Below are 53,180 nucleotides of genomic sequence, written 5' to 3'. Positions count from 1 at the left end.
TAGTAGCCGGGCTTTACGCGCAGTTGCCGTTTGGCCTTGGTGCTCCTGACCGCGCACAGCCCCTGGCTTTGGAGGCTCTCTGTTTTCTCCTGCACACTCTCATCCCACAAGAGCAGGGGCAGCCCATGCTTCACCTCCAGCAGCTTGTCCACGTATAGCCGGGCCCCGTCGGTGAGGTAGTCGACAATGAGCCGGGCCAGCCACTTGGGACTGCGCAAGAGGTTGGAAATGCGCTTGGTGCCGGCAGGGGCCTTCTCGCCGGAGAGCAGCACCCCGCCCAGCTCGCTTAGCAACAGGCCCGAGGGGCGGTTGCGGTGGCGCACCAGCGCCTGACACAGGCCTGAAAAGGTGGAAACCAGCCGGCGGTCCAGCAACCGGTCGAGCAGTAAAAGAAAGGGAGCGAGGAACTCCTCTAATCGGCGGGAGAAAAAACGGGCCTGGGAGAGAACCTCGCCTTGGGAGGATGCGTTTTCAGAAGTAGCAAACATAAAAACCTCCTGTCTTCAGGTCATACATTACATATACACCTAAAACAGGAGGTTTGCCTTTTTTATCCCATCACAAAATTCGGGATGATTCATGTTTGTGTAGACTGGCAAGCATGGGCAGGCTATACCACTTTAACAGATATTTCCTGGTACTGGTAGTATAGCTGCAGCGAAGGGTGTATACTTTAAATATAGGTAAAAGTATATTTACATTTAACTAAGATCTGAATAGGATAGATTCTGAGGTGCTGAAAAGGGAAATGTGCAATTTTTAGAAATTGTATCAACCTTTTCCGGTAGGAAGTTTTAGACTGAGATGATACTTGCTTTATTTAACTAAACTAAGTAATTTTCGTTTTTATTACACAGAAAACCTGAGGCTATATGGTGATAAAGGATACTCCCTATGTTGGTATATCTCATGATGTAGCTACTGATATCCTGTTTATTAACTGGAAGCAGAAACCTACCATCAAACAGTTGAAAGATACATACCTGTCTGCTTTGCAACATGTTCAGCAAACCTGCCTTATTACTTCTTTTTGTACTGACCTAACAGCTATTGGCCCCTTAAATAGGGAGCAGGAAGCCTGGCTTATGCTGGAATTTTATCCTAGTGTGTACCAGATAATCAAATCAAGTATAAATGCGGCAGTTGTGTTTTCTGAAGAGCACTTTAAAGCCATCGTTACTAACTACCAGCAGCCGGCCTACCTGTCGAGGCAAGACTTTATCCATTTTAACTACTTTACCGCGTACCAGGAAGCCACGCATTGGCTTATTGACATAAAAAAAGGCCAGGAAACAATGTGTTCCTGACCTTCTTAAATCTTTTCTATATTTTCTACCCATCAAGGGAAAATTCCAAGCGACTCATAGCTCACGCCAATCTTCTCAATAGCTGTTAAAAATGCTGCTGTACGCAAGTCCGGTATATTCTCCTTTTTCATAACAGCCCTTATTTCGTGGTAAGCATTGATCATGGTATCCTCTAATCCGGATCTTACCAGGCTTATCTCATCAGAGCCTTGTGTAAGCAATGCTCGCTCAGTAGCCGTAATTGTTTTACCCGACGAAGACTCTATGGCACTAACCAGTTTTTTGTAGCTAGCTTCTTCTGCTCGTTTTCCCATCCGGCCAAATCGTACATTCGACAGGTTTTTAAGCCACTCAAAGTATGAAACCGTAACTCCGCCGGCATTCAGGTAAAGGTCAGGTAGTATGATGATCTTATTTTTTAACAGTACCTCTTCTGCTTCGCGCGTTACCGGGCCGTTTGCTCCTTCTGCTATGATCTTTGCTTTTATATTGGCGGCATTGCCTTCATGGATCTGGTTTTCGAGGGCGGCAGGCAATAGTATATCACATGCGCGCTCCAGCAACTCAACAGAGTTTTCTATATTTTCGCAGTCTTTAAAGTTGAGTATAGAGCCGGTTTCGCTGCGATGCTTAAAAGCCTCTTTAATATCGATGCCTTTTTCGTTGTAAATTCCGCCTTCACGTTCTGCAATACCCGTAATAATGGCACCGTCCTGCTGGCAGAAATAGGCAGCATGGTAGCCAACATTGCCCAGCCCCTGCACAATGATGCTCTTACCTTCCATGGTGGAGCCTTTCAAGCCACTGTCTTTCAACAGGTCAGTATCTTGTAGTGCTTCCCGGATGCCAAAGTATATACCCAAGCCAGTTGCCTCTGCACGGCCTCTGATACCCCCCTGACCTACAGGCTTACCAGTGACACAACCCAGTGCGCTTATTTCGCCATATTTAAAGGCCTGGTAGGTATCAGCTATCCAAGCCATTTCACGGCTGCCAGTACCATAGTCAGGGGCTGGCACATCAATACCAGGGCCTATCAGGTTCTTTTTAACCAGTTCGGCTGCATAGCGTCTGGTTACTTTCTCAAGGGTCTTAACAGAGCTTGTACGAGGGTTTATCTTAACGCCTCCTTTAGCACCACCAAACGGTACATCTACTACAGCGCATTTAAAAGTCATAAGCGATGCCAGTGCCTTAACTTCATCTTCATCTACCTGCATGCTAAACCGGATGCCTCCCTTAGAAGGTAGCTTATGGTGGCTGTGCTGTACACGGATGCCTTCAATCACTTCAATCCTTCCGTCTATCTCAACCGGAAAAGATACTTTGTAAACACTGTTGCATGCTTTTATCTGAGCTAAAATTCCAGGGTCAAGGCGAGAGTACTTTGCCGCATGATCAAAATACTGGTGTACACTGTCTAAGAATTTTTTGCCTTCGTTGTGGTTATCTGACATACTTACTTATTTTTAAAGTGAGCTATAACAGGATTAAGAACGATTAGTGCAGGGTTTTGTTTAGATATTTAATTTTTAAGATATTTTGCCTGTTTAATATCTAAAATAATATTCTAATAATCACGTTACTTAGGCACAAATCAAAAGTAAAATACTTAATTGTATAGAGGTATATTTTAATATTATCTTGTTTGATAACAATTTAATGTTAATATTTGCATGCTGATGATAAAGCTTAGTATGCTGATTAATTCTGATATAATCACCTTAAAGTAATTTGTGGCTTGAGTTACTTTGCCATTAGACAATCTACCTATGATAAGACAGGCTACTTATAACCCAACCTATCCACCTACCAGCTTTGCTGAAAATGAAACTGTAGTTGATAATAAATTAAGTATAAATTATGATGAGCATTCAGAAACACTGGAGATAAAATGGGAAGGATCAGTTAATTCACATGAAGTAAGACAGGGCTATTCAGTAATAATGGAATATGTACAGCTTTATAAACCTGCTAAATGGCTGTTAGACTTGCATAGCCGTGATAAAATCAAAAGGTCTGACCAACGATGGGTGTTCACGTATTTTTTTCCGGAAGCGCTGCGTGTAGTTGGCAGTAATGTATTTGTAGCGGTTATACTTCCTGTCAGTGCTTCACATGAGTTAGTGCATGAGCTTGATGGCGATGAACTGATTCAGAACGAGAATTTTATGATCATTAATCACTTTCTGTACCGTGAGGCCGCGCAACGATGGCTCTCTCTTGACAAAAGTGTAAAAGCCGGAGCTTAGGGTAATACAATAGTGATTTTCAAACAAAAAGGCAGTGCTTAAACAGCACTGCCTTTTTGTTTGAAAGCCATTTATAAAGAGATTACTTAACAGAAAGCAGCTCCACGTCGAAGATCAAAGTTGAGTTTGGTCCTATAACATCGCCGGCGCCTTGTGCCCCGTAAGCCAGACCTGAAGGTATGAACAGCCTCCACTTTGAACCCTCCTTCATCAGCTGCAGGGCTTCAGTCCAGCCGGCTATTACGCCGTTAACCGGGAAAGTAGCAGGCTGTCCGCGTTCGTAAGACGAGTCAAACGTAGTGCCATCTATTAAAGTACCGTGGTAGTGTGTCGTAACTGTATCAGATGCAGACGGGGACTTACCTGTTCCCTCCTTCAGTATCATGTACTGCAGTCCGCTTGGTAATGTTTTTACACCCTCTTTATTTTTGTTCTCTGCTAAAAATGCTTCTCCGGCCTTTTTATTTTCGCCACCAGATGCATTCTGCTTTTCAGCCATTTCCTGTTGTAGGGCCATCATTGCCTGCTGTACATCGCTTTGAGACAAAGAAGATTCTTTTCCTTCCTGCACTTCTTTAAAGCCCTTTATAAACGACTCTGCTTCTACCTCTATGCCTTGTTTGCTTAGGTTAGCTGCCATGTCGCGGCCAATAATGTAGCTGATCTTTTCTTTTAAATCCATAGTTGAGTTTTTGGCACGTATGCTGTGCCGGCTATATTTAATAATTATGACAATTAAATGCTTTTGCCAAAAGTAAGCAATTTGGCTCTAACCTCCTGCATTAAAACCACCTGGTACTAAATACGAACAAACCAGCTAATCCATAGGAAAACCCTTGCATTAGCTGGTATAAAAGTATGATAAATCTAATAAATGAATATCTCTGTATAGGGCAGCTTACAAGTATAAATGATATCCATCTTCAGCACTGTTCTGCACTGTCTGATGATTAATCGTCCATTTTGTAATGAGCAGGCTAACTGTTGTGCCTAACAGCAACAGCGAGGATATAGTGGAAAAATGTCTCATGTTAGTTTGGTTAAGGAGGTGTGTATTGCACTTGAACGTGATTGCATACTGAAGGTTATGGTTTTTTCAGGCTCTCTCTATAATTGGCTTCAGAGAATTATCGAAGAATAATTTAGAGGTAAAATAAGAATGTTATGACTTTTACTGAAGTATGAAAACCTATATTCTGAATAGTGTAAGTTATACTTTGGCAATGTCTTTTAGCGTTTGCAAATTATTGTACAAGTATGGTGGCAAATGTGTGCAACTTTGTTCTACCTTTGCACAAACATTGACTATGCAGCCCTATAGCTATACTTATCTGTCTTTGTTAGCACTAACCGGCGCAGGCCTGGTTTCTGCTTCCCATCACCTATCCTTAAGTGATAAGCTGAATGGGTATTGCCTTCACTTCTTTACAACTCCGAAAGCCTTTAACGGTTAGGCCGGAGTTACTCAGATCTTAAGCTTAAGTTTATTGGTAATTCCGGATCGGTTAACAGAGCAAATCAGAAATCTCTTTTTATCATTATTAATTCATGGCAACAAAAATCAGCGTCAGGCAAACGTTTGTGTACGTATTTGCGACGCTTTACCTGCTTACCTTATTATTCTCGATTTTTGAGCGGCAAACCTTATGGTTGTTACTGGCTATTGTGCCGCTGCACCTGGTTTACCTGAGCAACATTCGGCAGGGCAGGCATACCATTCTGCGCAATTACCCGCTGCTTGGGTACCTGCGCTACTTCTTCGAAAGTATACGCCCTGAACTGCGCCAGTACTTTTTCGAGTCGGACCTGGATGGAAAACCTTTCAGTCGCCGGCAGCGCTCCATCGTGTACCAGCGCGCTAAAAACGTGCGGCAAACAGTGCCTTTTGGTATGCAGGCCAACAGCCAGGAAGCCGGCTTTGAATGGATAGCACATACTATGTTTCCGGTACATGTAAAGGAAAACGACCTGCGCGTAACTGTTGGAAGCAGCAGCTGCAGCCAGCCATATAGTGCCAGTATCTATAACATTTCTGCCATGAGCTATGGCTCGCTCAGTAAAACAGCCGTTACAGCACTTAGCGCTGGCGCCAAATTAGGAGGCTTTGCCCATAACACCGGAGAGGGCGGAGTTAGCCCGTTCCATATCGCAGGCGGCGGCGACCTTATTTGGCAGATCGGTACAGGCTACTTTGGCTGCCGCGATAAAGACGGTAACTTCTCTGAAAGGCTGTACCAGGAACAGGTAGCGCATCCACATATCAAAATGGTGGAGATAAAGCTATCGCAGGGAGCCAAACCCGGGCATGGCGGGATACTTCCGGCAGCTAAAAACACGCCCGAAATTGCAGCTATCCGTAAAGTGGAGCCTTATACTACCGTTGCTTCGCCGCCAGCGCATTCTGCTTTCAAAGACCAGTTTACCTTACTGCTCTTTATCCAGAAATTGCGTGTATTATCGGAGGGCAAGCCAATTGGCATTAAAATATGCATTGGTAACAAGGTGGAGTTTGAGCAGTTGTGCCGCGAAATGAAGCACAACCAGATCTTCCCCGACTTTATTACCATTGATGGTGCTGAGGGCGGTACAGGTGCAGCTCCGCTGGAGTTTACTGACAGCCTGGGCATGCCACTATATGATGCGCTGGCCTATGTACAGAACATACTTAAAAAGTATGGTCTGCGTAACGAGATCAGGCTGATGGCTGCCGGTAAGATCATTACGGGTGTTGATATTCTGAAGGCGATCTCTTTGGGCGCTGATATGTGCTACAGCGCAAGAGGCATGATGTTCGCTTTAGGATGTATACAGGCCCTTCAGTGCGACTCTGGCCGCTGCCCGGTAGGTATAGCCACGCAGGACAAGAACCTGTACAGCGGCCTGGACGTGGCAGATAAGCGGGTGCGTGTGGCTAATTTCCATGGCAATACCATAAAATCTACCATTGAGGTGATGGAAGCCTGCGGTTTTGCTTCTTTAAGCGATATCACCCCGGATAAGATATTCAGAAGAGTAGAGCAGGGCAGTACCCGAAGCTTTAAAGATATATACTTTCCTAAAACCGGCGCTGCCTCAGAGATCAGCAGAAACTACGTGTTAAATTAAGTAAGTTAAAATACATCGATAAATACCCGTAGCGTTGATCTGACTTACGCGCTACAAAAAGCAAAGCCCTCTGTATCAAATATGCAGAGGGCTTTGCTTTTTGTAGATCAAACTATAGCTAAAGTATTAGTAATAATCTTCAGTATCTTCATCATATAAATCGAAGTCCACGTCTTCCTCTTCCAGGTGCGTACTTATGTACAGGTATGTTACTGCTCCTACTAATAGCAAAGTTGTAGCTATCAGGAATAGGGGGAAAGTGCTCGTCTGTTTCTTTTTCATGTTCTGCCTGTTTAAGTCCTCCTTATACGTTTATGCGCCTGTTTTTTGTTCTGTATAAGTTGATATATAGTCGTTTATATAAAAAAAGGAGCCAGTTTAGCGGCTCCTTTTTTTTATAGTTTATACGTCAAAGTATAACTTACATATTTCTGCGGTACTGTCCGCCTACTTCAAACAGGGCATTGGTGATCTGGCCCAGCGAGCAGAATTTAACAGTCTCCATCATTTCTTCGAAGATGTTACCATTGTTGATGGCTACCTGTTGTATGCGTTTCAGCATTTCGCCAGACTTATCCTCATTGCCTTTATGCAACGACTGCAGCATTGAGATCTGGTACTGCTTCTCTTCTTCGGTAGCACGAATAACTTCAGTTGGCAGCACTGTAGGAGAGCCTGTTGAAGACAGGAACGTATTTACACCAATGATCGGGTATTCGCCTGTATGCTTCAGCGTCTCGTAGTATAAACTTTCTTCCTGAATCTTACCGCGCTGGTACATGGTTTCCATAGCACCCAGCACGCCGCCACGCTCCGTAATACGGTCAAACTCTATCAGCACAGCTTCTTCTACCAGGTCAGTTAGTTCTTCGATGATGAACGAGCCTTGTAGTGGGTTCTCATTTTTAGCAAGACCAAGCTCACGGTTGATGATCAGCTGAATTGCCATCGCACGACGTACAGATGCTTCCGTTGGCGTAGTAATAGCCTCATCGTATGCATTCGTGTGCAGTGAGTTACAGTTGTCGTAAATGGCATACAGTGCCTGCAGCGTAGTACGGATATCGTTGAAGTCGATTTCCTGCGCGTGCAGCGAACGGCCTGACGTCTGGATGTGGTACTTCAACATTTGTGAACGGGCATCCGCATTATACTTGTGCTTCATCGCCTTCGCCCAGATTCTACGTGCCACACGACCAATTACCGCATACTCCGGATCGATACCGTTAGAGAAGAAGAAGCTCAGGTTAGGCGCGAACTTGTTAATGTCCATGCCGCGGCTCACATAGTATTCTACAAAGGTAAATCCGTTTGCAAGTGTAAAGGCCAGCTGCGAAATAGGGTTTGCGCCTGCCTCTGCAATATGGTAACCAGAAATAGACACAGAGTAGAAGTTACGTACGTTTTTATCGATGAAATATGCCTGCACATCACCCATCAAACGCAGCGAGAACTCTGTAGAAAAGATACAGGTATTCTGTGCCTGGTCCTCTTTCAGGATATCAGCCTGCACGGTACCACGAACGGCTGCCAGTGTACGGGTTTTGATTGGCTCGTATACTTCGGCAGGCAACACCTGATTGCCAGTTACACCCAGTAACATCAAGCCTAGGCCATCATTACCTTTTGGCAACTCGCCCTGGTATCTTGGACGCTCAACACCTTTCTCTTTATAGATAGCCTCGATCTTCTTGTTTACTTCATCCTCCAGGCCATTTTCTTTAATATAAAGTTCGCACTGCTGGTCGATGGCGGCATTCATGAAGAAGCCTGTAAGTATAGCTGCCGGGCCGTTGATAGTCATTGAAACCGACGTCATCGGGTCGGCCAGGTTAAAGCCAGAGTATAGTTTCTTGGCATCGTCCAGGCAGCAAATGCTTACACCTGAGTTACCGATCTTACCATAAATATCCGGTCTGAAATCTGGGTCTTCACCGTAAAGTGTCACCGAGTCAAAGGCCGTTGAAAGGCGCTTTGCTGGCATGCCCAAACTCACGTAGTGGAAACGGCGGTTGGTACGCTCTGGTCCGCCTTCGCCGGCAAACATACGGGTAGGGTCTTCGCCTTCGCGCTTGAACGGGAACACACCCGCTGTGTATGGGAATTCGCCTGGCACGTTCTCCTGCAGGTTCCACTTCAGTAAATCACCCCATGCCTCGTAGCGTGGCGTAGAAACTTTAGGAATTTGCAAGTGTGAAAGCGATTCGGTATGCGTCTTTATCTTTAGCTCTTTGTCGCGTACTTTAAATACGTAGAACTCATTTTTGTAAGCCTGTACTTTATCTTTCCAGTTCTCGAGTATCTTCTTATTCTGGCCATCCAGGTTCAGTTCTATTTCAGCATAGGCTTCCTCCAGTTGCTTCACCAAACGGTCTTTGTCGGCAATTTCTATACTTTGAACTGCCTCGATAGACTTTTTAATGCCATACAGTTTCTGCGCTACTTCTGCCTGGTCTTTGCTCCACTTGTCATAGCTACGGATGGTTTCCGAAATCTCAGAAAGGTAACGGGTGCGGGCAGGAGGTATAATGAACACTTTCTCAGACATCTCTTTTGAAGTCTTCAGGTTAGAGTCAAACTCTACGCCCGTTTTTTCAGAGATTTTCGCCATAACGGCACGGTACAGGCGGTTCATACCCGGATCGTTGAACTGCGATGCTATAGTTCCGAAAACCGGAATATCATCATCGTTTACATCCCATAACTGGTGGTTGCGCTTGTATTGTTTCTTTACATCGCGTATTGCATCCAATGCGCCGCGCTTGTCGAATTTATTCAGGGCAATTACATCAGCAAAGTCCAGCATGTCGATCTTCTCGAGCTGTGTGGCGGCACCGTACTCCGGCGTCATCACATACAAGCTCATGTCAGAGTGCTCGATGATCTCGGTGTCAGACTGGCCTATACCGGAAGTCTCCAGGATGATCATATCAAAATCGGCAGCCTTCACAATATCCACAGCATCCTGCACATACTTACTCAGGGCCAGGTTGCTTTGGCGGGTAGCCAGCGAGCGCATGTAAACTCTGTCGTTAGAAATAGAATTCATACGGATTCTATCGCCCAATAAAGCACCACCCGTTTTGCGTTTAGATGGGTCTACTGAAATGATGGCAATTTTCTTTTCAGGGAAATCCATCAGGAAGCGGCGCACCAGTTCATCTACCAGCGACGACTTACCGGCACCACCTGTACCAGTAATGCCCAGTACAGGAGTGTTTATTTCCTTGGCCTGCTCTTTTACTTCATTCAGTATTCCTCGTGCCTCTTCCGGGAAGTTCTCGGCAGCAGAGATCAAACGGGCAATCGATTTCGGGTCTTTGTCACGTAAGTGCTTAACCTCACCATTCAGGTCTTTGCCCGTAGGGAAGTCGCATTTCTGCAGCATGTCGTTTATCATACCCTGCAAGCCCATGGCACGTCCATCATCAGGAGAGTAGATGCGCGCAATACCGTAATCATGCAGCTCTTCTATCTCCGTGGGAAGTATAACACCACCACCGCCGCCGAATAATCGGATATGGCCGCAGCCGCGCTCATTCAGCAGGTCGTACATGTATTTAAAGTACTCGATGTGGCCTCCCTGGTATGAGGTGATGGCAATGGCCTGTGCGTCTTCCTGAATGGCGCAATCCACGATTTCCTGCACAGAGCGGTTGTGGCCCAGGTGTATCACCTCTGCACCCGATGCCTGAATGATACGACGCATGATGTTAATGGCGGCGTCGTGGCCATCGAATAAAGAAGCGGCTGTCACGATACGGATATGGTTGACAGGCTTATATGGTTCTACTGTAGTAATTGACATACTTTAGTAATACGGTTTATCGAAATATGATGCGAAGATAGGACTAAGATTTATAAGATTAAAGGATGCGCAGGATTTGAATAGCTGAGCAGGTATATTCGAAAGCCTGGTTATATAAAAAGAACATTGACAGATCATTTGTTTAAAATATTGCACGATTCTGTAAGCATATAATTCTGTCACTCGACTTTATTTTTTACTAAATACTTGGTAACATGGGTTGTATAATTTAATGCGATTAAATATTATTGTAAGTTATTCTATACTTCGGGCAGTAGTAAAGTTCGGTTTTCAGGCCCATTGAGTAGACGTAAGCCAATGAGTATTTCCAACCTTTAAAAATTATACATATGAGATTGAGTGTTTACATTCTTGGGGCCTTCACTGCGATGGTCGTTATTCTGGGATTTTTGTTTAAAACGATGCACTGGGCAGGTGCGGATATGTTGTTAGTGCTTGGATGCGCTATTGCAGCCATACTTTATGTACCGCTCTTCGCAGTTTATAAGTATAAAAAAGGCAGAGTAGCTTAAGTTGAAGACTTGAAACGAGAAAGCCGGAAGTAAGATCATACTTCCGGCTTTCTTATTTTATACTTTATACATGCTTTGCATTAACACAGTGGCTTTGCCGGGGATTTATTTCTTAATGGCGCCGTAAAGTACCGGGCTGAAAAAACGCAGGTTTTCAATGATGCACGCCATACTATAAAATTTTTCGGGATCAATTTCTGTGTTCTCTGCCATCGCCTCTACTATGGCATCCAGCGTTTCTCCGAATTTATTCTCGAACTCTTCTTTTGTCATGATATAGGGAATATGTAATCAGCTAAGTTTTAACCGCTATGTACCGGATTTAAGTTCAAGCCAACGCTATATGGCAGCCTTAATCAGAGATTATGGGATGCCTGCCAGGTAAAATCAACTTAAAACTGCGTTTTTATTACAAGGATAGCTAAAATCTTCTAACATGAATGGAAGATTTCTTAACTTTGTTCTTCGTATAGATATTTATGAAGAACATTCGCAATTTCTGCATTATCGCCCACATTGACCACGGTAAGAGTACCCTGGCCGACCGCCTGTTGGAATTTACATCCACGGTGGCAGAGCGCGAAATGCAAAACCAGCTGCTGGATAACATGGACCTGGAGCGTGAGCGCGGCATTACCATCAAGAGCCACGCCATCCAGATGAACTACCATTACAAAGGCGAGGATTATGTACTCAATCTGATTGACACGCCAGGTCACGTAGACTTTTCCTATGAAGTATCCCGTTCCATTGCCGCCTGCGAGGGTGCGCTGCTTATCGTGGACTCTTCGCAGGGTATTGAGGCACAAACAATCTCCAACTTATACTTAGCCATCGGTAACGACCTGGAAATCATTCCGGTTCTGAATAAAATAGACCTGCCGCACGCTATGCCGGAAGAGGTATCAGATCAGATCATTGAGTTGATCGGCTGCGACAGCGACGATATTATTCATGCATCAGGTAAGGCTGGCATCGGTATAGAAGAAATACTGAACGCTATTTGCGACCGCATCCCGGCTCCGAAAGGCGACCCTGAGGCACCATTGCAGGCACTGATCTTCGACTCTGTTTTTAACTCTTACAGAGGTATCGAAGTATACTTCCGTATTTTTAACGGTACGCTTAAAAAAGGGGAGAAGGTAAAGTTTATTAACACAGGCAAGACCTACGAGGCTGATGAGATCGGGGTGTTGAAGCTGAACCAGGAGCCGCGCCAGGTAATGGGTGCAGGTAATGTGGGCTACCTGATCTCGGGCATCAAGAATGCCAAAGAGGTAAAAGTTGGTGACACCATTACGCACGTGGATCGACCTGCCCTGGGTATTCAGGGTTTTGAGGATGTGAAGCCAATGGTGTTTGCCGGTATTTACCCGGTAGAGACAAGCGAGTACGAAGAACTGCGCGGCGCGATGGAGAAGCTGCAGTTAAACGATGCCTCGCTGGTATGGGAGCCGGAAACGTCTGCTGCCCTTGGTTTTGGTTTCCGTTGCGGGTTCCTGGGCATGTTGCATATGGAGATCGTGCAGGAGCGTTTGGAGCGTGAGTTTGACATGACCGTTATCACAACGGTGCCGTCGGTGCAGTTCCATGTGCATACTACCAAAGGACAACTACTCAAAGTGAGTGCGCCTTCCGAAATGCCGGAGCCGAACTATATCGACCACGTGGAAGAGCCGTTCATTAAAGCGCAGATCATCTCTAAGTCTGAGTTTGTTGGTCCTATCATTACACTGTGTATGGATAAGCGCGGTATCCTTAAGAACCAGACCTACCTGACCAGCGACAGGGTAGAGCTATCGTTTGAGATGCCGCTTGCCGAGATTGTATTCGACTTCTTTGATAAACTGAAAACTATTTCGAGAGGCTACGCTTCCCTTGACTATGAACTGATTGGTTTTAAGCAGTCTAACATGGTGAAGCTGGACGTGATGTTAAACGGAGAGCCTGTGGATGCCCTGAGTGCCATCGTACACCGCGATAAAGCCTACGACTGGGGCAAGCGCCTGTGCGAAAAGCTCCGTGAACTGCTACCTCGCCAGATGTTCGAAATTGCGATACAGGCTGCCATTGGCCAGAAGATCATTGCCCGCGAAACAGTAAAGGCCCTTCGTAAAAACGTATTGGCCAAGTGTTATGGTGGTGACATCTCCAGAAAGCGTAAGCTACTCGAGAAACAGAAAAAAGGTAAGAAACGCATGCGCCAGGTAGGTAACGTGGAAATCCCGCAAGAAGCCTTCTTAGCCGTGCTTAAACTCGACTAAATTATAAACAAGCCCCGATGTGCCCCTGCGCGTCGGGGCTTTTGTTTATACTTTTGACAAAGGAGTTTTTTAGATAAAGGAATCTTTTGTCAAAAGACATAAGACTTCTTTAAAAACAGAATTCTCTTTTGTCCTTTGTCAAATATTCTTTTGTAGTAAAAATGTACGCCGATATAACCATAAAAGCCCGTTGCGAGAACCACGCTGAAGCGGAAAGTATACTTTCCGGCTTAAATGCTGCGTACCAGGGGGAAGATGTGCAGACAGATACCTACTACGAAACAGACTATGGGAAACTGAAGCACCGGCAGGGTAATATCGAAAACGTACTTATACATTATAACAGGACACCGCTGGAGGGAGCAAAAAGGACCGAAGTTCTCCTGTACCTGAAAAACCCGGGTGCAGCAACCGTAGCAGCAGTCTGCGAAGGTAAAAGTATAATTGCCCGGCTTAAAAAGATCCGTAAAATATACTTTATCGATAACGTGAAGTTCCACCTAGACCAGATCAAAGGCCTGGGTGACTTTATAGAGATTGAAGCCATTGACCTGGAAGGCTCTGTAGGAATAGAGGTGCTGCAACAGCAATGCGACTACTATAAAGACCTGCTCCAGATCCACAACGAAGATTTAGTTACCAGTGCCTATACCGACTTAATTCATCATTCCTAATTCATCATTCATCATTATACCAAACTATGACCCTGCTCGACGGTAAACACACATCAGAAGCCATTCAACAAGAGATTGCCCAGGAAGTTGAAGCCATTAAAGAAAAAGGAGGCAAAGTGCCCCATCTGGCCGCAGTGCTGATAGGGAATGATGGCGGCTCTGTTACTTATGTGAACAACAAAGTGCTGGCCTGCGAACGAATCGGTTTCGGATCTACGCTTATCCGCTACGAAGACACCATTACGGAAGAAGAGTTACTAAATAAGATAAAGGAGTTGAATGAGGATGAGGTGGTAGATGGTTTTATTGTGCAGCTTCCTCTTCCAAAGCATATTAACACAGAAAAAGTGCTGGAGGCGATTGACCCGAGGAAAGATGTGGACGGCTTTCACCCGACCAATGTGGGACGTATGGTGGCCGGCTTACCTGCCTACCTTCCTGCCACGCCAGCCGGTATACTGCAGCTGCTAAAACGCTACGAGATCGAAACTGACGGCAAGCACTGTGTTGTAGTTGGTCGCAGTAATATTGTCGGCTCCCCGATGAGTATACTTATGGCTAAGGCTGCTTACCCGGGCAATGCCACGGTTACACTGTGCCACCGGAATACCAAAGACCTGGGCTACCATACCCGCCAGGCAGACATTATTATCACTGCAGTAGGAAAGCCGGGATTACTAACAGCCGATATGGTAAAAGAGGGTGCCGTTGTGATTGATGTAGGTACTACGCGCGTTCCGGATGCAAGCCGTAAGTCGGGTTACCGCCTGCGCGGCGATGTTGACTTTGATAATGTGGCCCCAAAATGCAGCTACATTACCCCGGTGCCAGGTGGTGTTGGACCATTAACCATAGCTATGCTGATGCAGAACACCCTTAGAGCAGCAAAGAAAGAAGTATATGGTTAGTGTTTGATATACTTTTGAGTATAAAGCCCCATCGTACTAATTGTACGGTGGGGCTTTATTTATCTCCTTAAGTTATTCTGGGAAACCTGTACAAGCATTTACCCAGAAGCGCCTTTTGCGGAACAGAACGGCTAGCCGGGATTGTTGCTATTTAAACTACTTTTGCGAATGAGTTAAAAGTACTTATCTTTAACAAGAGGGTTCTTTTTTTACCCTAAAAGAATATAATAGCAGTGGCTTGATTATTACCTGCTGTGGTGCAGCATAACGAAATTGCCTTGTTTTTAGTAGAAGTGTCAGAAACGAAATGCCAGGTGAGCCGAGTTGCTTCCTAGCACAGGTATACCCTATTCTACCTTATGTATAAACTACTATTAGTCGCTTTATTTTTTATTATTTCGGCCACTACCGTAAGGGCACAGGAGCAGAAGCTTAGTACCACTAATGCAAAGGCAGAGAAATTATACGTTAAAGCAGACGAGTATGCCAGGTCCCGCGACTTTAACAAGGCGCTGCAGGCACTGGAAGAGGCAACCGAGAAAGATCCCAAGTTTGCGGAGGCTTATATCAGGTCAGCTAACCTCTACAAAATAATGGGTAACAAGGCTGCCAGTTTCAGTAACCTCCAAAAAGGCCTGGCCCTTGTGCCGTTTAACCCTGCTTACGCTAACTTCTATTTCGACCTCGCCGACCTGTACTTTGAGCAGGGAGACTACGAGGCATCCAAAAAGAACTTTCAGGCATTTCTGAAATCTAACCCCCGCAATCCAAAGCTGGTGGCATGGGCCAAGGACCAGGTGAAAACGGCAGACTATGCCATGGAAGCCATGAAAAAGCCTGTAAATTTCGATCCGGTGCAGATGTCTGGAAGTATAAACAAATTCGGGCTGCAGTACTTTCCGTACACTACCGCAGACCAACGTTTCTTTATTTATACTGCACGGGCCAGCACCAGACCAGACCACGACGAGAATATCTTTATAGCCGAACGCAAAGACGGGCAGTGGCAGGCACCGGTATCTATATCGAATAAGATCAACACCAATGCAAACGAGGGGGCAGCCACCATTTCCGGCGACGGCAAAACACTGGTATTTACCTCCTGCAACAGGCCAGATGGCCTAGGCGACTGTGACCTTTATATTTCTTTCAGGACAGGCAATGAGTGGAGCAAACCTAAAAACATGGGCATGGCCGTTAACTCCAAAGCCTGGGATTCACAACCGAGCCTTTCTGCCGATGGCCGTACCTTATACTTTACCTCAACGCGTGGTGGTGGTATAGGCAAAGAAGATATCTGGGTTACATACCAGAAAGAGGATGGTAATTGGCTGAAACCGTCAAACCTGGGCAAAACGATTAATACCCCTGGCCGCGACATGGCTCCCTCGGTACACATGAGCGGCTCAACTTTATACTTTGTAAGCGATGGACATCAGGGTATGGGCGGGCTTGATGTATTTAAAACAAACCTTAGCACACATAAAAAATGGAGTGATCCGCAGAACCTGGGCTACCCGTTAAATACCCATGCCGATGAGGGTTCTTTGTTTATCACCCCGGATAATAAAATAGGATATTATTCCCGGCAGGTAACAACAGATGCCGGAGCCCCTGCTATACAGTTGTTCAGATTTGATGTGCCTGCTGAATGGAGAAGCAGCGAGAACAGCACCTATGCGCAGGGCCGTGTATTTGATGCTGCTACCAAAAAGCCATTGGCCGCTCAGGTGCAGCTGTACGATGTGCAAACAGACTCACTGCTGCAGCAGGTAAGCTCAGACAAGGTATCAGGTGAGTATACAGCAGTAATCACAGAGGGCAAGCAATATGCACTTTACGTATCGGCACCCGGTTATTTAATGAACAGTGTAAGTTTTGATTATACTTCGCCTAAAAACCTTGCCCCCGTAGAACTTGATGTTTACCTGGAGCCTATAAAAGCAGGGGCAGCCATGGTGTTGAACAACCTGTTCTTTGATACCGGAAAGTATGCCCTCGAGAAAGAGTCTAAGACTGAATTGAATAAGTTGATCAGGTTTATGCAGCTGAACAACACAGTAAAGATTCAGATTGAAGGCCATACCGATGATGTGGGTGCTGATAAAGACAACCAGGTGTTATCGGAGAAGCGCGCAAAGTCTGTGGCCGAATACATCATCAACAATGGTATCAGCAAAGAACGCATTCGCTCTAAAGGATACGGTGAAACAAAGCCCGTAAAGCAGAACACATCAGAAGATAACCGCAAGCTAAACCGCCGTATTGAGATGCGGGTGTTGTAGGAGGGAAGTTTATACTTTAGTTGAAGCATTCATCATGCCACAAGTTTAGCAAAGCGCAACTTGTGGCTAAGTATGGAGTCAGCTTTTCCTAAGTTACCGGGTCCAACCACCTCTCCTTATCTAAGGCGAGGAATTTTAATTACTTTTACGGCTTATCAAGCCTTGTAGCTTCAGTTAAACCTCCCTTCTACCAAGATCTTTCCAAGATGACAAAAGAGAGGACTAGGAACTGTTCTGTAGGGACAGGTCGGGACCTGTCCGCCATTGGCTTTAACAATGAAACTTATACTTCAGAACCGGCAAAGTAAAAATTCCCCGCCATAGATAAGGAGGGGTTAGGGGTGGTTGGACCTGGTATAGAAGTAAATCCCAAAAATCAATTAAATTCCATTAATCTATGGTCAAAAAAAAGGCTGATCCGAAGATCAGCCTTTCCATTTATAAGAAGCTATAAAAAACTAGCGCTTTTCGATCGGAACATAGTTGCGCTCCGTTTCGCCGATATAGATCTGACGCGGACGTCCGATTGGCTCTTTGTTCTCACGCATTTCTTTCCACTGCGCGATCCAGCCTGGCAGACGGCCAAGGGCGAACATTACCGTGAACATATCTGTTGGGATGCCCAACGCACGGTAGATAATGCCAGAGTAGAAGTCCACGTTAGGGTACAGCTTACGCTCTACAAAGTATGGATCGTTCAGGGCAGCCTCTTCCAGTTCTTTTGCAATAGTCAGAATAGGGTCGTTGATACCAAGGGCAGACAAAACATCATCCGCAGTTTTCTTGATGATCTTGGCACGAGGGTCAAAGTTTTTGTAAACTCTGTGACCGAAGCCCATCAAACGGAAAGGATCGTCCTTATCTTTTGCTTTCGCTATAAATTTCTTAGAATCGCCACCGTCAGCTTTAATTTGCTCCAGCATCTCGATCACGGCCTGGTTAGCACCGCCGTGCAGTGGGCCCCACAGCGCAGAGATACCTGCAGATACAGAAGAGTAAAGACTGGCATTGGCAGAACCTACCAGGCGCACAGTAGAAGTAGAGCAGTTCTGCTCGTGGTCTGCGTGCAGGATAAGCAGCTTGTTCAGCGCATCAACCACCACAGGATTTACCTCATAGTCCTCAGTAGGGAAGGCAAACATCATCTGCAGGAAGTTAGATGCATAGTCCAGCTTGTTATTAGGGTAGTTAACCGGATGGCCAACAGAGTTCTTATAAGACCATGCTGCAATTGTTGGCAACTTGGCCATTAAGCGGATAATAGAAAGGTCAACCTCCTCTTTGCTCTGGTTCGGGTTAAGCGACTCCGGATAGAAAGCCGTAAGTGAACTGATAAGCGCAGACAGGATACCCATTGGGTGCGCCGCAGATGGGAAACCATCTAGTATTTTGCGCATATCCTCGTTAACCAGCGTGTGCATTTTAATTTTATTGCTGAAATCTTCCAGTTCCTGCGTGGTAGGCAGTACACCGTAGATCAGAAGGTAAGCAACCTCGATAAAGTTTGATTTCTCGGCAAGCTGCTCTATTGGATAGCCTCTGTAGCTAAGAATTCCTTTCTCACCGTCCAGGAACGTGATGGCACTGGTAGTGGCACCTGTGTTCTTGTAACCTGAATCTAACGTGATGTAGCCTGACTGCGCACGTAGTGCGTTGATATCAATAGCCTTCTCATTCTCAGTACCTTCTACAACCGGCAGCTTGTAGGATTGTCCGTCTAAAATTATTTCAGCAATTTCTGACATGTGTATTTTTAGTTTATGTCCGTTGTTGGATGTCTTACAGAGCGAAATTATATAAAATTGTTATAAAAAGAAATTCGTTGTAGGTACAATATTTCAATTTAAGAATGTATTAATCTCTCTCGGTCAACAAATCTCCTTAATAAACGGTATCCGGGCAAAAAGTTTTACTCTTCTTCACCTAAAAGTGTAAGTCACCCATTATTTATACTTTTAAGATATACTTTTAAGATTTATACTTAATTATCAATTGCTGCAGGTGAGGGTATACTTCCTTATACTTTGACTTCGATCTTATAAACATAAGATCGATTATAACCCAAAAGATTTTTCCAAGTATGTAATAATGTGTTCCTGCTTACCACCTAGCCATTAATTCTATTTAAATGCTGTGGTTAGCAGCACCCACAGCGCCCCATTCTATTAATACACTTCACCCGCCGCTATTTTTCACCAGTTTATTATTTACTATGAAACAACTAATACATACTATACCAGGTAACGTCTTGCCTGTTCAAATTTCTCGTCTTTGTTTTGGTGTAGGTAAAAAGTGGTTATTCACTTTGTTACTTGTACTTTTTTTTACTCCATCCCTTTATGCCAAAGCCGAACCCGAACTTAATCGGGAATGGGTAAAGCAGGTAAGTAATACAGGGAGCAATTACGCTGCTACTACCGCATTGGCTAAGGCCCCCGACCAAACATTGGTTGCTGTAGGGTTTAGCAGGGGGCCGGCGTCAGTTTCACGCATAGTCACTACTAAATTCAGCAGAGATGGTGCTGTAGTATGGCAGCAGGAGTTTAGTGGTATAACCGGAAGCGCAGGCGAATCACCTGACCAGCTGCACATTGATGGCGGCGGCAATATATACATATCCGGCAATGTAATGCTTAGCCCCGATGTCTATGATTTTCTTGTGATTAAATATTTACCTGATGGGCGCCTGGCCTGGGCTAAACACCTGAATGGAGGGCAAACAGGGCGTAACCTACCTGCCGCGATGGCTGTTAACCAATCCGGTGATGTTTACATTACCGGTCAATCGGCTGGTGGAATGTCTTTAACAGTTAAGTTAAGCTCTGGTGGCGATGTTATCTGGTCTAAAACGTACGATGGTCCTTCCTCCGGTTCCGATCCTGCTGCGCAATCCATAACCCTCGATGCTGATGGCAATCCTATTATCAGTGGCACTCATTTTGTTTTAGGCGAAGGAAGAAAACTCTTCGTGTTAAAGTACAACGGCCAAAATGGGCAGCAACTATTTATCAGTCATTTAAACGAAATGGAAGCTGCCCATCCAGGCATTTATACTTCTGATAAATTGCTGACGGATGCGTCAGGCAATATATATGTGGCTGGCAGCAGGGCTGGGCTGGCCATTGCCAATGCAAAACCACTCCTCATCAAGCTAAACAGCCAGGGAGCAATGCTGTGGAGCAGGCTGGATAACATGCCGTCTTACAACACCTTTATGATAGATGCTGAGCTGGATACTGACGGAAACCTGGTTATACTTGGGTCTTCTCAAAATGGCCGGGCAGATACCGAAGTATACCTTTCTAAGTATAACCCAGCAGGCAGCAAAGTATGGGGTGATCTGATAGAAGATGCTACCGGTGAGCTTTCGTACCCGAGAGCACTTGCTATAAGTGCAAATGGCCATATCGCAATAACCGGAATGGTACGGGGCATGCTGCCTGAAGAAGTAGGAGACCTCTTTACTTATTTGTATACAGGTGCAGGTGACCAGGTTGGTGCCGATAGGTATGATGCAAACGGTGCATCAGATACAGGCAGCGATATTGTATTTGATGCTGCCGGAAAACTCTATGTAGCCGGCCATAGTTCTCCTGTCAATGGTTCTAACAACAAACTGCTACTGGTGAAGTATGGCTTCATAAAAGACACGCCTGCTACCCAACTAACCCGTGCCTGGGCTGTTACTGCTACCGGTTTAGGGACACCGAACGATGTGTTTTTTGACAGCAGTGATCTCCCTATAGCAGTCACAGACAGTAAAGTAGTGTTTTTCGGCACACAAGGGCAAAAGCTGTTTGAGAATTCCTTCAGAGGAGTTTATAAAGCGGCAGGCCAGGATCAGCAGCATAATATCTATGTTCTGTCAGACTTGACGCTAAGCATCAGCAACAGCACATTTCTGGTTACTAAGTTTAGCAGCAGCGGACAACAAATGTGGGAGTACCAGTATGACACGGTTCACCTGTTTATGAACGGCAATGATCTGGCAGTATCTCCAAACGGCGACGTTTTTATAGCCAGCACAATCCACGAGAGCAGCACCGACTCCTATGTGCAGTTAATCAAACTACAAGCCGGAGGGGCTACCGCCTGGCAGTTGAGTTACGAAGGCTTCGGCAACTTAAGCCCTAAGGCCGCCGGAATAGTGTTGGATGAGCAGGGTGATGTGTATGTTACCGGTAACGACAATACTCAACTGGATGGCCGCCGTGTTTTTCTGTTAAAGTATAATGGCAGCAACGGTAGTAAAATCTGGGAGAGGCACTATAAAGTAAGTGGCGGTCCTCTAGTTAACCATTATGATCCCCAGCAGCTGTTTATCCACTCCGACGGAAGCCTGTACGTTGCAGGTACCACACAATCCTGCTGTATCAGCCATCCAACAGCCTTTGTTTTAAAGACTGATGCTGAGGGCAACTTACTCTGGGAGAGCAGGCCTGGCGATAGCAGCGAAATAGAGCTGCTTGACGCCTCTTTGAGTCCGGACGGAAGCATAGCGGTTATAGGTACGCTTTACAACCCGAGAACAGGGGTCAACACTACATTTGTATCAAAAATTAGCAGTGAGGGCGAACAGGCATGGTTCGAGATGGTAGAGAGACTAATGAGCGTTTTGGCTTTGGAAAACGGCATGGTAGCCGTAACAGGCACCAGCAATACAAACCTTTTTGTGTACTTATATAATGAGCAGGGAATACGTGTACAGCAGGATAGTTATGGGAAAGAGGGGGATCGGCAGGAGATGGGTACCGCGCTTGCCATGGATGTCCTGGGTAATCTATATGTAGGGGGCACCTCAGGAATCGCTAACAGCGAAACAAGAGACTTGGTGTTGATCAAGTATGGAAGCAGTTCAGAAGAACCCTGCAACATACCTGTAGCGGTAAGGCTGTATCTGCCGCCAATGGCCAAGCGCGTAGGCTGGCAGGTGCGTACCACCGCCGACTTCCGACCTTACATCCTGGGTGCCGACCATGGCGTTCGCTGGACCTGGGGAGATGGCAGCTTACCAACAATTGCTTATACAGCGCATGGCACAAGCCGCATAACAGGTGAGCACACCTACCAGAAGGCAGGTATTTATACGATTGGCCTTGATTTTGAAGAAAGCTGCCTAAAACCAACAACTACTGATTATTCCCAGCAAATGGTGATCTATGATCCGGAAGCAGGTTATGTAACAGGTAACGGCGAATTGGCAGCACCAGCGAACTTTAGCAATAAAAAACTGACCTATTCCTTTTCTGTAAGATATCCAAACCAGCACTCCCGGCAGCCGGTTGGCAGCCTGCACGTAATGTTAGGAGATATGGGCAATATGGTAAGCAAAACCCTGGACTGGCTGGTAATTGACGGAAACAGGGCAGCAATACAGGGCACAGCAGCCATCAAAGGAAAAGGAAACTATAGATTTGTAGCCACGCTAATGGATGGGGGAAGTGCAGGGCCTAACGATGCCGGCGATGGCATGCGCCTGCAGGTCTGGGACAGCAACGCCCACGGTAAGCTCATATTCGATAACCACTCTGCCGGTTCCGGCAAACTTGATCTGATGCAGCATTTACCAGCTATAGAGAAAGGACAGATTATTATTAATGGAAGCAACTCGAAACTGGCTGCAAACGGTAAGAATAAACTGGAGCACGATGCCGGTACAGCAGCTGAACTGACGGCTTATCCGAACCCGTTCAGTACCACCACTACCATACGCTTTAAGGTATCTGAGAGTGGCCTGTACGAGGCTGCGCTCTATGATGCCAAAGGTGCTTTTGTCTGTAACCTGCAAAGCGTAAATGCCAATGCCTCCGAAACTTTGGAGCTAAAAGTAGATGGCAGCAAACTGAAAGAAGGCTTATACTTTGTGCGGCTTACCGGCAATGGGTCCGTGCAAACCGTTAAACTGCTTCTGCAGCGTTAACATATTTATACGTTGATCATCTGAAGGGACAGGCCTAATGGCCTGTCCCTTTTTGTGTTTCTAAAGTGAGAGTTAAGCCAAATTCCAAGTGTACGAAATCGTACGTACTACTGTCCACTTTCAGACATCGCATATCCCTTTATAAAGTCAAAGGTTGTTTGCAATATGCTAATAATCAACGTATTGCGTTTTGGCATGTATGTTGGTACTGCGGATTCTAAAGCATAAAATTTAACCATACTTTAGATCAACACATTATTGAAAATCAGCAACATTATAAAACTATGAAAAATTTATTTTTACTCTTTTCGCTCTTCGCCTTCACTACCTTACAGGCACAACAGAGCAACATTTCAGGTAAGGTTCTAGACGGAGAGAACAAAGCCGTTGGCTATGCCAATGTGCTGCTCCTGAAAGCCGCCGACTCCTCACTTGTAAAAGGTGCTTTATCCGAAGATGCCGGTACTTTTCTTTTTGAAGGTATCGCCGCCGGAAACTATAAAGTAGTAGCCAGCATGGTAGGGCAGGGCAAGGCCAGCAGCGCAGTGTTCAGCGTATCGGGCAATGCAGGTACCATCAACCTTGAGCCTATACTTTTAAAACAGTCGGCTACTAACCTGAAAGAGGTGGTAATCGAAGGCCAGCGCCCGCTTATCGAGCAGCAGTTCGACATGACTGTGATGAACGTGGAGAACAGTATTGTGGCAGCCGGAAACACTGCACTTGACGTGCTGGAGAAAGCGCCCGGCATTGTGGTAGACCAGAACGACAACATCAGTATGCGCGGACGCCAGGGTGTAATGGTGCAGGTAGACGGCAAGCAGGTACCCATGACAGGTACAGAGCTGGCGAACTACCTTAAGGGACTTTCTGCAAGCTCTCTGGATAAGATCGAACTGATCACAAACCCTTCCTCTAAGTACGATGCGGCCGGTAATGCGGGTATCATCAACATAAAACTAAAGCGCGATAAAAGCCTTGGCACGAACGGTTCTTTTACCACCTCGTTCGGGCAGGGCCGCTACAGCAAAGGAGACATGAGCCTGCAACTGAACCACCGCGCCAAAAAGATGAACGTATTCGGAGGGCTGAACTACGCCAACCGCAAAAACTTTTCGGAGCTGGACTTTGTGCGCAACTTTATTGATAACGGTGAGGCTACAGGCGGCTACGAGCAGCAGAACATCTTTAACTTTACCGGTATCAACTACAACGGCCGTTTCGGGGTGGATTACTTTATAACACCTAAAACAATAATCGGGGTGGTGGGCACCAGTTTTATCTCTGACCTGGACCGTGATAATACGAACAAGGCACTCTTTTTTGATGCGCAACGAAACCCCTTGCGCAGGGCTGTAACAGATGCCGACGTAGCCCACAGCCGCAGCAACCAAAGCCTTAACCTTAACCTGAAGCATACTTTAGACAGCCTTGGCCGAGAGGTGACGGCCGATATTGACTACATTACATACAACAACGATGACATACAGGACTTCGCGATCAGGAGTATGAATTTAAGCTCTGAGCCGATTGGTAACCCTGCGCTGCTGCACGGCGACCTGGAAGGCAAGCTTACCATCAGGTCTGCAAAGGCAGATTATGTGCAGCCACTACCAGCCCTGGGCGCAAAGCTGGAGGCAGGTGTTAAAAGCAGCCTGGTAAACGCCGATAACGACCAGAAGTTTTACGACCGTACCGAAGGCAGAAATGAGTTGATCTCAGGCAGAAGCAACCGCTTTAAATACGAGGAGAATATTAATGCCGCTTACCTGAATACTAATAAGAAGTGGGAGAGAGCCAGCCTGCAGCTGGGCCTGCGCCTGGAGAACACCATTGCTACAGGAGAGCAGCTTGCTGATGTGGTAAACGAGGACGACCGTAAGTTTGACCGCAACTATACCCAGTTTTTTCCGAGCGCATTTGTTGGCTACAACCTCAACAAAAAGCATGAACTGGGCGTGTCGCTTAGCCGCCGTATCAACAGACCTTCCTATGGCCAGCTGAATCCCTTTAAAAACCTGATCGACGCTTTCACAGTTTCATCTGGTAACCCATACTTAAAGCCGGAACTGTCTTACTCTTTTGAGCTGACCCATACGTTTGACAAGCGCTTTACCACAAAGCTTAGTTACAGTCATACCACCGATGTGATCGTGAACGTGCTGTCGCGGGAGAGTGAAGACGAGAACGTGGTGATACAGACCTTCCGTAACCTGGCCAAGCACGATTATTATGGCCTGACCATGACCATGCCTTTCTCTGTTGGCAACTGGCTTAACAGCATGAACAACGCCACAGTTTATTACGGTAAGTATCGCGGCAACCTGGGCACTACTACTCTTAATGCAGGTATGCCAACGCTTAACTTCAACTCCAACAATACCATTAAGCTTACAAATGGTTGGTCTGCAGAGGTAATTGGCGTGTATAGAACAAGCGAAGTATACGGTTTCCTGGAGGTTGACCCGATCTGGTCTATGTCGGCTGGTGTGCAGAAGCAGCTGTGGGATAAGAAAGCAAGTATAAAACTGAACGTGTCGGATATATTCTACACCAGCCAGGTGCACGGCAAAACTGTTATGGCCGACTATACCGAAACCTTTGATCAGCGCCGCGACTCCAGGGTAGCAACGCTTAGCTTTAACTACCGCTTTGGAGGCTCTCAGGTAGCTCCGGCCCGCCGACGCACAGGCGGTGCCGAAGAAGAGAAAAGCAGAGCTAACTAAGGCAGCACTAAAACCATAAAGTAAACCTAATGCAAAAGAGACGCAGCACGCTGCGTCTCTTTTGCATTTATACTTACCAGGTGGTGTCGTCGTCGGGGTTTACAAAGCCCTGGCCTGGCTTAAAGCGGGTACCTTTGCCGTGCAGGTGGTCCCACATGTCCTTCTGCATCTTCAGCTGGTCCAGCGCCATAAACTCCTCCCAGCGTTCCTTATCATCATCGCTGAAGTATGCCACCAAGTCGTGAAGGTGTAGTTTGTCGCTTTGCTGCATTTGCTCCTGCAACAGGGTGTCTGTGCGCAGCATCTGTTCTATCCTGATACGGAAATAGGTGTTCAGCTCTTTATATCGCTCCTCGTCCCAGTTATCCAGGTTCATCATATCCATAGTGTTTATACTTAGCCAATATAAAAACTGTTATTGTAAGTATACTTCTACAGTAGGCTAAACCTGCTGCTCCGTTAATTAAATCAGGTTGCGAAATACTTTTTTCTGGTAATTGATTACCTACCCCTAACTCCTTCGAGGAGCAGGGCCGTTTCATTCTGATAAAACTATCCCCTTGAGGACAAGTGAGAACGGGAGTTCGAAACTTGCGGCTGTAGGTCATTAGGGGTGTTGATATCGTAGATGAAAAGCCAATCATTACCTTCATTGCAATTTTTCTGCAAGAGCAAACACCCCTCTCGCTCCCCTCAAGGGGAGAATCCGCTTGAATGATACGTTCCTGCTCCGAGGAGGGGAATTACATGCACAATTAAAAATTCCCTTCCTCGGAGGGATTAGGGGTGGGTTCACGCTAACAGATGAAAACTCATGAACCTTGCATCTCGCAGCTTGAGTTAATTAAATATTGCCAGGGTATTGACTTATATTTATGAATAGTATAGATTTAGGAATTAGAATATAGCTTGCCTTTATAAAAGCTGGCATATGTTCAGTGCAGCCGCTTTTACTTAAACTGCAGCAGGATATCCTAAACAGTTTATAACCTTACCCTTATACTTTAAATAAATAAAAGCATCCTGCCGGGAAGCTAAAAAGAGCGAAAGTATAAACGCTCTATATTTTTTGACTTACTGTGCAAACGTTTGCACACTATAAGATACTGAAAGTATAAAGAGGAGTGAGGCGATACGAAGTTTTAATGGTAGGCGGGTATTGAAAATGCTATTCACCAATACATTAACCAGCTGTAATATCAGCATGTTCTTGCTAATGCCTGCTATACTATGTGCAAACGATTACAGATAATATTGACTAAAAACTAAATCTATACTTTAACACTAACCTAATATGAAGAACAATTACACAACTAATTTGCTAAAGGAATTAAAGCCGAAGATGCGCTATGTACTGGGCTGCTGCCTGCTTTTTACCGCATCTCATACCTTTGCACAGAATGATCCATGGATTATTTACAATGCCAATGAGCTGCCTGATGCGTTTACTGAAAGCCCTTTTGTTACAGCAAGTGTTGTGCCTGCTGCCTCAGAAACCCAACCAGCTATTGTTGCAACCGAGCAATCTATTATCAGTGATTCAAATGTCCAGGGAAACAATTTATTAAGTTTCAGAATAAACGGAAACGATGCTGTAAATTTCCCTCATACAACCTTTTTGTGGCGACAGAACTTTCCAACAACGCCTGCTTCTCCAACTGCTGCAACAGTTGTAGTAAGAGCGAAGGGGCTGGAAGGTTTTGACAGAGTGTTTGAGTTAGACTTAGACTTCAATGGCTATCGTGAAACTGTTTATGTTATTAATGCCACAGAAACAAATCCTGCCAGAGTAACTTTTAACGTAGGCAGAACTAGTAATACCACACTTGAGAACTTAAGCTTAGGCGAAAACTTTAACACGAAGGAGTGGCACACTTATAGATTCACAAAGGACGGTGCTACAATAAAACTTTTCATTGATGAAAGTGAAACCCCTGTTGCTACTTCTACTGTAGGGGCAAGTACAGTTCGTAATTACTTCCGTATCGGTGATGGCTCCAGCGGCTCAACTAATGGCTCTCACATTGATTATATCATGTGGACAGTTGAAGGTGCTTACTCTCCAGCACAAAAAGCACTACCAGCTGGCACACTTACCAAACTGAAGTCTGTTGACGCAGCGTCTGCAAAAGTATCTGTATACCCTAACCCGGTAAAAGGCGGACAGGCGAGCCTGGCTATATACCTGCAGGCTTCTTCTGACGTAAGCGTTCAGATCTTTGACCTGGCAGGCAGAAAAGTTGGCAAGAGCATAAACTTCGCTAACATGAGAGCCGGCCAGAACGAAGTAGCTTTACCGGTTTCAGGCTTGAAAGAAGGTACTTACATTTACCAGATAAGCACTAACCGCTTTACTACTTCTCAGAAATTGTTTGTGAAGTAAGCACTACACAAATAATAAAACAGCAAAGGCAGAACCACCCTGGTTCTGCCTTTGCTGTTTTTTAAGAGCCTTGCCAAAATCAGAATATAAACTCTAAATCTGTAGGGACAGGCTGGGACCCAATGCCGTGAGTTTAAGCTTTATTGTCATCTCAACATTCTTGAGGCGTGAGCCGAAGAGAGCCAGCGTAGCTGTGAGAGATCTTTATAGAATTCCTTCTGTACTAATTCCAGATAGATTTCTCGCGATGCTCGAAATGACAACTTTTTCTTAAGTTGACGACATTGGGTCACGACCTGTCAGCTCAATACTGTAAACTATAGAACTGTACCATACACTATAGCATCAGACGAAATTCCTCTCTTAAGAGCAGGGCTGTTTCATTCTGATAAAAATTGAAAAAATATTTGTCATTCTGTAAAGAAACTTGGTTGCTGGGAGGTTAAGCTATCCTCCCAGCAACCAAGATCCTTTCAGGATGACAGAAAAAAAGTGAATGAAACGGCCCTCTGCTCTTGAGAGAGGTAGGGGTGTGTTATAGCAGATGCTGCTCTTCCCTCAAACATGGACAGGTCGCGACCTGTCCCTACAAATTACTCTCCTCAGTGCGGCAATGCTATTTCGGGAGATGGCTGTGACCACAGTTTATACTTTAGCAAAAGCAAAAAGCTCTTCTTTAAATAGGGATGAAATAAGTTTATACTTTGAGAGAAAAATCAGGTACAAACCATACTTCATGGTCTGTTAAAATTCCCTCTCCTGTTATTAGGAGAGGGCTGGGGCGAGGTAAATTCACACCTACTCTTCCGGATGTATACCCGGCGGGTTAAACAGGCCCCAGTCATCTAAAGTATAATTCCAGGGGTCAAAACCCTGCACCCATTCCCTGAACAGGAGTTTATACACTTCCAGCGCTTCCCGTATCAACACCAGGTACTGCGTATCCGGAAAACCAAACATCTCCAGTGTCGTGCAATGGGTACCCAGTTCGCGGGCAGCTTTTCGTATCAGGGCCGCACTCTCCATCCGGATATCGTACAGGTCGCCGGCCTCGGCTCCTGAAACTTTTACTGTAAGCATGGCTGCGTCTTCCAGCATCATTCCTTTTATATGAGAAAGTATCGGATCATCGTCCTGTATCAGGTCAATTATCTTGGAGGTGATGTCGAATATCTCCTGGCCTTTCTGGTAGAGTGGCAGTTTTTCCGGGTTTAGTGGCATGGCAAATGGCTTGCGATATGTCTTTTGGTACAGGTAAAAGTATAAAATTATTTTTTCCGTACCATACTACATCAACAAGCCTGGGTTGTAGATGTTAACCCTGATTTTACTATTGCACCCATAACACAAAAGCAGCCAACAATTTGTTGGCTGCTTTTGTGTATACCCGGCTATACAGAAAAGTTTAGCACCGTTGATCTATTTAGTCGTAGCTGTTCTTTTTCTTTTCCAGCTTGGCGGCCTTCTTCTCCTTTTCGGTTTTGGCCGGCTTTTTCTTTACGTCCTTTTTTGCGTCCTGTGACTTTGCCATGATTATAGGGTTAATGGTTTAGCTAAAGGTACATTTTTTTTTGATTTTAACAGGCAAGTATTCTGCATCAGGAAAACAATTTAAACATTTGCTTAGGTCGTTGGTTCATACTTGCAACCATTAACTATAAGATTATGAAACAATTAAGCGTTTTTATCTGTGCATCGCTACTACTATTCGGGTGCAACAACAGCGAACCAGCAACAGAGAGCTCAGAAGTAGTTACACAGGATACAGAGACCATGGCTACTGAGGAAACTATGGCAACTGAGAGCCCGGACATTGTGGCGCTTGCCTCCAATACACCCTCCTTATCAACTTTAGTGCAAGCTTTGCAGGCGGCTGACCTGGCGGGTACCTTGCAGGATGGCGGTCCTTATACCGTTTTTGCTCCAAGCAACGAAGCTTTTGCTGCACTGCCAGCCGGCACTTTGGATAACCTGCTAAAACCTGAAAACAAGCAGCAGCTCGTAGATATTCTGACTTACCATGTTTTAGAAGGAAACGTAATGGCGGCCGATCTGTCGAATGGCATGATGGTAAAAACGCTGAACGGTAAGGATTTGAAAGTAATGCTGGATGGGAATTCAGTAATGATTAACAACGCCAATGTTACCATGCCAAATGTAGAGGCATCTAACGGGGTTGTGCATGTAATTGACAAAGTGATATTGCCGCAAGGCAACTAATTTCCCATAGCTGTATATTGTACAAGCGGCCAGATTACCCTTCTGGCCGCTTGTTTTTTGTGTAACTGCCTGTAAAGACTGTCTTTTCCGGTTTCACTGGCACAACTGCTCCATTTGCTTTTATGGGTTTGTAATCCCGGAGCACTTACTATGAGGATTTGCAATCCGGCTTTCAGCATTTAGCTCGCTGCGCAACAAAGGCAAGGGGTAGAACGGATCACAGATCCTTATTGGAGTATACTTCCGGATTACAAATTAGAAGAGCAGCGACCCAAACTTAATTCAGGGTATTTTGGGGCAGATCCGGAGGAGTGGCATAGGAGCAGAGAACGGCATAACACTAAGCCATCCAGATAGTTAAATTCCAGTTGCTTTATACTTTCTCTTTATACCTGCCTGGCTGCAGCGTGTGCACGCAGGTAGCGGCTCATCTCTTCCCCGATCTCCAATAAAGCACTGTTTTCTTCTTTTGTAAAATCATACGGCACAGGCTTGGCAATGCCAATTACACCATACAGGTTGCCCTGCAGCAGCATAGGCACGGCAATAGATCCCTCCACTTTTGTTTCTTTGGCGGCCGGTCGCGCCACACCCGAACTGTCTGTTTGCAGGTTGCACATTTCCACCGGCTTTCTGCGCTCGGCGGCAATGCCGGCCATGCCTTTCCCAACGGGTATCTCCGCCATTTTAGGAAGCAGGAACTCCGGGATACCCTGCTGTGCCTGCAGCTTAAGCAGCTCTGTTTCGTTGTCGTAAAAGTGGATGGTCCCGGTAGAACAGTCAAAGGCCGCGATCACCTCCGAAAGAAAGTGTTGCCAGTTAACAGGCCTGTCGTGGTTTTGAAGCGTGGTAAGGATTGATGAAATAGAAGACATGAAGTATGGGTGAATTAGTTTACACCACACTACGTAAAAAGCGGAAAAAGTATAGAAAAATCTCCCCGACACGTATCCTAAACTTTAGCTGTTTTATACTTGGTTAAAAAACGCAAACATGAACGTTATCAAGATTGGTGACAGGGGAGACGATGTGCTTAAATGGCAGTTCTTCCTGATAGGGCAGTACCTGAACCCCGGCGTGGCAGACGGCATTTTCGGGGAGCAGACCAAGGCCGCCAGTATGGCATTCCAGCGGATGCACGGCCTGCAGCCCGATGGCATTATTGGCAACAAAACCGTGGGCATGGCCATGACGCTTGGCTTCGGGGTGCTGGATGACGAGCGGGAAAGTATACTGGGTGCGCACTGGCCGCCTAAGCCCGGTTTCAGGCCACTGCTAAGCCATGCAGCAAGGGCAAACGTGTTCGGGCACTTTAACTACCGGCACCGCCCCTTGCCCGGCAACCCTGAAAACATAGAAGTGCTCGATAACTGGGCCAGCCGCCACCTGGTGCGTGTTGAGGTTCCGCAGCTAATACCCATAAAAGGCAGCGCCGGAGTATACTTTCACCGGAGGGCGGCAGACCAGCTGGCGCAGCTGTGGCACGACTGGGAACAGGCTGGTTTGCTGCACCATGTGCTAACCTGGGAGGGTGCTTATGCGCCGCGCTTTATCCGGGGCAGCCGCAGCATCCTCAGCAACCACGCCTTTGGCACAGCCTTCGATATTAACTATGCCTGGAACAAACTGGGCACGCAGCCGGCGCTGGTAGGGCAGAAGGGCTCAGTGAGGCAGCTGGTAAACATTGCCCACCAGAACGGCTTTTACTGGGGAGGCCATTTTAACAGGCAGGACGGGATGCATTTTGAAATAGCCTGGCTGAGGTGATGCTCCGGAATGAAATGAAATTTAGCCCCACCCCTTTGTCAATCTTATGGAGAAAAAAACTTATAACTACCCATGCCGCAAGTTTAACGTTTGCGTGACTTCTGGTTAAGTATGATGGCCAGTTTGTAACTGGCGTAAGTATAGTCCTGAATAACGCCAGTTACAAACTGGCTCCATCGCAAGCCACAAGTTACGCTTGCGCTAAACTCGCGGCATGGGTAGCGCTGGGTTCACCTGACAAAAGTATAGCAACCGCTTACGAATAGTGCACCTCCAGCTCATTCGCCTCCAGGCCGGTGGCAATGCCATAGAGTAGTATTCTGTAGCTGGGGTGCGCCGGGTCGCCTAGCTCTTTTTCCAGCTCGTTGATGGTAGTCTTCAGCGTATCGCCTTCAAAAAAGCGGAACCATACTTTTTTATCCGGTTCCTCGTCTTCCTCGTCGTCCGACTGCACCTGCAGTTCTATATAGCGCAGCCGCTCTATCAAACCCTCAAGGTCTGTCTTGTTATCCAGGTAATCATTAAACGCCTCGCTGGCGATGGTCTTGTAGTGAGGTAATGCAGCCATTAGATATAAAGTATAAACTGCAAGTTAGAAAGTATACTTATACTTCGTGGTAATCGCCTGCAAAATTAAGGTCGCCTGTAGGTATCCCTTACCAGTTAGCGCTTCTTTTTCTACTTCTGGTAAATACACAGGATCTGTTCCAGGGATTAAACTATACTTTAAAAACCCTGTAATTAGTGTTTACTATATAAATTGTGTTTCGTATTGGTTATCAGTTTGTTGTATGTATAATTAAATGTGCATATGCTGCCAGATTACACGATCATAAAAGTATAAACCAATAAGAAACCAAGCATCAAAACCATGGAGAAACCAAAAACTATCAAAGCCGGAGAAGGCGATAAATTCGATTTCGGGGGATTTGGGGTGCACTGGAAAATAGACGGACCAGACACCGGGAAACGTTTTTCGGTGGTGCACCATCCGCTGGCACCGCGCGCACTGGCTGCCCCGCTGCATTACCACCACAACGAAGACGAGTACTCTTATGTAATTGAGGGGAAACTGGGGGCGCTGCTCGGCGATGATGTGGTGATAGCAGAACCGGGTACCTGGGTGTTTAAGCCGCGCGGCCAGTGGCATACGTTCTGGAACGCAGGCGACGAGCCTTGCCAGATCATCGAGGTCATTTCGCCGGCTGGTTTCGAGGACTTCTTCCGGGAGGTGGCGGCAGCATGGGGAGACATGGGCAAGTTTGCAGAGATAAACAAAAAGTACGCCCTCGACATGGATTTTGACAGCGTGCCCGGGCTGTGTAAACGCTTCGGCCTTACCTTCCCGACGCTGGAGGTGAAGAGCTAAAACAGTTGCGTACTAAGTTTGCGGTAAATTTATACTTTGGCTGCTGTGCAGTAGCCAGGTGTTTTCGTTGTGCCCTTACAATTTTTAATGCAGCAGCTTTTGCTCGTGCAGCCAGTCAAAAATAAGATGGTCTACGGCGGAGGTAAGGTGCTTGTCTTTGTAGCTGAGCCATACTACTTCTGCTATCTCGCTGGCCGGAAGTATAGTGCCGGTATAAGCCCCGGCGTAACAGGTCATTTTTACCTGCACCCCCTCCGCGTGGCTGTCGGCCTGCGCCTGCCAGGTGCCGGTAAATGTTATGCTGTCCTCTACCAGGTTTATACTTAGCTCTTCCTGTATCTCGCGGTGCAGCGCCTGGAAATCCGTTTCGCCGGCCTCACGCTTCCCGCCTGGCAGGTAGTATTTGGTTCTGCCTTTGCTGCGGGTGCTGAGTATCTTGCCGTCCCGGATCTCGATCCAGGCGAGTTTGTCTATTAGTTTCATGGGGGTGGTAAGAACTAAGAATTTAAAGAAATACTAGCTTTAATTCAGTAGAAACTTATTTATATATGAGACGACTTACTCATAAATACCAAGTTGTTTGAGGTAATTTCCGCGAGATGGAATAACGTTTCGGACACCACCTCTTGGGTCTTCCATGTCATGAGTATACCTAGGGATTACGTGAATGTGTATATGCGGAACAGTTTGTCCAGCAGCTTCATTAACATTAATACCAATATTAAAGCCATTTGAATGATACTGTTGCTGTAAAATGCTTTGCACCTTATTGACAACGGTCCAACATTCACCTTGTTCTGCTTCGGTCAGTTCAAAGTAATTGGAGATTACTTTTTTAGGTATAACTAAGGCGTGGCCAGGATTTACTGGGAATTTATCATAAATCGAGAAAACATTAACTGTTTCTGTTATTAATTCCCTTTCTTCATTATGCTTAAAGAAAGGACTAATTAACTCATTACCTTGATGTAAGGTCGTGTAATGTTGGTATTCATAAATTTCACAATTTTCATTTTTGAAGATTGACTTGAAAGGTAATTTCACTTGGCATTGGTATGTTTCTTTTTTGTGAATTTTATGAAGCCTATAGCCTTCATATTGAATATCCCTCCGAACGGCAAAAAAAGCTTTACCATTAGGCTTAAGTAGGGTTGAAACATTCATCATCACCTGTTTTTGTTCTTCTGGTAGAAGTACATTTAGTACATAGAAACAGAGAATTGTATCAAAGAGCTTTTTAGGATAATTAGGAAAGTAATGGGGATCATAGCCTGTGATTTTGAAGCCATTAGTTTTAAGAGATTCTACATCAACTCCGTGGCCACACCCAAAGTCTAAAATATCACCTAATAATAAATTTCTTTCCCTTAGAATTTTTGCTGGAAAAGATATGCTTTCCCGTTCGATTGCAGTTAGATGACTAAAGTTATTTGCTTTTATGGTTCCACTCTTCATACCCTCTGACATTAATTAAATTTGAGGTTGTTGATTTAAGGCGTTCGAAGGCTAAGTTTTGCCAATTACTTTTATTTAAATACCCTGTAAGTGAAATGCTCATTTCATTGAAAAACTTTTCAGGGTATACCTGTTGTATAAGTTCCCAGTAATTAATTATGACGTCCTTACGTTTTTCTAATAAAACTAATGATGGAATTTTATCACGCTTAGTATTATTAACTTTTGGATCTGCTGGCATCAAATTCCAGAGGTCATTATTCTTCCACACGGAAAATGGCAGAAGATGATCTACATCGTACTTGGCTATATTTATTCCAGACCAGACGCATTCTACATATTTACGATCACCTACAATAGTCTTGTAAAATAGTATAGCATCTTTTGCATCCCTCTTTGTCACAGGTTCCTTGAGTATTTCTGTAATAACCTTTTCAGTTGATAGGTACTCTCTTGATGCATTAACGGAAAATTCAGCCCATTTAAAAAGAATTGAATCTGTGCCTGCTAGAAAACTGCCTAAAACTTTAAATGCTTCATAGTATGAATATGGTATAGTAAAAATACCGCAAGAGTCAATCAGCCATTGTGTATTCACTATGTGGCTTTTGCCCTTACTCTTATTTCCGATAGGTATGTACTTGTAAATAGAATTGAATTCACTAGAAATTGATCGCCCAATGAAGTACATTGGTTGTTTTACAATGGTATCTTTTATTGATTTTACAAGCTGTAAGAAATCATAACTTATCTCATTGCTAATGCCTTTACTACGTAGTTCATTATAAAGTAATGAGATACCGCCTAGTTGATTGTAATGATTAATAACATTCCCGAAGTACCTTCCAAATGCCAGATTGTTTTTTTCGCCATTAATTTGTGGTAGAAATATCTGAGATGCGAATATTGGATAGTAATAGATTATCCACTTTTCTACCATTAACCCTAGTGGGATTTCAACAACGTCTCCGCGTTCCTTAATGAAAGGTGAGTTCTCCTGAATAATATCAATTGTACCTCTAAGTAAAGCAAACTTATAGGTCGTGAATTTACTATCACGCTCTATGATTTTACTTATGTTACTAAAGGTTTGAGAATCCATATAAATTAAAAAACATCACTAGTTTTAAGTAAGAGCAAACGTGATTTCAATACAAAATTGAAATCACGTTAAAAAAGACTATTATAATGCTACATTATAGCCTCTAGCCTTTTGCCAATTTTTGTAAAGGATAGGGCGTCTAACACTTGTTTCACCTTTAGATTGTTCACCAGAAAAATGGCAGAATCGTTCTGGGTAATCTATATCTCCAAATTGATTCCACACTTGAAATGCTTCATAACTTAATGGCCGTTCTGGATTGAATGGTATTTCAGATCCCGTCCTTATACAGTAACCAGTTGATTTACTATTCACATTAGCGGTTCTACTATCAACCCTTTCAGATGGCTTACTAAAAGTTTGTTTTACATAGGAACTCTTGCTAGAGCCTACTTCAAACCTTTTACTGTTTTGATTTATATAATCCACCTCGTTTAATGCTTCCTCAAAAAGGCATGAATCTGCTGTATCATCTTTCTTAATTAGAACCCCCATCTCTTTATTATTAGCCATTGAAAACTCATATAAGTTAAGAGAGGTGATTATCATAGTATCATCATTCAAGTAGCATTTTGCATGTAAGTCATCATAGTATTTAAGTATAACAAATCTTAGCCCTTGCAAAAATTTCATCTCATCAGGATTTAACTCTTGCTTACCGAATATGATAGTTGTGATTTTGTCTTTGCTATTACGAAACTGGAGTAGCTCTTTAAAATCTTTTGAAAGTTTTAGGTAAGGCGATACTAGTATTAATTTTTCGTTTGCATTCCTAATCAAATCTTCTAATTCTGATACTGCTCTTCTTGTATTTAAAAACTTTGGCATAATATAATCTTACTCTTGTTATTGGAAAATTATTAAAACGTTAAGCGTGTTGAATATCAATGTAAGACAATATAGTAAAGATTACTTATAATAAAGATGAGAACTTTAAAAGTCTCCATTATTTCAAAATAGAGAAGTTTGTTATTTAGCTTTTGAGCCTTTATTTGAATAGGTCCTAAGTATAAGCTATTCATAATCTGACGCTTATTTACCATCATATAATTCCAAGCCCTACCCTTCACCAATCTCAACTGCTTCAAAAATAAACTAGTCTCCAAACCAACCTTTATACCTACTACCTACAACACACCAAACACCTCTCCCAAACCTCCTGCCCCTATCTGCGTTCTTAACCTCATAATCCAAAATAAAATAAGATAAAGCAAATGGGGCAGAAAACCATAATCGAGGCCATTGAAGAGCAGGAATGGCTTAAAACAGCAGGAGACGCTATACAGCCTGCGGTTGTAAATGCTTTTGAAGCAGGCGGAGAAGCCGGTAAGCAGGTTAAAGACATGCTGCACGGCGCCTGGCTCGGCCACCCTTTGCATCCGGCTATAACAGATGTTCCCATTGGGTCGTGGACGACTGCCGCCGTGCTGGATACCTTGGAGCTGATGGGAGAGAAAAAGTATGTGCCCGGTGCCGATGCTGTCGTGGCCGTGGGCCTGGTAGGTGCAGTGGGTGCGGCCATAACAGGCATAACCGACTGGACCGGCACGACGCAGGAAAGGCGTAAAATCGGGTTGATGCATGGTATGCTGAACGCTGGTGCTGCCGCTCTTTATGTTACGTCGCTGTTGCTCCGCCGGCGCAAAAAGACCCGCGGCACTGCCATTGGCCTGTCCATGCTCGGGTATGGTGTGGTTAGTTTTGGCGCTTACCTGGGCGGTCACTTGGTATATGGCAAGCAGGTAGGCGTAGACCACACGGCTACGGCTGTAACTTACCCCGAAGACTTTGTATCTGTTTTACCGGAAAACGAATTAGCCGAAAACACCATGCGCTGTGTTAAAGCCGGAGAGGTTCCGGTGCTGCTTGCCCGCAAGAACGGGGAGATTTACGCCCTGGCGCACACCTGTTCGCACCTCGGCGGGCCGCTTTCAGAAGGCCACCTGCATGAAGACGGGCATGTGCACTGTCCGTGGCACGGGTCGGTCTTCGATTTGAGAGATGGCAGCGTGGTGCACGGTCCGGCAACAGAACCGCAGCCCCGGTTTGAAGTACGGGTGAAGAATGGCCAGATTGAGGTCCGGACCCCGAAAAAGGAAAAAAGTAAGAAGGCTGATTAGCAGGGGCAAGGCAGCAGCAAAGTAAGTTAGCAGTCAAACAATACTGTTGCTCAGGTAGTTAGTATAAGTACAAGCTACAGGCTTGGTTTTCTTATTCTGTAATTAACACATTTGCGCCTATGACTCCCAATATTGCACTTGCTTTGTTACTGGTAGGCTCGGTGGCCTATTTCGCTATCGAGCTGACACTGGATCAGTAAAGCTGCCGATACGCCGGGTATGCTTTGTAAGAGACTGTAGAACAGGCTTTGCGTGATGCCTATGCCTCTTAACTCGTAGTAAAGATCTGGTTAAGCTAAGCTGCGGGGTATTTTTTGGTGATTGATTAGACAGCGCTAGTCACAAAATCGTCAATTTAAGCAAAAGCTGTCATCTCGACGATAGGAGAGATCTTTATAAAACTAGTTTAAGACGATTCTATATAGATTTCTCACTTAAAGAGGACCCTACCCACTACTGTTCGAAACCTGCTAAATGGTCTCTATAAAGCCGAGAAGCCGCTTTCTGTCAACCAGGATTGTCCCCTTGAGGGGACTACAGGGGTGTTCATGAAGGCGAAATTCAATCAATGAAGTAACCACGAAGCGAAATCCCAGCTATCTACACCCCTACGGTCCCCTCAAGGGGACAATTTCTACTCCAGGAAATCAACGCCAATTGCACAGAAACGCATACTTAACAGGTTTCGAATAGTAGTGGCCCTTACCCCCAGTTCGAAATGAAAGCCTTTTACTTAAGTTGATTCATTAGTACGCGACATGTTTGCGAAACAGGCTGATCAATAAATGATAAAGTATAAGTAGTACAGCAGTCTTTAACTATCGAACATCCTGTTCATCTATAAATCCTGAAAATCCTTGGGGTAGGGGCCCTATTTAAAGATTCTGACAAATTACCTGCCCGAACCATGCACCGGCCAGCCCTACACATCGCTCTAAGTATAAACTGAGTATACTTTATTAAAAGCATACCACTATGATACAGCAACTAGACCTGGGAAATAAGAACTTACTCGCTTTCAGGGCAGAAGGGGAGATAACCGTGCAGGACATGAAAGCATCGCAGGAAGTGATAAAACCGGAGTTGGAGTCGGATGCTACCTTTAGCTTGTACATCGAAATGCCTGCCACAGCCGGTATAGCACCCGCAGCCATACAGGAGCGGCTGCGCTTTATACTTTCCAACTTCGGGGAGGTGCTGCAAAAGGTAAACAGAATGGCACTGGTAACCGACAAAAACTGGTTGCAGCACCTGGCAACGGGTGTGTTTGCGGTGGTGCCAGCCATTGAGCAGCGCTCATTCGCCTTCGAGGAAACCGAAGAAGCCCGTAAGTGGGTTGCCGGCTAAAGTATAAACCAGGTCTAATAGTATAAACCGATTATACCCGGCTGATCTTGCTTCCCAGTTTAGCGTCGAACTCTTCTTCTGAGGCAGTGCCGGTCAGGTCCATGGCCTTCAGTGATAACCTGGCGCAGGCATCGGCATCGGAGGCGGCACGGTGGTGCAGGAAATCGATGCGGTGCATGTTGCAGAGCGTTTTCAGGTCGTACTTGTGCATGCCTTTCCAGATGTTTTTGGAGAATTTCAGGCTGCACGAATAACGCGCTTCCGGCAAAGGTATATTGTAGGTGGCAAGGGTTTTGCGCAGCACACTCATATCAAAGCTGGCATTGTGCGCGATCAGTAGTTGCCCCTCCAGGTAAGGCTGCAGCACCGGCCAAAGCTCCCTGAAATCGGGCTGGTCTTTTACATCGAAAGGCCGTATGCCATGCACCGCTACGTTAAAGGCATTAAAGTGCGGGTAATACAAAGGCTTTATCAGCCAGGAGCGTGTTTCTACGATCTGCCTTTTCCGAACAACCGTTACACCAATCTCACATGGGCTGTCACGCTGCGGCGTGGCCGTCTCAAAATCCAGGGCTACAAAATCCATGGCCAAAGGTAAGGATTAATGCAGACAAGCTTTTAATAAAGGCAGCGGTAAACTGTATTTCTTACTCCAGCCACCAGTCCTGCCGAGGTACCTTTTTGTGAAGTATAACCCGCTCCCCGATGCGCGGAGTGGCAATAGGTACGCCCAGTTCCCTGGCCTCTGCCGTTACCCGCTCGATCGGGTCGGTCCAGGGGTGCAGGGCCAGGGCAAAGGTTCCCCAATGGATGGGCATTAAGAGTTTGCCTTTCAGGTCCTGGTGTGCCTGCACGGTTTGCGCCGGCATCATGTGTATGTTGGGCCACAGTTCGTTGTACTGGCCGCACTCCATCAGGGTAATATCAAAAGGGCCATACTTTTGCCCGATCTCTTTAAAGCCATCAAAATAGCCGGAATCGCCGCTAAAAAAGACCTTGTCCTTGCTGCCAAGTATAACCCAGGAAGTCCAGAGGGTTTGCATCCTGTCGCTAAAGCCACGGCCTGAGAAATGCCGTGCCGGTGTGGCAGCAAAGGTTAAACCCTGAAAAGTAGCTTCCTGCCACCAGTCCAGTTCGGTGATCTTATCTGCTGGCACCCCCCAGCGCTCCAGGTGGGCTCCTACGCCGAGGGCTACATAAAAGTGTGTTGTTTTAGCAGTTAGTTCTTTAATGGAGCCGTAGTCCAGGTGGTCGTAGTGGTCGTGCGAGATCAGGACGGCATCGATGTGCGGCATCTGCTCCAGGGAGATGGGCAGTTCAGAAAAGCGCTTCGGCCCCATAAAACTGAAAGGAGAGGCCCTGTTGCCTAGCATGGGGTCCAGGAGAAGGCGCTTGCCGTCTATCTCCACTATAAAAGCCGAGTGCCCGAGCCAGGTAATAACGGTGGCTGTATCCCGGGTAGCGGCGATCTTAGCGGAGTCCAGTTTGATGGCAGGGAGCATATGGTCGGGGGTAAGGCTATCATTGCGTCCGAATAGCCTGGAGGTGATTGCTTTGACAGTCCCGTTAAAGCCAAGGTCCATGTTCGTTTCCACGGGGTTCCGGAACTCGCCGTCGTAATAGTTAGGCGACTGCTGTATCGTTTGCCTGCGTGCCCCTTTTGCTTCTGCCCCAAACTGCGGGGAGAGGCTCATCAGAGAGCAGCCTGCTACTGTAGCCAGCAAAATGAGGGCGCTGAATAAATAAAATAGTGTCTTAAGTGGTTTCTTCATCAGGTATGAACAGTCTTGCACCTGTTCTGTGCCGTTTTAATGCCAATATAAGAAGACATGTTAAGCTTCATAATGTTTTCTTCCAAGATCAGCTCCTGGTTGTGTGTTGCAATGGTTGCGCTTTTTCTGTTTTAACCAACTAAGAGGCTGTTTTGAATTTATTCGTTAGGCTGCAAAGTTGATTTTACGAAACCTGGCTTCGTCTCTTTTTCGCGCCATAGCGCTGCTATGCCACTCAAATGGAACATCCAGAAGAATTTCGGGGAGGAGTCTCGCCAGAACCCTTAAAATCTCCTTTTCGCTTCCAACAATAAAATCAAAACAGCCTCTAAAGACTGCATACCAGAGTTGTACAGCAAGTATAAACCACATTTGGTAGGGCCATCCTAAACCAAAACCTGAAACTGCAGACACGTAAACGAGATAAAGAACTTTGACTATCGCTTTTTGTATGCTCAATTACATTGACATTCTGCTGTTGCTGATCATTGTGTCTGGTGCTGTAACCGGCTGGCGGCGCGGGTTTATATTTGGTGTGCTGGACCTGGTACGGTGGGTGGGTTGCCTGGTAATAGGTTTGCGTTTTTACCCCTACGTGGCGAACCTGCTGGCCAGGTTTATCTACCTGGAGGAAGTATGGCTGCTGCCGGTGGCTTTTTTTATAGTGGTGCTGCTGGCAGGTATGCTGCTTCATTTCCTGGAGTCGCTGTTGTTGCAAAGGCTGTCGCCAGCCATACATGCCCGTAAACTAAACCAGGTGATGGGGCTGGTGCCGGGACTGCTGAACGGAGCAATTACCGTGGCCATAGCGGCCGTACTGCTGCTGGCTATTCCGCTGCCTGGCGGCCTGAATGCCAGTATGCACCAGAGTACAGTAGCCAACCGTTTTGCAGCGTACGCTTACCGTGCCGAGGCAGCACTGGCCCCTGTATTTGAAGATGCGGTGCAGCGCAGCTTAAATAACCTTACTATAGAGCCAGGCGCAGCCAGAACAATAGAACTCCCTTATAAAGTAAAGCAGCCGGTGCCGCAGCCGGAGTTGGAGACCAAAATGCTGGAACTGCTTAACCAGGAACGCATTGCCAATGGGCTCAAGCCCCTGCAAGCCGATACAGCTCTCCGTTCCGTTGCACGGCAGCACAGCACCGATATGTTCAGGCGAGGTTACTTTTCCCATTATTCCCCCGAAGGATACGACGCCGGGGACAGGATAAGAGAAGCCGGGGTTCGTTTTTTAGTATCAGGAGAGAACCTGGCGCTGGCACCTACGCTAACCATAGCCCACGAAGGCCTGATGGACTCCCCGGGGCACCGTGCCAATATACTCGGAGCACGCTACAGCAGGGTAGGAATAGGTGTAATGAAAGGAGGCCCCGGCAAACTCATGATCACGCAGAACTTCAGGAACTGAGGAGAAAAGGCAGTATTAAGCTCAATTGTCCCCTAGAGGGCAGGGGCGTTTCATTCTCTTTTATTCTGTCATCCTGAAAGGAACTTGGTTGCTGGGAGGATAGCTTAACCTCCCAGCAACCAAGTTCCTTTCAGGATGACAGAAGTTTTTGACCTCTTTTTATAAGAATGAAACGGCCCTACCCTTGAGGGAATTACAGGGGTGTCAGCAATGTCCGGAACTGCTCAGTGCCTCGTTTAAAAGTATAAGCCCTATTAACCTAAACACCCCTATGGTCCTCTCAAGAGGCCAGTTTCTCATGACTAAAACAACCTCAATGGCATTAGGAGGCACAATCTGCAGGCTTCGAACAGTAATGCCCCCGCCCCTCCTTTTCCAAGGAGGGGAGCTTTGCTACTACTTTGCCATATGTATGAGTTTAATAGCAGACGTTTGTCATCACCTTGCTTAACCTCCCTCTCCTGTTTTGGGGGTAGGGGACCTCGATAAAAGGAGAGGGCTGGGGTGAGGTAAAATTCTCCGCCTTGGTTAAAGTCAGAGATTCGGAAGAGGGGGCAGGGGTGGTTGGATACCGTCCTGCAGAAAGTCCTGCATATCTTTTCTAATCTTGAAAATCCTGATTCAGACAATTATTCCCTTTTCCCCGTATAGAAAGTAAAAGCTACATTTTCGCGTAAATAGCACTATCATCTATGATCATTTTTTGGACGTTGCTTATAGGGGCACTACTCGGGTATGTGTTCGGCCACTACATAAAACCAAACTACCGTTTGCAGAAAGCCATCATCGAACTCCGGCAGAAAAGTATAGCTGCCCTGGAAGAAGGTAATAAAGGCATCTATAAAACGGTTGTTACAGAGCATAATCAATCGTCGGAGCTGGTAGTAGAGGTAAAGGAACTGGCGGTTACGCAAACCGGGCTGGTAAAAGTTGAATACCTGAGCGCACAGTATAAAAACCCTGTTTTCCGGACTAAAAAAGGCGAGGCCCTGCTGCGCGAAGTACACGACCTGCTGGGAGAATACCTGCCCCTGGAGGAAATAGAGTGGTACGAAACCACCGAACGGCACGAGAACATCAAAAAATACCTGCATACGTTAGATACCTATCCTAAAAACCAATTCGGAACCTGAACACCATGGGAGAAAAAGACATCACGATTGCCGAAAACAAAGAACTGATTCAGCAAAAAGCGCTGGCGATCTCTAAAACAATCGACCCGAAGAACCCTGAAACCCTGAGCAATTTTGGCGTGGAAACACAGCGTAAGCTCGGCCACTACTCCAACGAGCTGCTTAGTAAAGTAAAAGCCAAAGACTCCGGCGATGCCGGTACGGCCATTAACGAACTGCTGGCCCAGATCAACATGATCAAAATTGACGATCCGGAAGAGAAGCGCGGCTTTTTATCGCGCCTGCCATTCGGCAAAAAACTCCAGGACAGGGCCAAGCGCATAGCCAGCCAGTATAACTCTATCTCTGAGAACGTAGATGATGTGGTGATTAAGCTTGAAAAGACCCGCCAGAGTGTAATGAAGGATACTACCAGCCTGGAGGTAATGTTTACCCAGGCAGTAGAGTATATTCATGAGATAAGGGCAGTGATTGCAGCTGGTAAAATGAAAATTGAGGAACTGGAGAACGATACTATTCCACAATTACAGGACGAAGTAGAAGCCAGCAACCAGGACGAACTGGCCGTGCAACGCCTCAGCGATATGGTGGCCTTTAAAGAGCGGCTGGAGAAAAAAGTGCACGATTTTATGCTGTCTCATACTATTGCCACCCAGTCGATGCCGCAGATACGCATGATACAGACTGCGAACGATGTGCTGGCCCAGAAGATACAGAACTCCATTGTAACGGTGATTCCGGTATGGCGCCAACAGGTAGCTATTGCCCTGGGGCTTGAGAAACAACGCAAGGCCCTTGAAATACAGAAAAAGATAACCGACACGACCAATGAGATGCTCCGCAAGAACTCAGAGCTCCTCAAAAAGAACGTGGTGGTAACTGCCCAGGAGAATGAACGCGGCATTGTAGATGTGGAGACCCTGAAGAAAGTGAACCGCGATATGGTGGAAACGCTTGACCAGGTGATCAAAATATCGGAAGAGGGAAGCAAGAAACGGGAAGAGGCCGTAAAAGAGCTGGCTGCCGTGCAGGAAGAACTGAACAGTAAGATCATCGGTACGTTCGGAAAGTCGAAGCAGATAGAGGTGGAGTAAAATATGGCAGTTTATAGAAGTGATCATCATCATAGCGAGCCTACTGCAAAGGAACGTATACTTACAGCTGAGCAGGAGGAGTTGCTGGACCTTTACCTCCAGAAGCTTGATACTTTTTTTGAAGAACTGAAAGAAGCGGAGAAAACTGAAGTAGCCATTGAAACCCTGCACCTGAAGCGTATACTTTCTGGTAAAAAGGAATAAGCCTGAAATTGACTCTTGCAGCAAAAGGATGCGAGCTAAAGCTGGCTAATTAATCCTATTATGTTATCCCGACGATAGAAGAGATCTATCTGAAATTAATACAGCAGGAATTCTATTTAGATTTCCCGCGATGCCCGACATGACAAGCTCGCTCAATCGGCTCTAAGCAATCAGCCTAAGTGCATCCTGTCAGGGGGATGAAGCAGAGATGAAATAGTTGCCTTATTATTGTTACCCCCGTACAGAACAGGGCCGTTTCATTTTAACAAATAAGTGTCTATAGCACGAGCGTCCTCGCCCTGAAGCAAGTCCGGGTCTGCGACGCTTAACTGGCTATAGCATGGGCCTCTGACCCAGTCGGATTGCAAATCCGACATGATAGAAAGTTACGGATTGCAAATCCGCGCCAGCAACTAGTAGAATGAATAGTACTGCCGTACAAATTACGTAAACAAAGTATAAACTTTTAGCAAAGTATAACCGGCTCCAGATGATCAACTTTTTTCGCAGCCTATTCGGAATTGGCAGGCCAGCGGGCAACAGAACGGTGGCGGGTGCGCCTGTTGCGCCGGATGCAAAGGAGGCTGTTTATATCAAAAACTCCCACCGAAGGCTGAACACCCTGAATGAGCTATACTTAAAGTATAAAAGTACGCCCCATGCAGAAAAGATTAAAGCCGTGCTGGAGAAAACTAAAAGCATAGATGCTTACCTGCTGGCCAAGAAAAGGGTGCACGAACTTGAACTGTTCCATATACAGCACACCGATCATTTTATTAATACCTATGCGGTGATCATAGAAGTATACCTGCGCCACGCTGCGCCTGCGATAGTGTCAACACCTGTACAGCAGCCTGCTGCTAAAATAATACCACCGCCGCCACCGGCCCCACGGCAGCAAAAACCTAAAGTATACCCACATACCATGTCTCGCCCTTTTGAAGACAAGGTAGAAGACGTGCTACGTAAAATAGAGAATGAAACGATAAAGGGTTTCCATACTGCCCAGAAGGTAACTGAAATGGTACGCCGTGTGGCTGGCCAGGCGCCTTATACTCCTCCCGCAGCTACAATGAATACAACAAAAGCACAGCCTTTGTCTGTTCCTGTGATCTCTATCGATACTTACTCTAAAATATACTATGTAAAAGAACAAGGGGTAGAAGGAAATGTGTCCGGAGAGATTGGGTTTACATCAACAGCAGAAGAAAAAGAAATATTTGTAGCGCACATAGCTATGCGGCTGGGTATAGACCAAAGCCTGCTAAAATACCTGGGCAATACCATCCTCACCATCCCTGGCGGACCTGTTGCCTATATGCCTGTTATTTACTGGAAAGATTGCGCCTATGCCATCAGTATGCACGATTACCGCCTGTTCCCGGTTAATACCTATCGCTCAAAACGCTGAAACAGCGTCATAAAAATTTATTTAGATTTATTGAGAGTTGTAAATGTCTTTGGGTTAATTAGTTATAAATTTTATACCATTTTTATATATTGATTCTTAAATATTTTTCATGTCGTTAAATCCAGTTGAACATGTTGTGGCGTAAGTGCAGCATATCAAAACATAGACATGAAAAAACTACTATTCGGATTAATGTTGGTAGCTGGAGCTACTACATTAACACCTGCCGCAGCGCAGTCGCAAAATTCAGTAATGGTTGGCGGTGAAGCCATGTACACTACCAAAGACATCGTAGACAATGCCGTAAATTCTAAAGACCACACTACACTTGTTGCAGCTGTAAAAGCCGCCGGCCTGGTAGAGACGTTAAAAGGCAAAGGCCCGTTCACGGTTTTCGCTCCTACAAACGATGCTTTTGAAAACCTGCCAGCCGGTACTGTAGAGACCCTGCTGAAGCCAGAGAACAAAGCAACCCTTACCAAAGTGCTTACTTACCATTTGGTACCAGGGCGTTTAGATGCTGCCAAACTGATGAGTGCTATCAAAGCTGGTAAAGGCAAAGCTACGCTCAAGACTGTAAGCGGCGGTACGTTAACAGCCATGATGAACGGAGACAGAAACATTATCCTGCAGGACGAGAAAGGTAATAAGTCAAACATCTCGGTTTACAATGTGCAGCAGTCCAACGGTGTTATACACGTGTTAGATACAGTGCTTTTACCTAACTAAAATTAAAGCCCCATATCCCCTAATAAAAAGAAGCCACTTTATGAGTGGCTTCTTTTTTTGTGCAGTGTTGGAAGGTATGTTTTGCAGAGTTACTTGCCGATGCAGAAAGTGCCTTGTATGCGTATTTATTTGTTTGTTTACCACTTATGATGATTGCGTGGCAATTGAGGATTGATAGCAGAAGTGATGACCTTAATTGACATTTGAATCTTAAGTGCTCGTTTAATTTTATCGTACCAAATAGCGTTTTCATCCCAGGTATAAAAGTACTGGATTCGGATATTATGGACATTATTATTTATCCTCCTATCTAATTAACATAACGTCTGTCATAGTTGCAAGCTTCCTTATATCTAGAATTGGAGCTAAGGTTTTAAGGACACTGATGGGAGGCGAATTGCCTGTAAACCCATTTATACACTACTATGAACACGTTTAAACATCATATTTGCTGCGCTGAAAGCCTTGGCTGCACAAATCTGTGCGTGTTCTGAAAAGATTCGATAGCTGTACAAAAGATAGAGGACACTTTAGTAATGCAGCCTTATGTGCGTTGGTCTAGCGATGAAACTGGCTGTCAAATAAGTAAAATGGCGGTGTTGGAATGGGACAATTGCTGTGTTCGTGATTAGAGAGCGTGAAACGCCTTGGTTTCCTCCTCATGCAGCATCCAGGGACTATGACTGAGAGGCAACAGCAGGCTTTTGTATGAGGCAAGAGATGTGATCATCGACTGGCTGATCTGATTGGTAGTTAGAGCTTTTGGTCAGCAAGAAGAGGTGCGGTCGCGGAGCGGGTCGTAGTAGCTGGGAGGCTGTCGAAAGGCAGTGGAATCAAGTGGGTGGCCTAAGCCAATTTCATCCGCAAGAGACAAATAGTAATAGGGCAGTTGCTTTCTATGAAGTAAAGTCACAATCAATTTTATTAGGATAGTAGGCAGGCAGGACTTGCCCCGCAACGCTAAAATTTTGTGAGTCATGAACGAACTATGGAAGCTGCTGGGAAACTAACTAACAGCATGAATAACCTTGACTGCCCTTGAGGCATTCTAGCCGCTCTGTGTTGCAATTTTGGGCTGGCCTTACTGTCGCTTCATTACGTGATGACTCTAATAATGATCCCATATTTCTTGTCTCTCGCGTTATATGAGATAAGACGATAGCCTGTCATGAATTACGTGACAAAAAAATAGCAGAACAAGCGTCATAATACTTGAGAGGTTTTTGCCCGATACCACCGCTTCTGCTGTTTAACTTTACAAGATGATTTTGTCCAGAGGCAAGTAAACTGTTTTTGAGGAAATCAAGCATGCTGCGCGCAAGGCGAGATTACCGCGGCAGACCTCTTGTGTGACAGTTAGTTTGGATAAAACAAAAGGCCTACACACTAGGGCACGTTCTGCCTGCTTCCAAGAATGCCCTACCCCACGGCCTTCTAAAATGGAAGCGCAAATAATCTCTCATGTGAAATTAGTGTTTGCCTAAATAGGAGTTGTAGCTGTTGCCTGGGCTAATTCGAACTGAATATAATTATAGTGGGGAGTCGGTAGTAGAATATGGATAAAACCCTTCAAAGTCCCAAGTTTTATTTGTTCTTGTTAGAGAACAGCAACGACCTTATTTCCATTATCGATGAACAGGGAAATTACCAGTTCGTCGGAGGCTCGGTCAAGGCCATACTGGGCTACTCTCCTGAAGAAATGGTAGGCAACTGCGCCTTTGGCTACATCCATGAGGAAGATCGAGATGCTACGGCGGGTGCACTCAATAACGCGCTGGGGGAGAAGCTTGCCAGCCTTCCCTATTTCAGGTTCAGGCACAAAACAGGAGAGTGGCGGTGGATGGATTGTACCGTGTCCAATATGGTCGATAACCCTTTTATCAGGGGGTATGTTACGAACACACGGGATATTACGGAAAAAGTGGAGGAAGAGCGGCGCAAACTAAGGGCGCAGGCTCACTATGAGTCCATGTTCTACAACCACCCGGATGCTGTCTTCGAACTGCACAGTGATGGCTGCTTTACTAAAGTCAACAGCAGCGTTTCACAAGTGCTTGGCTATGAGGACAGCCAGATTTTGGGAGTTCATTTCAGCAGGTTCGTTCATGAACAGTACCTGCCCCTGGCCATGGAGGCTTTTGTGAGCACCATGCAAGGGAATAGCCGGTATCTTGAGTTGCAAGCCGTTAGGCAGGGTGAAGAGAAGGTATACCTGGGTATTACTATTATGCCGGTTATCGTGGAGGGGGAGATTGTGAGTATTCAGGGAATAGCCAAGGACATTACGCTTCAGAGAAAGCTGGAGGAGGTGGAAAGGGAGCAGGCTGAGCAGCTTAGAAATATAATGGAGAGTGTGCCGGAGTCATTTTTCTCATTAGACCAAAGTTGGCATTTTACCTACGCCAACGCGCATTATGCCTCTTATATTGGGAAAAGCAGGCAGGAGATCGTGGGGAAATGCATTAAGGAGGTGTTTCCGGCTGCAGCTGATCTCTCCACGTTTTACAGTGAGTGCGTGAAGGTACTGCAGACAGGCCTACCTTCCAGTTTTGAGGAGCTTATATATTATGGTGATGGGAGAAGGCTGAGCTTCCAGGTTTTTCCTTCCCGCAATGGGGTAAGCGTTAATCTGGTGGACGTAACGGAAAAGGCTGCTGAGAAGAACAGGCTTGAAAAGCTAGCGCTGGTGGCTAGCAAAACGACAACTGGGGTGGTGATGCTAGACAGGTTTGGCAGGATTGAATGGGTGAACAGCGCCTTTGAGGAAACGACGGGGTATGGCTTACAGGAAGCTTACTGGCAGTATCCCGGTGATTTGCTCGGAGGGGAGGAGGCAGAAGGCCTGGTGCAATCCAAAATCAGGAAAAAAATGGCCAAGGGAAAACCCTTCAAGGGGGAAGTAGTCAATTACTCGAAAAATGGGCAGCAGAAGCGCTTTAAATTAGAAATTATCCCTGTGCTGGGAGAAGACGGTCAACCGGTAAAGTACATTTCCATTCGATACGATGTCACGGAGATAAGGCAGAAGGAAGATCAGCTCCTTAAAATCACAAGGGATCTCTCCGAGCAGATCAGGAACCTCCAGCAGTTCAGTTACATGGTCTCCCATAACCTTAGGGCACCGGCAGCAAATATCCAAGGGCTTGTGGCGCTAATAGGTGCGCTAAGTAAAGACACACCGTTTTTTGATGAGGCGGTCTCAAAGCTTGCCTTGGCCGCTGGCAATCTAGACGTAGTCATACGCGATATGAACCACATCCTCTCGATCAGAGAGCGGAGCAGCTTGTTGAAAACGGAAGCGGTTAACGTGCTGGAGGTTTGTGAGGAAGCATTAAGCTGCGTGCTCCCTAGGCTAAAGGGAGGAGGGCATACAATATCGCTGAACATTAACAAGAATTTTACCCTGAGTTCGAACAGAGTCTATCTTCTTGAATCGCTGAAGCAGCTGTTCTCGAACGCGGTGAAGTTCAGGCAGGCAGACAAGGAACTCATGCTGGAGGTAAACCTAATCCAAATGAAGGGGAAGACAGAATTAACCATCCGGGACAACGGCATTGGGATGGACATAAGCCTGGGCAACAAAGATATATTTCAACTTTACAAGAGGTTCCACCAGGGGTATGAAGGGAGGGGCGTCGGCCTTTTTTTAGTAAGAACCTACCTGGAGGAGCTTGGCGCGACCATTCGTGTGGAGTCAGCGCCAGCACAAGGAACCACATTCACATTAAAATTTAAATGCCATGCTTAAAAAAGTTTATATCGTGGATGATGATCCGCTCTCGCTCTTCCTGGCAAAGAATATCCTGACACTATACAATATCAACTGCAAAAGTTCATGTTATATTGATGCTAACCAGGCTCTTGACCAGCTAGTTGAGGATGCGCTAACGGGTGATTTGCCGGACCTAGTTCTGCTGGACCTTAACATGCCGTTGATGAGCGGGTTTGAGTTCCTCAGAAGGCTTGGCTCTGTGTGTAGGGGATTGGAAATGGAGTGTTTTGTCGCCATACTTACCTCTTCTATAGACGAGGAGGACAAGAAACGGTGCGCTGAGAGCGCTCTGGTAATAGACTTTTTAGAAAAGCCATTGACTAATAGTATGTTGCATACTATCACTAAAGCAATAACAAAAAAAAATGGCCCTCTGCCTGACAACGTACCGGGAAGAGAACAAATATAATTTACGCTGATTTAATTATGGGGCATAACATACAGAACTCCACAGATGAAGCCCGAAAGAAGGTGCTTAGGGAGTTTGAGAACCTCAATATGGCGCTGTTCCACAACCACCCGGACGCCATATACATGCTAGATCTGGAGGGAAGGTTCCTGATGGTAAATGAGGTAGTTTGCCAGGTGTCGGGCGTGGGGCGGGAGTTGCTGCTTGGAAGCAGCTTCGAGCCGCTGATCCACCTTAAGTATAGAGCCTCTACAATAGAGAGTTTCGAGATGGCCATCAGGGAGTCCCCCCAGCGTTACGAAACGGCCGTTATTACGCCTGAGGGTATAAAGTACCTGGACGTGACCAACTTCCCTTTTAGATCAGGGGACCAGGTGCTGGCAGTATTCGGTATTGCCAAGGATATTACCGAGAAACGACAAAAGGAGGTCGAGCTTCGTGAGCAGAAAGCGCTACTGGAGGTCGTACATGAAGAGGTGGAGATTTTTAGAAAGGTGATCGCACATGACCTGAGAAAACCAGTGGCAAATGCCCTTGGGTTCGCCCGTCTTTTAAAGGAGGGCGTACTGGCAGCCGATGAGGAAACGGAAGCAAAGTGTTTGTTACTCGGTACTGTGGAAGCCTTGGATACCATGGTGCGGGACCTGAATAAGGTAATGGCCCTTCGCTCAAAGGGGGAAATGGCGCAGGAAAAAGTGGAAGTGCTGAAGGCTGTCAGTGAGCTATTGATTTCATTTGAAAGTGAAATAAACAACATAAAGGCCTCCATTTCGGTGCATGTTGATCCAGGCCTCCATTTACTTACTGTTAAGGCTTACTTCTACAGCATCCTGCGTAACCTCATAGCAAATGCTTTAAAATATCATGCCCAAGGTCACTTGCCGGAAATTACCATTAAGGCGTGGCCCCGGGAAGGTAGTAAGCTGGCAATCAGTGTAGGTGACAACGGCATCGGCATGGATATGGAAGCTGTTGCTGACAGATTATTTAAGATGCATACGCGTTTTGCACCTCATATGGCTGAAGGGAGTGGCTTGGGACTGTATATCGTAAACCAACAAGTAAAGCTGTTGAATGGTACGGTGACCGTAAGCAGCGAACCTGGCATTGGCTCAGAGTTTACCGTCTGCCTACCGTTGAATTAAATGCTTGATTATGATTGATAAGGTGATGCTGATAGATGACGATGTTTTTTGCAACAGGTTGAACACGCTAACGATAGAGCAGCTAAAGTTTGCAAAAGCCACTATGGTGTTTGAATGCGCTGAGGAGGCGTTGGACTACCTCAGGCAACAGGTTAGGCATGGGAAAGAAGAGACTTTCCCTGATCTGATTCTGCTGGATTTAAGTATGGCGCACATGAATGGTTGGGACTTCCTGAACCATTTTGATGAGTTTCCCGCTCGATACAAAAACAGGACCAGCATTTGCATTCTTACCTCCAGTATAGCTGTTGTCGATAGGGAGGCAGCTGCTTTACGTCCTGATGTGATAAGTTACTTAGTAAAGCCCCTCTCTTCTGATGATCTGAAGATGATTGTTTCTAGCATGCCGCCACTACTCCGTAAATCAAAGTTCTAATTAACTCAAGTTGCGAGCTACTCAATTACTTGAGCTAGCGTGTAGGCGAAGATAAAGAGGATTAGCTTTAGGATGAATCCTTCGGCTGTGACGGCATGGATCTTCCTGGGGAAGAAGCC

44 protein-coding genes and 2 pseudogenes are annotated in these 53,180 nt (G+C 45.8%); 26 read left to right on the top strand and 20 right to left on the bottom strand.

Features of this window, described 5'->3' with window-relative positions:
- Positions 1-488 (bottom strand): annotated as a pseudogene (locus K0O23_RS17845) (transposase); the annotation flags it as partial.
- A gap of 384 nt (positions 489-872) precedes the next feature.
- Here K0O23_RS17845 and K0O23_RS17840 point away from each other — a divergent pair.
- Positions 873-1,307 (top strand): hypothetical protein, encoded by a 435-nt coding sequence (locus K0O23_RS17840; protein ID WP_219878817.1) that lies wholly within the window; start codon positions 873-875, stop codon positions 1,305-1,307.
- A gap of 32 nt (positions 1,308-1,339) precedes the next feature.
- Here K0O23_RS17840 and K0O23_RS17835 read toward each other — a convergent pair whose 3' ends face one another.
- Positions 1,340-2,764, bottom strand: a complete 1,425-nt coding sequence (locus tag K0O23_RS17835) for a Glu/Leu/Phe/Val family dehydrogenase (protein ID WP_219878816.1) — start codon at positions 2,762-2,764, stop codon at positions 1,340-1,342.
- Positions 2,765-3,079: 315 nt separating this feature from the next.
- Between K0O23_RS17835 and K0O23_RS17830 the strand changes: the two genes are divergently transcribed.
- A complete protein-coding gene (locus K0O23_RS17830; RefSeq protein WP_219878815.1) occupies positions 3,080-3,559 on the top strand; it encodes a hypothetical protein in 480 nt (159 codons plus the stop codon).
- A gap of 82 nt (positions 3,560-3,641) precedes the next feature.
- Here K0O23_RS17830 and K0O23_RS17825 read toward each other — a convergent pair whose 3' ends face one another.
- Both K0O23_RS17825 and K0O23_RS20340 read right to left on the bottom strand, forming a co-directional pair.
- Positions 3,642-4,241, bottom strand: coding sequence for an FKBP-type peptidyl-prolyl cis-trans isomerase (locus K0O23_RS17825; protein ID WP_219878814.1), 600 nt, complete (start codon positions 4,239-4,241; stop codon positions 3,642-3,644).
- Positions 4,242-4,457: 216 nt separating this feature from the next.
- Entirely contained in the window at positions 4,458-4,589 is a 132-nt protein-coding gene (locus K0O23_RS20340; RefSeq protein WP_262902640.1) for a hypothetical protein, read from the bottom strand.
- Between the two features lie 518 nt (positions 4,590-5,107).
- On the opposite strand from K0O23_RS20340, the gene K0O23_RS17820 reads away from it, so the two are divergent.
- Positions 5,108-6,664 carry an FMN-binding glutamate synthase family protein gene (locus tag K0O23_RS17820; RefSeq protein ID WP_219878813.1) on the top strand — a complete coding sequence of 519 codons (1,557 nt, stop codon included), beginning with the start codon at positions 5,108-5,110 and terminating at the stop codon, positions 6,662-6,664.
- A gap of 126 nt (positions 6,665-6,790) precedes the next feature.
- Here the strand turns inward: K0O23_RS17820 and K0O23_RS17815 are convergent, their stop codons facing one another.
- Both K0O23_RS17815 and K0O23_RS17810 read right to left on the bottom strand, forming a co-directional pair.
- Positions 6,791-6,946: a hypothetical protein gene (locus K0O23_RS17815; protein WP_219878812.1), complete on the bottom strand. Its 156-nt coding sequence runs from the start codon at positions 6,944-6,946 to the stop codon at positions 6,791-6,793.
- Positions 6,947-7,085: 139 nt separating this feature from the next.
- Positions 7,086-10,472, bottom strand: a complete 3,387-nt coding sequence (locus tag K0O23_RS17810; protein WP_219878811.1) for a methylmalonyl-CoA mutase family protein — start codon at positions 10,470-10,472, stop codon at positions 7,086-7,088.
- Between the two features lie 350 nt (positions 10,473-10,822).
- Between K0O23_RS17810 and K0O23_RS20540 the strand changes: the two genes are divergently transcribed.
- The gene (locus K0O23_RS20540) at positions 10,823-11,005 is read left to right on the top strand and encodes a GldL-related protein (protein WP_394371717.1); all 183 of its coding nucleotides are present in this window, start codon (positions 10,823-10,825) and stop codon (positions 11,003-11,005) included.
- A 105-nt stretch (positions 11,006-11,110) separates the two neighbouring features.
- Here K0O23_RS20540 and K0O23_RS17805 read toward each other — a convergent pair whose 3' ends face one another.
- Positions 11,111-11,278, bottom strand: a complete 168-nt coding sequence (locus K0O23_RS17805) for a hypothetical protein (protein ID WP_219878810.1) — start codon at positions 11,276-11,278, stop codon at positions 11,111-11,113.
- Between the two features lie 206 nt (positions 11,279-11,484).
- On the opposite strand from K0O23_RS17805, the gene lepA reads away from it, so the two are divergent.
- The 4 genes from lepA to K0O23_RS17785 all read left to right on the top strand — a co-directional run bounded on the left by lepA (position 11,485) and on the right by K0O23_RS17785 (position 17,136).
- The gene (gene lepA / locus K0O23_RS17800; RefSeq protein WP_219878809.1) at positions 11,485-13,269 is read left to right on the top strand and encodes a translation elongation factor 4; all 1,785 of its coding nucleotides are present in this window, start codon (positions 11,485-11,487) and stop codon (positions 13,267-13,269) included.
- A gap of 161 nt (positions 13,270-13,430) precedes the next feature.
- Entirely contained in the window at positions 13,431-13,943 is a 513-nt protein-coding gene (locus K0O23_RS17795; protein ID WP_219878808.1) for a class IV adenylate cyclase, read from the top strand.
- Between the two features lie 26 nt (positions 13,944-13,969).
- Complete coding sequence (locus K0O23_RS17790) at positions 13,970-14,851, top strand: bifunctional 5,10-methylenetetrahydrofolate dehydrogenase/5,10-methenyltetrahydrofolate cyclohydrolase (RefSeq protein ID WP_219878807.1); 882 nt, start codon at positions 13,970-13,972, stop codon at positions 14,849-14,851.
- Positions 14,852-15,210: 359 nt separating this feature from the next.
- A complete protein-coding gene (locus tag K0O23_RS17785; RefSeq protein WP_219878806.1) occupies positions 15,211-17,136 on the top strand; it encodes an OmpA family protein in 1,926 nt (641 codons plus the stop codon).
- Positions 17,137-17,594: 458 nt separating this feature from the next.
- Here the strand turns inward: K0O23_RS17785 and K0O23_RS17780 are convergent, their stop codons facing one another.
- Positions 17,595-18,881, bottom strand: coding sequence for a citrate synthase (locus K0O23_RS17780; RefSeq protein WP_219878805.1), 1,287 nt, complete (start codon positions 18,879-18,881; stop codon positions 17,595-17,597).
- A 467-nt stretch (positions 18,882-19,348) separates the two neighbouring features.
- On the opposite strand from K0O23_RS17780, the gene K0O23_RS17775 reads away from it, so the two are divergent.
- Both K0O23_RS17775 and K0O23_RS17770 read left to right on the top strand, forming a co-directional pair.
- Entirely contained in the window at positions 19,349-23,056 is a 3,708-nt protein-coding gene (locus tag K0O23_RS17775) for a T9SS type A sorting domain-containing protein (protein ID WP_219878804.1), read from the top strand.
- 284 nt (positions 23,057-23,340) lie between these two features.
- Positions 23,341-25,782, top strand: coding sequence for a TonB-dependent receptor domain-containing protein (locus tag K0O23_RS17770; protein ID WP_219878803.1), 2,442 nt, complete (start codon positions 23,341-23,343; stop codon positions 25,780-25,782).
- Positions 25,783-25,855: 73 nt separating this feature from the next.
- Here K0O23_RS17770 and K0O23_RS17765 read toward each other — a convergent pair whose 3' ends face one another.
- On the bottom strand, positions 25,856-26,167 hold the full coding sequence (locus K0O23_RS17765; RefSeq protein ID WP_219878802.1) for a hypothetical protein: 312 nt from the start codon (positions 26,165-26,167) through the stop codon (positions 25,856-25,858).
- Positions 26,168-27,076: 909 nt separating this feature from the next.
- On the opposite strand from K0O23_RS17765, the gene K0O23_RS17760 reads away from it, so the two are divergent.
- Positions 27,077-28,165: a T9SS type A sorting domain-containing protein gene (locus K0O23_RS17760; protein ID WP_219878801.1), complete on the top strand. Its 1,089-nt coding sequence runs from the start codon at positions 27,077-27,079 to the stop codon at positions 28,163-28,165.
- Positions 28,166-28,963: 798 nt separating this feature from the next.
- Here the strand turns inward: K0O23_RS17760 and K0O23_RS17755 are convergent.
- The gene (locus tag K0O23_RS17755) at positions 28,964-29,386 is read right to left on the bottom strand and encodes a hypothetical protein (RefSeq protein ID WP_219878800.1); all 423 of its coding nucleotides are present in this window, start codon (positions 29,384-29,386) and stop codon (positions 28,964-28,966) included.
- Positions 29,387-29,830: 444 nt separating this feature from the next.
- Between K0O23_RS17755 and K0O23_RS17750 the strand changes: the two genes are divergently transcribed.
- A complete protein-coding gene (locus K0O23_RS17750; protein ID WP_246597195.1) occupies positions 29,831-30,385 on the top strand; it encodes a fasciclin domain-containing protein in 555 nt (184 codons plus the stop codon).
- 386 nt (positions 30,386-30,771) lie between these two features.
- Here K0O23_RS17750 and K0O23_RS17745 read toward each other — a convergent pair whose 3' ends face one another.
- Positions 30,772-31,260 (bottom strand): GAF domain-containing protein, encoded by a 489-nt coding sequence (locus tag K0O23_RS17745; protein WP_219878799.1) that lies wholly within the window; start codon positions 31,258-31,260, stop codon positions 30,772-30,774.
- A gap of 118 nt (positions 31,261-31,378) precedes the next feature.
- On the opposite strand from K0O23_RS17745, the gene K0O23_RS17740 reads away from it, so the two are divergent.
- Entirely contained in the window at positions 31,379-32,152 is a 774-nt protein-coding gene (locus K0O23_RS17740) for a M15 family metallopeptidase (protein WP_219878798.1), read from the top strand.
- A 256-nt stretch (positions 32,153-32,408) separates the two neighbouring features.
- Here the strand turns inward: K0O23_RS17740 and K0O23_RS17735 are convergent, their stop codons facing one another.
- A complete protein-coding gene (locus K0O23_RS17735; protein ID WP_219878797.1) occupies positions 32,409-32,720 on the bottom strand; it encodes a hypothetical protein in 312 nt (103 codons plus the stop codon).
- A 303-nt stretch (positions 32,721-33,023) separates the two neighbouring features.
- Between K0O23_RS17735 and K0O23_RS17730 the strand changes: the two genes are divergently transcribed.
- On the top strand, positions 33,024-33,521 hold the full coding sequence (locus tag K0O23_RS17730; protein ID WP_219878796.1) for a cupin domain-containing protein: 498 nt from the start codon (positions 33,024-33,026) through the stop codon (positions 33,519-33,521).
- Positions 33,522-33,605: 84 nt separating this feature from the next.
- Here the strand turns inward: K0O23_RS17730 and K0O23_RS17725 are convergent, their stop codons facing one another.
- From K0O23_RS17725 to K0O23_RS17710, 4 genes are all read right to left on the bottom strand, one after another.
- Positions 33,606-34,004, bottom strand: a complete 399-nt coding sequence (locus K0O23_RS17725; protein ID WP_219878795.1) for an NUDIX hydrolase — start codon at positions 34,002-34,004, stop codon at positions 33,606-33,608.
- 75 nt (positions 34,005-34,079) lie between these two features.
- Positions 34,080-34,976, bottom strand: coding sequence for a bifunctional class I SAM-dependent methyltransferase/HIT family protein (locus K0O23_RS17720; protein WP_219878794.1), 897 nt, complete (start codon positions 34,974-34,976; stop codon positions 34,080-34,082).
- Positions 34,948-36,078 (bottom strand): HNH endonuclease domain-containing protein, encoded by a 1,131-nt coding sequence (locus K0O23_RS17715; RefSeq protein WP_219878793.1) that lies wholly within the window; start codon positions 36,076-36,078, stop codon positions 34,948-34,950. Before K0O23_RS17715 ends, K0O23_RS17720 begins: the two co-directional genes overlap by 29 nt.
- 81 nt (positions 36,079-36,159) lie before the next feature.
- Positions 36,160-36,906, bottom strand: a complete 747-nt coding sequence (locus K0O23_RS17710; RefSeq protein ID WP_219878792.1) for a phospholipase D family protein — start codon at positions 36,904-36,906, stop codon at positions 36,160-36,162.
- Between the two features lie 386 nt (positions 36,907-37,292).
- On the opposite strand from K0O23_RS17710, the gene K0O23_RS17705 reads away from it, so the two are divergent.
- On the top strand, positions 37,293-38,198 hold the full coding sequence (locus tag K0O23_RS17705) for a Rieske 2Fe-2S domain-containing protein (RefSeq protein WP_219878791.1): 906 nt from the start codon (positions 37,293-37,295) through the stop codon (positions 38,196-38,198).
- A gap of 975 nt (positions 38,199-39,173) precedes the next feature.
- Positions 39,174-39,545 carry a SpoIIAA family protein gene (locus K0O23_RS17700; RefSeq protein ID WP_219878790.1) on the top strand — a complete coding sequence of 124 codons (372 nt, stop codon included), beginning with the start codon at positions 39,174-39,176 and terminating at the stop codon, positions 39,543-39,545.
- Between the two features lie 31 nt (positions 39,546-39,576).
- Here K0O23_RS17700 and K0O23_RS17695 read toward each other — a convergent pair whose 3' ends face one another.
- The 3 genes from K0O23_RS17695 to K0O23_RS17685 form a co-directional block, all read right to left on the bottom strand.
- Positions 39,577-40,131, bottom strand: a complete 555-nt coding sequence (locus K0O23_RS17695) for a 3'-5' exonuclease (RefSeq protein WP_219878789.1) — start codon at positions 40,129-40,131, stop codon at positions 39,577-39,579.
- Between the two features lie 61 nt (positions 40,132-40,192).
- Positions 40,193-41,317, bottom strand: coding sequence for an MBL fold metallo-hydrolase (locus K0O23_RS17690; protein WP_219878788.1), 1,125 nt, complete (start codon positions 41,315-41,317; stop codon positions 40,193-40,195).
- A 165-nt stretch (positions 41,318-41,482) separates the two neighbouring features.
- Entirely contained in the window at positions 41,483-41,776 is a 294-nt protein-coding gene (locus tag K0O23_RS17685) for a hypothetical protein (protein WP_219878787.1), read from the bottom strand.
- Between K0O23_RS17685 and K0O23_RS17680 the strand changes: the two genes are divergently transcribed.
- From K0O23_RS17680 to K0O23_RS17635, 10 genes are all read left to right on the top strand, one after another.
- A complete protein-coding gene (locus K0O23_RS17680; protein WP_219878786.1) occupies positions 41,769-42,728 on the top strand; it encodes a CvpA family protein in 960 nt (319 codons plus the stop codon). The genes K0O23_RS17685 and K0O23_RS17680 overlap by 8 nt on opposite strands.
- Positions 42,729-43,420: 692 nt before the next feature.
- On the top strand, positions 43,421-43,861 hold the full coding sequence (locus K0O23_RS17675; RefSeq protein ID WP_219878785.1) for a YhcB family protein: 441 nt from the start codon (positions 43,421-43,423) through the stop codon (positions 43,859-43,861).
- A 5-nt stretch (positions 43,862-43,866) separates the two neighbouring features.
- On the top strand, positions 43,867-44,955 hold the full coding sequence (locus tag K0O23_RS17670; protein ID WP_219878784.1) for a toxic anion resistance protein: 1,089 nt from the start codon (positions 43,867-43,869) through the stop codon (positions 44,953-44,955).
- 3 nt (positions 44,956-44,958) lie between these two features.
- Complete coding sequence (locus tag K0O23_RS17665) at positions 44,959-45,159, top strand: hypothetical protein (protein WP_219878783.1); 201 nt, start codon at positions 44,959-44,961, stop codon at positions 45,157-45,159.
- 490 nt (positions 45,160-45,649) lie between these two features.
- A complete protein-coding gene (locus K0O23_RS17660) occupies positions 45,650-46,570 on the top strand; it encodes a hypothetical protein (RefSeq protein WP_219878782.1) in 921 nt (306 codons plus the stop codon).
- Between the two features lie 168 nt (positions 46,571-46,738).
- Entirely contained in the window at positions 46,739-47,299 is a 561-nt protein-coding gene (locus tag K0O23_RS17655; RefSeq protein ID WP_219878781.1) for a fasciclin domain-containing protein, read from the top strand.
- Between the two features lie 1,555 nt (positions 47,300-48,854).
- Positions 48,855-51,047, top strand: a complete 2,193-nt coding sequence (locus K0O23_RS17650) for a PAS domain-containing sensor histidine kinase (RefSeq protein ID WP_219878780.1) — start codon at positions 48,855-48,857, stop codon at positions 51,045-51,047.
- Positions 51,040-51,480, top strand: coding sequence for a response regulator (locus tag K0O23_RS17645; protein ID WP_219878779.1), 441 nt, complete (start codon positions 51,040-51,042; stop codon positions 51,478-51,480). Before K0O23_RS17650 ends, K0O23_RS17645 begins: the two co-directional genes overlap by 8 nt.
- Before the next feature lie 17 nt (positions 51,481-51,497).
- Positions 51,498-52,625, top strand: a complete 1,128-nt coding sequence (locus K0O23_RS17640; RefSeq protein WP_219878778.1) for a sensor histidine kinase — start codon at positions 51,498-51,500, stop codon at positions 52,623-52,625.
- Positions 52,626-52,635: 10 nt separating this feature from the next.
- The gene (locus K0O23_RS17635) at positions 52,636-53,061 is read left to right on the top strand and encodes a response regulator (RefSeq protein ID WP_219878777.1); all 426 of its coding nucleotides are present in this window, start codon (positions 52,636-52,638) and stop codon (positions 53,059-53,061) included.
- Positions 53,062-53,078: 17 nt separating this feature from the next.
- Here the strand turns inward: K0O23_RS17635 and K0O23_RS20605 are convergent.
- A pseudogene (locus tag K0O23_RS20605) lies at positions 53,079-53,180 on the bottom strand (IS982 family transposase); the annotation flags it as partial.

Origin of the sequence: Pontibacter aydingkolensis, assembly GCF_019443125.1 — a bacterium.
Lineage (GTDB): Bacteria > Bacteroidota > Bacteroidia > Cytophagales > Hymenobacteraceae > Pontibacter > Pontibacter aydingkolensis.
Note: the sequence above shows the minus strand (reverse complement) of the source record. Positions and strands in the feature narration are given on the sequence as shown.

What these genes read in the sequence shown, in the direction of transcription:
- K0O23_RS17840 (WP_219878817.1), top strand. Translation starts at nt 873, where the DNA reads ATGGTGATAAAGGATACTCCCTATGTTGGTATATCTCATGATGTAGCT.
- K0O23_RS17835 (WP_219878816.1), bottom strand. Translation starts at nt 2,764, where the DNA reads ATGTCAGATAACCACAACGAAGGCAAAAAATTCTTAGACAGTGTACAC.
- K0O23_RS17830 (WP_219878815.1), top strand. Translation starts at nt 3,080, where the DNA reads ATGATAAGACAGGCTACTTATAACCCAACCTATCCACCTACCAGCTTT.
- K0O23_RS17825 (WP_219878814.1), bottom strand. Translation starts at nt 4,241, where the DNA reads ATGGATTTAAAAGAAAAGATCAGCTACATTATTGGCCGCGACATGGCA.
- K0O23_RS20340 (WP_262902640.1), bottom strand. Translation starts at nt 4,589, where the DNA reads ATGAGACATTTTTCCACTATATCCTCGCTGTTGCTGTTAGGCACAACA.
- K0O23_RS17820 (WP_219878813.1), top strand. Translation starts at nt 5,108, where the DNA reads ATGGCAACAAAAATCAGCGTCAGGCAAACGTTTGTGTACGTATTTGCG.
- K0O23_RS17815 (WP_219878812.1), bottom strand. Translation starts at nt 6,946, where the DNA reads ATGAAAAAGAAACAGACGAGCACTTTCCCCCTATTCCTGATAGCTACA.
- K0O23_RS17810 (WP_219878811.1), bottom strand. Translation starts at nt 10,472, where the DNA reads ATGTCAATTACTACAGTAGAACCATATAAGCCTGTCAACCATATCCGT.
- K0O23_RS20540 (WP_394371717.1), top strand. Translation starts at nt 10,823, where the DNA reads ATGAGATTGAGTGTTTACATTCTTGGGGCCTTCACTGCGATGGTCGTT.
- K0O23_RS17805 (WP_219878810.1), bottom strand. Translation starts at nt 11,278, where the DNA reads ATGACAAAAGAAGAGTTCGAGAATAAATTCGGAGAAACGCTGGATGCC.
- lepA (WP_219878809.1), top strand. Translation starts at nt 11,485, where the DNA reads ATGAAGAACATTCGCAATTTCTGCATTATCGCCCACATTGACCACGGT.
- K0O23_RS17795 (WP_219878808.1), top strand. Translation starts at nt 13,431, where the DNA reads ATGTACGCCGATATAACCATAAAAGCCCGTTGCGAGAACCACGCTGAA.
- K0O23_RS17790 (WP_219878807.1), top strand. Translation starts at nt 13,970, where the DNA reads ATGACCCTGCTCGACGGTAAACACACATCAGAAGCCATTCAACAAGAG.
- K0O23_RS17785 (WP_219878806.1), top strand. Translation starts at nt 15,211, where the DNA reads ATGTATAAACTACTATTAGTCGCTTTATTTTTTATTATTTCGGCCACT.
- K0O23_RS17780 (WP_219878805.1), bottom strand. Translation starts at nt 18,881, where the DNA reads ATGTCAGAAATTGCTGAAATAATTTTAGACGGACAATCCTACAAGCTG.
- K0O23_RS17775 (WP_219878804.1), top strand. Translation starts at nt 19,349, where the DNA reads ATGAAACAACTAATACATACTATACCAGGTAACGTCTTGCCTGTTCAA.
- K0O23_RS17770 (WP_219878803.1), top strand. Translation starts at nt 23,341, where the DNA reads ATGAAAAATTTATTTTTACTCTTTTCGCTCTTCGCCTTCACTACCTTA.
- K0O23_RS17765 (WP_219878802.1), bottom strand. Translation starts at nt 26,167, where the DNA reads ATGGATATGATGAACCTGGATAACTGGGACGAGGAGCGATATAAAGAG.
- K0O23_RS17760 (WP_219878801.1), top strand. Translation starts at nt 27,077, where the DNA reads ATGAAGAACAATTACACAACTAATTTGCTAAAGGAATTAAAGCCGAAG.
- K0O23_RS17755 (WP_219878800.1), bottom strand. Translation starts at nt 29,386, where the DNA reads ATGCCACTAAACCCGGAAAAACTGCCACTCTACCAGAAAGGCCAGGAG.
- K0O23_RS17750 (WP_246597195.1), top strand. Translation starts at nt 29,831, where the DNA reads ATGAAACAATTAAGCGTTTTTATCTGTGCATCGCTACTACTATTCGGG.
- K0O23_RS17745 (WP_219878799.1), bottom strand. Translation starts at nt 31,260, where the DNA reads ATGTCTTCTATTTCATCAATCCTTACCACGCTTCAAAACCACGACAGG.
- K0O23_RS17740 (WP_219878798.1), top strand. Translation starts at nt 31,379, where the DNA reads ATGAACGTTATCAAGATTGGTGACAGGGGAGACGATGTGCTTAAATGG.
- K0O23_RS17735 (WP_219878797.1), bottom strand. Translation starts at nt 32,720, where the DNA reads ATGGCTGCATTACCTCACTACAAGACCATCGCCAGCGAGGCGTTTAAT.
- K0O23_RS17730 (WP_219878796.1), top strand. Translation starts at nt 33,024, where the DNA reads ATGGAGAAACCAAAAACTATCAAAGCCGGAGAAGGCGATAAATTCGAT.
- K0O23_RS17725 (WP_219878795.1), bottom strand. Translation starts at nt 34,004, where the DNA reads ATGAAACTAATAGACAAACTCGCCTGGATCGAGATCCGGGACGGCAAG.
- K0O23_RS17720 (WP_219878794.1), bottom strand. Translation starts at nt 34,976, where the DNA reads ATGAAGAGTGGAACCATAAAAGCAAATAACTTTAGTCATCTAACTGCA.
- K0O23_RS17715 (WP_219878793.1), bottom strand. Translation starts at nt 36,078, where the DNA reads ATGGATTCTCAAACCTTTAGTAACATAAGTAAAATCATAGAGCGTGAT.
- K0O23_RS17710 (WP_219878792.1), bottom strand. Translation starts at nt 36,906, where the DNA reads ATGCCAAAGTTTTTAAATACAAGAAGAGCAGTATCAGAATTAGAAGAT.
- K0O23_RS17705 (WP_219878791.1), top strand. Translation starts at nt 37,293, where the DNA reads ATGGGGCAGAAAACCATAATCGAGGCCATTGAAGAGCAGGAATGGCTT.
- K0O23_RS17700 (WP_219878790.1), top strand. Translation starts at nt 39,174, where the DNA reads ATGATACAGCAACTAGACCTGGGAAATAAGAACTTACTCGCTTTCAGG.
- K0O23_RS17695 (WP_219878789.1), bottom strand. Translation starts at nt 40,131, where the DNA reads ATGGATTTTGTAGCCCTGGATTTTGAGACGGCCACGCCGCAGCGTGAC.
- K0O23_RS17690 (WP_219878788.1), bottom strand. Translation starts at nt 41,317, where the DNA reads ATGAAGAAACCACTTAAGACACTATTTTATTTATTCAGCGCCCTCATT.
- K0O23_RS17680 (WP_219878786.1), top strand. Translation starts at nt 41,769, where the DNA reads ATGCTCAATTACATTGACATTCTGCTGTTGCTGATCATTGTGTCTGGT.
- K0O23_RS17675 (WP_219878785.1), top strand. Translation starts at nt 43,421, where the DNA reads ATGATCATTTTTTGGACGTTGCTTATAGGGGCACTACTCGGGTATGTG.
- K0O23_RS17670 (WP_219878784.1), top strand. Translation starts at nt 43,867, where the DNA reads ATGGGAGAAAAAGACATCACGATTGCCGAAAACAAAGAACTGATTCAG.
- K0O23_RS17665 (WP_219878783.1), top strand. Translation starts at nt 44,959, where the DNA reads ATGGCAGTTTATAGAAGTGATCATCATCATAGCGAGCCTACTGCAAAG.
- K0O23_RS17660 (WP_219878782.1), top strand. Translation starts at nt 45,650, where the DNA reads ATGATCAACTTTTTTCGCAGCCTATTCGGAATTGGCAGGCCAGCGGGC.
- K0O23_RS17655 (WP_219878781.1), top strand. Translation starts at nt 46,739, where the DNA reads ATGAAAAAACTACTATTCGGATTAATGTTGGTAGCTGGAGCTACTACA.
- K0O23_RS17650 (WP_219878780.1), top strand. Translation starts at nt 48,855, where the DNA reads ATGGATAAAACCCTTCAAAGTCCCAAGTTTTATTTGTTCTTGTTAGAG.
- K0O23_RS17645 (WP_219878779.1), top strand. Translation starts at nt 51,040, where the DNA reads ATGCTTAAAAAAGTTTATATCGTGGATGATGATCCGCTCTCGCTCTTC.
- K0O23_RS17640 (WP_219878778.1), top strand. Translation starts at nt 51,498, where the DNA reads ATGGGGCATAACATACAGAACTCCACAGATGAAGCCCGAAAGAAGGTG.
- K0O23_RS17635 (WP_219878777.1), top strand. Translation starts at nt 52,636, where the DNA reads ATGATTGATAAGGTGATGCTGATAGATGACGATGTTTTTTGCAACAGG.